The following is a 56424-nucleotide window of genomic DNA, read 5'->3' on the forward strand; positions in this document are numbered from 1 at the left end:
TCTTCCACTTCCGGGCCCTCCGCCACGCGGAATCCCAGCCCGGCGAAGAAATGCTCGATGCGTTCGATGGTCGACGTGATGGGGTGCAGTGCCCCGCCCGCGGGCCGTCGCCCCGGCAGGGTTACGTCCACCCGTTCGCGCGCCAGCTGCGCCTCGCGTTCGGCCTCGGCCAGCGCGGTCCTGCGCGCCTCGATCGCCTCCGCGACGCGTTCCTTGGCCGCGTTCACCGCCTGTCCCGCGGCCGGCCGTTCTTCCGCCGGCAGCCGTCCCAGCTCCTTGAGCTGGGCGGTCAGCACGCCCTTCTTGCCCAGATAATGGACCCGAACGTCATCCAGCGCCTTGAGGTCCGTGGCGGCCTCGACACGCGCCAGCGCCTCGTCGGTCAGCTCCTGCAATTGCTCCACGTACGATCCCCCTTGCAAACAAAAAAGGGAGGGCCTGAACCCTCCCCTTTCGGGATTCCCGCATGATCCGGGATTGCCGGCCGTCCCCTCCTCGCGCGGAGGGCCAGGACGGCGGTGATCCTGCGGGATCTCAGGCCGCTTGGGCGGCTTTCGCCTGTTCGGCCAGCTTGCCGAATGCGGTCAGATCGTGCACCGCCAGATCGGCCAGCGACTTGCGGTCGATCTCGATGCCGGCCTTCTTCAGCCCGCTCATGAAGCGGCTGTAGGACAGGTCGAACTGCCGCGCAGCGGCGTTGATGCGGACGATCCACAGCGAACGGAAGTCGCGCTTTTTCTGGCGACGGTCACGATAGGCGTACTGGCCGGCCTTGATGACCGCCTGGTTGGCAACGCGATAGACGTTCTTGCGTGCCCCGTAGTACCCCTTCGCCTGCTTGAGGACCTTCTTGTGACGGGCGTGAGCGGTTACACCGCGCTTGACTCGTGGCATGTCTCGATTCCTCGGTCAGTTCAACGATGGTTGGGCAGCATCTTGCGCACGGCGGCCGTGTCGGCCTCGTGCACCATCGCCGGGCTGCGCAGGTGACGCTTACGCTTGGTGGACTTCTTGGTCAGGATGTGGCTGCGGTGCGACTGGAACCGCTTGTACTTTCCCGACCCCGTACGGGTGAAGCGCTTGGCCGCACCCCGGTTGGTCTTGATCTTCGGCATTTTCTGCTCCGGCATTTGGGACCGGTTCCCCGCAGGGCCGGTCGTTTGTGAAAAGGGCGATCAGGTATGCGGAGACCCGCCGCCCCTTGTCGATGTCCGCCCTACTGCTTCTTGCGGGGCGACATCACCATGATCATCTGACGTCCTTCCATCTTGGGGCGCTGCTCCACCACCGCGATGTCGGTCACGTCCTCTTCGATTCGATCCAGAAGCTGATTGCCGAGCTCCTGATGACGCATCTCGCGCCCGCGAAAACGGATGGTGACCTTGGCCTTGTCACCATTCTCCAGGAAGCGCCGCAGATTGCGCAGCTTGACGTTGTAGTCACCCTCGTCCGTCCCGGGACGGAACTTCACTTCCTTGATCTGGATCTGCTTCTGCTTCTTCCTGGCTTCCTGCGCCTTTTTCGACTGTTCGAACTTGTACTTGCCGTAATCCATGATCCGGCAGACCGGCGGTTCGGCGTTCGGCGAGATCTCCACCAGGTCCAGCCCCGATTCGCGGGCCATGTCGAGGGCCTCTTCGCTGGTGGTGATCCCCCGGTTCTCGCCTTCGGCGTCGATCAGCCGGATCTTCGAACTCGTAATCTGATCGTTCAGGCGAACGGTTTTCGCTGCGCTAATGGCCTTTTCTCCAGTTCAGGTTCCGGTGCCCCGGCTGGCAACCTCTTTCCCGAGGCGTTCGCTCAGTTCATCCAGGGACATGGTACCGAGGTCTTCGCCGTCGCGGGTACGAACCGCGACCTTGCCCTCTTCCATCTCCCGGTCTCCGAGCACCAGCAGGTACGGCACGCGCTTAAGCGTGTGCTCGCGGATCTTAAAGCCGATCTTTTCGTTTCTCAAGTCGGGCTCGACGCGGAAGCCCTGCTCGCGCAGGCGCCGCGCCACGTCCCGGGCATAGTCGTCCTGGCGTTCGGTGATGGTCAGGACCGAGGCCTGGATCGGCGCCAGCCAGGTCGGGAAGTGCCCGGCATAGTGCTCGATCAGCACACCGAAGAAGCGTTCCACCGATCCCAGCAGGGCGCGATGGATCATGATCGGGCGGCGCCGCTCGTTGTCCTCGGCGACGTACTCCATGTCGAAACGCTCGGGCAGATTGAAGTCGAGCTGGATGGTCGAGCACTGCCACTGGCGGCCGATCGCGTCGTGGATCTTGATGTCGATCTTGGGGCCGTAAAAGGCGCCGCCGCCCTCGTCCAGGCTGTATTCCAGCCCTTTCTTCTCGATCGCACCGCGCAGGGCGCGCGTTGCGTGGTCCCAGATCTCGTCGGATCCCACGGCGTCATCCGGCCGGGTCGACAGATTCACGTCGAAATCCTCGAAGCCGAAGGTGCGCAGGGTCTCCAGGGTGAGGTCGATCACGCCCATGACCTCGGCCTCGATCTGATCCTCGCGGCAGAAGATGTGGGCATCGTCCTGCGTGAACCCGCGCACGCGCATCAGGCCGTGCAGCGCCCCGGACATCTCGCGCCGGTACACCGTGCCCATCTCGCCCCAGCGGATCGGCAGATCGCGATAGGAATGCAGCCGGTCCTTGTACATCAGCACATGGAACGGGCAGTTCATCGGCTTGAGCTGGAACGCCTGGTGCTCGTCCTGCATCGGCTCGTACATCGAGTCGGCATAGAACTCGGCGTGGCCGGAGGTGTGCCACAGCTCCAGGTTGGCGATGTGCGGGGACACGACGAAGTCGTAGCCGGCCTTCTCGTGCATCTCGTACCAGAAGTTCTCGATCTCGCGGCGGATGCGCGCGCCCTTCGGGTGCCAGAACACCAGACCGCCGCCGGCCTCGTCCTGGATGGAGAACAGGTCCAGCTCCGCGCCGATCTTGCGATGGTCGCGGCGTTCCGCCTCTTTCAGGCGATGAAGATGCTCTTCCAGCTGCTGCTTGTTCGGCCACGCGGTGCCATAGATGCGCTGCAGCATCTCGTTGTCGGAATCGCCGCGCCAGTATGCCCCGGCCACGCTGGTCAGCTTGAAGGCCTTCAGCTTGCCGGTGGACGGGATGTGCGGGCCCCGGCACAGGTCGATGAAATCGCCCTGACGGTACAGCGAGATGGTCTCGCCCTTCGGGATGGATTCGATGATCTCGGCCTTGTATTCCTCCCCCATGTTGCGGAAGTACTCCACCGCTTCGTCGCGGTCCATGGTCGAGCGCTCCACCGGCAGATCCTGCTTCGCCAGCTCCTTCATGCGCTTCTCGATCTTTTCCAGATCTTCCGGCGTGAAGCCGCGGTCATACGCGAAGTCGTAGTAGAACCCGTTCTCGATGGTCGGGCCGATGGTCACCTGGGCATCGGGAAAGAGTTCCTTGACCGCCTGCGCCATCAGATGCGCAGTGGAGTGGCGGATAATCTCCACGCCTTCCGGATCGCGGTCGGTGACGATCGCGACCTCGGCGTCGTCGTCGATCTCGTGGCGCACGTCCACCAGTTCGCCATTCACCTTGCCGGCGACGGCCGCCTTCGCCAGGCCGGTGCCGATATCCTTCGCCACGTCCATGATGGTGATGGGTTGATCGAACTCGCGGCGGCTGCCGTCGGGGAGGGATACTGCAGGCATTGCGAAACTCCTTCGCCGACCCATACGCGGGGTCGAACGTCGCTGATTCAGAAAATGAAATGAATTCGGATAACCTTCATGCAAAGGTTATCACGAACCCTGCCCGCCCCGACACGAATCCCGTGCCGACGGCAGGGCGGCGCCCCTGCGCCGCGACTACTCGCCCGCCGTTCCGTCGGCTTCGGGCACGGCCTCATCCAGCGGCACCGGCCCATTCGTCCCCCTGTCTCCCTCGATGATGTCGGTCGACCCCCCGCCCGGATCGGCGTCGTCGGCGTCCATCAGCAGCACGTCCACCCGCCGGTTGCGGGCGCGGCTTTCGGCATCCACGTTCGGGCGCAGCGGGCGGGTATCCGCATGGCCGGTGGCACGCATGCGCGCCGGCTCCACCCCGGTGTCCTCCATCACGTGCACCACCGAGACCGCCCGCGCGGTGGACAGATCCCAGTTGGAACGGAAACGTTCGCTGCGGATCGGCAGATCGTCGGTATGCCCGGCAATCACGATCTGGCCCGGGGTCTCGGCCAGCACTTCGGCCACCCGTTCCAGCACCGGCACGAAGTCCACGTTCAGGTCCTTTTCACCGATCTCGAAGGCGGCCTGCTCCTCGAAGCGCAGCAGGATACCGGCGTCGTCTTCCGCCATGTCGATCAGCCCCTGCTCGAGCTCGTCCTGCAGGGCCTCGCGCAGGGCCTCGGTGATCTCGTCCTGCTCGCGGTATTCCGGTTCGGGTTCCGGCTCCTCGACGGTACGCGGCTCCGGCGAGCGGCCTTCGAGGTCGATGACGGTCGGCTCCGGAATGGCGGGCACTTCCTCCTGCACCTCGGTGGAACCCAGCACCTCGCGCAGCGAATCGGCCATCTGCTCGTACTTCTCCGCGTCGATGGTGGAGAAGGCGTAAAGCATCACGAAGAACACCACCAGCACCGCCATCAGATCGGCGAAGGTGGTCATCCAGCGCGGTGCGCCGCCCTCGCCTTTCTTGCTCCTGCGCACGGCCATCTACGAAGACGACCCCTGAGGCTGCCCCTCGGCCTGTCCCTGCTTTTCGAGCTCCTCGGCCGCCTTCTCGCGCTGCTTGCTGGGCAGGTACGGCAGCAGCATCTCCTCGATCATGCGCGAGTTGAAGCCCTGGTGGATGCAGTTGACGGCATCCACGATCAGGTTCCGGGTGATGTGCTCGGAGCGCGCCCGCATTTCCAGATTGTCCGCGATGGGCAGGGCCACAAGCTGCGCGAAGATCGCGCCGTAAAGCGTTGTCAGAAGGGCCACGGCCATGCCGGGGCCGACCGCTTCGGGGCTCTCCAGGTTACCCAGCATCTGCACCAGCCCGACCAGGGTTCCGATCATGCCGAAGGCGGGCGCCTGCTCGCCAATGGACCGGAACACCTTCTGTCCGGTCTCGTGACGCTCCAGCGACAGCTCCAGATCCTCGCGCAGCACGTGCTGGATACGCTCGGGTTCGAAACCGTCCACCGACAGCTGCAGGGCCTTGGCGTAGAACGCGTTGGGGGTCTCCTCGTCCTCCAGTGCCAGCAGCCCCTTCTTGCGCGCGACCTGCGCCAGTTCCTTGGTGCGCTCGATCAGCGCACGGGGGTCATCCTCCTGGTGATAGAGGGTCTTCACCGCCACGCGGAACGAGCTCATCACGTGGCGGAAGGGGAACTTGATGAACGTAGCGGCCATGGTGCCGCCGACCACGATCAGCACCGCCGGCAGGTGCCAGAAATCCGCCGCCTGACCGCTCAGGACAATGGCGCCGAAGATCACGCCCAAGCCCAGCACCACGCCGAAAAGAGTTGCCTTGTCCAAGTGGGACTCCGCAGAAAAAGACCTGGATGGAATGGCGTCATCCTAATATATGCGCTCGACCCGTGCGCGGCCGCACGGGTCGCGGCTGTGTCACAATCGCGCCATGAGCAGCCACCCCTACGACGCCCTGACCCCCGAATGCATCCTGGATGCGGTGGAATCCACCGGCCTGCGCTGCGACGGGCGCCTGCTGGAACTCAACTCGTTCGAAAACCGCGTCTACCAGATCGGCACCGAAGATACTCACGGAGGATCACGGCCGATCATCGGCAAGTTCTACCGCCCCGGGCGCTGGTCGGATGCCGCCATCCGCGAGGAGCACGCATTCGCCCTCGAGCTGGCGGCGGCGGAGATCCCGGTGGTCGCCCCCCTGCCCGATGCCGACGGCGAGACCTTCCACGAACACGCCGGCTTCCGCTTCGCGCTGTATCCGCAGCGCGGGGGCCGCAGTCCCGATCTGGAACAGCCCGAGGTGCTGGAACGCATCGGACGCTTCATCGGCCGCATCCACACCGTCGGCGCCGCCGCCCCGTTCCTGCATCGCGAGATCATGGACCTTGCCGGTCTGGCCACCGCGGCCCGCGAGGATGTCCTGTCCGGCGCGCATCTGCCGCCGGAGCTGGTATCGGTCTACCGCGACCTCAGTGCCGATCTGGTCGAGCGTCTGCGGGACTTCGAGCCGATACTGGGCGAAGTCCCGGCGATCCGCCTGCACGGCGACACACATCGCGGCAACCTGCTGTGGACCGATGCCGGCCCGCATTTCGTCGATCTCGACGACGCCCGCACCGGGCCCGCGGTGCAGGATCTGTGGATGTTCCTGTCCGGCGATACGCCGACCATGACCGGACAGCTGCTGGACCTGCTGGAGGGATACGAGGACTTTCGTCCCTTCGACCGCCGCGAGCTGGCCCTGATCGCGCCGCTGCGGGCCCTGCGCATCCTGCGCCACGCCGCATGGCTCGCCCGGCGCGCGGACGACCCGGCCTTCGTCCAGGGCTTCCCGGTGTTCTACACGCCGCGTTTCTGGGAGGAGCACATCCTCACGCTGCGCGAGCAGCGCGCCGCCCTCGACGAGCCCCCGCTGAACCTGCCCTGAGGCCTCTCGGACGCCCCGTCAGTAGCGTGCGGGGATGTACTTGCCCGTCAGCAGCGGGCCACGCGCTTCCTGGTCGTGGGCCCAGACGCGCGGTTCCAGCTCCGGTTTCTCGGGTGGATGGTCGCTGTAAGGGATATTCTCCAGGATATCGGCGATGCAGTTGAGCCGCGCGTGGCGCTTGATGTCCGCATCCACCATGCGCCATGGGGCATGCGCGGTATCGGTATGGCGCAGCATGTCGTCCTTGGCCTTCGAGAATTCATGCCACAGCTCACGCGATTTCAGGTCCATGGGCGAGAGCTTCCAGCGTTTGACGGGGTCCTCCACCCGCGCCTGAAAGCGGCGTTCCTGCTCCTGTTCGCTGACCGAAAACCAGTACTTGTACAGCTCGATGCCGTCTTCCACCAGCAGTCGCTCGAACGTCGGACAGGCATGGAGAAAGCGCTGCACCTCTTCTTCCGAGGCGAAGCCCATCACCCGTTCGACCCCGGCCCGGTTGTACCAGGAACGGTCGAACAGCACGATCTCGCCCGCCGTAGGCAGGTGCGCGGCATAACGCTGGAAATACCACTGCCCGCGTTCGTGGTCGGAGGGTTTCCCCAGCGCGACGGTGCGCACGATGCGCGGGTTGCTCTTCTCCATGATGCGCTTGATCACCCCGCCCTTGCCGGCCGCGTCACGGCCCTCGAACAGGATCACCACGCGGCGGCCTTCGGCCTTCACGCAGCGCTGCAGCTTGATCAGCTCCACCTGCAGCCGCCGCAGCTCGCGTTCATAGACCTTGCGCCGCAGCACGCCTTCCTTGTTGTAGTCCTCGGCATCAAAGCGCCGCAGGCGTTCCCCGTCCGCCATCTGCTGTCTCCGGCCATCGCAAACCCTGAGTATGACAGCCCGTGCGGGGCGCGGGCATCCATTCGGGACCGTGACCATGCATTGCAAGCCCGTGCCGAGTCGGGCAGGGTCGAACCACGCAACGGAAGGAACCGAATCATGGCTGACATCGCCTCCTGGGCCGGGGCCCTCGATCCCTGGCAGATCTGGCTGCTCGCCGCCCTGCTGATCCTGATCATCGACCTCGCCATCCTCGGCGGGCTGATGTCCGGCGGTGGCGGCATCACCCTCGTACTGGCCGGCGGCGCCCTCGGTGCCATGGTGGCCGCCGCCTTCGGTGCCGAACTGGCCGGCCAGCTGAGCGCCGGCGTGGTCGGCATGATCCTGGCCGGCGCCCTGGCGTTCTGGGTCGGCCGCCGCTGGGCCGGCCGCCCGCAACAGGGGCCGCCGGATGACCCCCGAGTGCGCGACGAGATCCTGCACCTCGAACCCTACAACGGGGGGCTGGGCGTGCGCGTGCTGGGCGATGCCTATCCCGCCCGGCCCGAGGATCCGCAGCAGACCCTGCAGGAAGGCGATCCCGTGCGCATCCAGCGTTTCCAGGGCATCACCGCCGTGGTCCGCCCGGCCGGCGACGACCCCGGCACCCACTCCAGCCACACCAACGAAGGGAATCCCGCATGAATACGCTCATCACCCTCATTGCCATCGCCGTCCTCGTGGCGGTCTTCCTCAGCATGGGGATCACCATGATCCCGCAGCGCCGCGCCCAGGTGATCGAACGCCTCGGCAAGTACCACCGCACCCTGGAGCCGGGCCTGAACCTGATCATCCCGTTCATCGACCGTCCCCGGGCGATCACGATCCTCACCTTCAAGAACGACCAGCCGGTGGTCCGCACCGAGGACAAGATCGACATGCGCGAAGTCGTGCTGGACTTCCCCAGCCAGTCGGTGATCACCCAGGACAACGTCGGCGTGCAGATCGACGGCGTGCTCTACTACCAGATCATGGACCCGCAGGCCGCGGTCTACGGCACCGAGAACCTGGTGCTGGCGATCCAGACCCTCGCCCAGACCTCGCTGCGCTCCGAGATCGGCACCATGGAGCTGGACAAGATCTTCGAGTCGCGCCAGGAGATCAACGCGCGCCTGCAGACGGTGATGGACGAGGCCGGCAACAAGTGGGGCCTGAAGGTGAACCGCGTCGAGATCCGCGACATCGACACCCCGCAGGAGATCCGCGAGGCGATGAACCAGCAGATGGTCGCCGAGCGCAACCGCCGCGCCACCGTGCGCGAGGCCGAGGGCTACAAGGAAGCCGAGATCCAGAAGGCCGAGGGTGACAAGCAGGCGGAGATCGCCAAGGCCGAGGGCCAGAAACAGGCCGCCATCCTGGTAGCCCAGGGCGAGAAGGAGGCCATCCAGAACGTGATGGCCGCCCTCGAGGGCAAGGCCGACGACCCGATGGCCGGCGTGCAGTACCTGATCGCGCAGCGCTACATCGAGATGCTGCCCGAACTGGCCAAACAGGGCGACCGCGTGTTCGTGCCGATGGAAGGCACCGCCCTGCTGGGATCACTGGGCGGCATGCGCGACCTGTTCGGTGCCGGAGCGATGTCCAGTGTCGACAGCCCGGCCGCACCGGTGACCGGCTCCCCGACGCAGGGAAGCTGACGCCGCGCCCCCCGGCAGGCGCAAAGCGGTCGGTCCGGGGGACGGACCGACCGCCACGGCCTTGCCTCACTGGCCTCGCCGCGGCGCCTGCTACGGAGCCGTGGTTCGGGCCGTACCCATACTCAGTGCGGTTCGTGGTGGCGGGCTGCCAGAATCGCCGCCGCCACATCCGCAGGTTCAATCCCCGGGGCATCCAGCCCCACTCCGGACATGGCCGTGGCCACCGCATCCTGCAGCACCGGCTCTTCCAGCGGGATCCCGTGCAGGGCCTCCGCGACCCGGTCCATGCCGTCTTCGGGGAACACCGTGAAGTCGCCGGACAGCAGGAGATCGGCGATCTCGTCGTCCTTCTCCATCAGCTGCGCGCGGATCAGCCCGCCCGCCGCCTTGTGCGCGCCTTCGGTGAGATGCGTGCCCGCGGCGATCTTGACCCCCATCTCGACGAACTTGCGGCCCTTGCGATAGGTCCACTCGGGATCCGCCAGGGCCTGCACCTGTTCATCGATGGCGGCGACCTCCTCGGCCGTCGGCTCGCTCAGCTCGACGTCCACGTCCAGCTCCTCACCGATCCGCTTGAGGAATGCCTCGCGCACCGTCTCGCGCGGCGGCTTCTCGCCCAGCTCGCGGGTCAGCGTGGTGATGTAATCCTCCATGCCGGCACGCAGCTTGTCGCGGAACTTCTCCGACGGCACCTTCAGGCACTGCGCCATGGTCGCGGTGTCGAAATCGAACATGAAACTGCCGACCATCACGGTGGCATCGCCGATGCTGGCCGCACCCGTCCCGCCGATCTTGCGCCCGTCGACGTGGATGTCGTTCACCGGACGGAAGGTCGCGTTGACCCCCAGATCCTGATAGGTGTGGATCACCGGATCGATGAACTTCTGATAGATCTGCGAGACGATGCGCGGGGCCTTCGCGCTCGGGTAGATGAAGTGGAAGAACATCTGGTCGCGGTCCAGATACACCGCGCCGCCACCCACATGCCGGCGCACGATGGGGAGGTTCTGTTCCTCGCAGTACTCCTCGTCCACCTCCAGGGCGATCTCCTGATGCAGTCCCACGCAGACGTAGGGATCATCGGGGTTTACCAGGGTCAGGACCGGATCGTCGTCCGGCCCCATCGCCTCGGCCACGCCGTGGTACACGGCCTGGGAACGCAGTGCGGGCTGCTGCCCGAAATCGATCACGCGCAAACGCATCTTCCTTCCTCTGATCGAGCGGGGCCGCGGCCCCGGTATCCATGACGGCTCCGGCCGCGGGCCGGATCAGAACTCAGCGTACCAGACCACGCCAAAGCTGCGGCCGGGGGCGAGGATCTCCTGCGCGCCACGCGCCGGGTCGATCTGATCCTCGCGCTGGCCGGTCACATGCTCGCGGTAGGCCTTGTCGGCAATGTTGTTCACCTGGAAGGTCAGCTCGTTGTGGCGCAGCAGACCGGACGGCTGGAAACGATAGCCCACCAGCAGATCCCCGGTCGCGAAGCCGGAAGTCTCGCGTTCGGTGTTATCCGTGAAGCGGTCCGCCGTGCGATCCTGGCGCGCCACCGCGCGCAGCCGGCCTTCCCACTGCCAGCCCTGCTCCACCGAACGACGCAGCGCGATGCTGGCCTCCGGCGGCGGCATCTCCGCCAGCGGCTCGTCGAACCGGCTGTCGCGGTTTTCGCCGCGGATCCAGGTGCCGGTGAACTCGCCGCTCACGTGCTCGGTGAACGGACGCTGGACCTGCAGCTCGACCCCGCGGATGCGCGCCTCGTCGAGGTTGACCGTTTCACGCTGGTTCTGCGTGCCCGGCAACACCACCGCACCGATGTAGTCGCGTATCCGGCTCTCGTAGGCGGAGACCATGTAGCTGAAGCCCTGCAGATGGCCGCGCGCCCCGACCTCCAGGGTCCGGTTGCGCTCGGGATCCAGTTGGGGGTCGGCGATCCAGCGGTAGCCATCGCTGTATTCGTAAGTCAGATAGCGTTCGAGAAGACTGGCCGAACGATACCCTTCGGACAGGCTAACGTACGGATTCACCTCCTCGCGCAGATCCCAGTTGAAGCCGGCCGACCAGCTCAGGTTGTGGTCCACATTCTGCAGATCGCCATCGCTTTCAACTACAGCATCCGCATCGCCTTCCACACGGTCGTAACGCATACCCAGGTTCAGGGTACCGGCATCGAGGAAGGTCTCGTGCTGCACAAACATACCCTGCGAATCGATCTGACCGTCATCGATCAGATCCATGAACAGCGCCCGATTCTCAAGGGCATCCGGATCCGTCAACAACACTTCAAACGGCGCTGCAGCATCATTAGGGCGGAAGCCCTGGTTCACATGACCGATAAAGGAATCCGGGCTCGCCCGCAGGCGCCAGTACTCGGCGCCCACCAGAAGGATCTGGTTGTCGGTCGGGAACAGCTCGGTCTGGATGCGGGCCCCGTCGGTGGTGAAATCGGTGTCGGACACACGGTAGTCCCGGCCCAGCGCATGGCTCCAGTCGTAGTTGCCGCGCGAGAGCTCCTGGCGGTAGATGGAGGCCTCGACCCGGGGCGCCCAGGCGCCGCCGAAATCACCCTGGTAGGTCGCTTCCAGCAGATCACGGGTCTGCGTCGGCGTGTAGTGCGTGTTCAGCCCCTCCGGGGCCGCGCGGAGCTGATCCGGCAGGGGGTCATTCTCCGGGTCCCTATCGTTTACAGACCGCGACGCCAGATACCAAACGTCCTCACGCTCGTCGCGCTGGGCACGGAAACCAAGCTCGTGATCCGGGGTCAGGCGGGTGCGATATCGCAGGTGATAGGCCTCCTGCCGGGTACCGCTGTCGTCCAGGCGGTCGCCGTCGCCCATGCGGTAGTCACCGGTATCCAGATAGGCGGTGGAGAAGTCCAGCACGTGGCGTTCGTTGGAGGCGGTCACCCCCAGCGCGGTGCGCAGCCCGCGATCCACCGAGCTGTAGCCCAGACGGCTCCAGGCGTTCATTTCCTCTTCTTCGGTGAAATCGCCGCTGCGGGTGATGATGTTGATCACCCCGCCCATCGCGCCGGAACCGTAGAGCACCGAGCTCGGGCCGCGCACGATCTCGATGCGTTCGATCAGGTCCATGTTCACGTAGGAGGCGAGCGAGCCGCGCGCCGGCGGCTGCATCGCGTTGACCCGCACGCCGTCCACCAGCACCAGCACCTGGTCGCGCTTGAGCCCGCGAATGATCGGGTCCTGCCCCACCGAGCCGTCCACCGCGGTGGCCAGGCCCGCCTCGCCGCGCAGCAGGTCGCCCACGCCCACCCCCGGGCGGTTGCGGATCTCGTCGCGGTCGATGACCGTGACCGATGCCGGCGTATCCTCGATCAGGGTCTCATAGCCGGTGGCCGTGACCGATACCGGTGCCAGCTCCACGGCCTCGTCCTGGGCCAGGGCCGCGCCCGGCAGGGCCAGCAGCGTGGCCAGAGTCGTCTTCCCGATGGTACGTTGCGTCATGGTGATCTCCCCCGTTCCGAAGCCGCGCAATTTAGGCACCTGACGGCCGGGCCGCAAACCGATCCCCACAGCTCACATGGACTTCATCAGGAGACGTTGATGTACTGCAATCGGCTGTACCCGGAAATCGGCCCCGCGAGGGGCGGATGAAGACCCGTCCGGTACTGGGCTGGCGCGAGTGGGTAGGGTTGCCGGAACTGGGGCTCGACTGGATCAAGTGCAAGGTCGATACCGGCGCGCGCAGCTCGGCGCTGCACGCGTTCGCGATTGAAACCTTCCAGCGCGACGGGCACGAATGGGTCCGTTTCGGCATGCACCCGCGCCAGCACGACAGCACGACCGAGACCTGGTGCGAAGCCCCGGTGCTGGATGTACGCCCGGTCACCGACTCCGGCGGCCACCAGAGCGACCGCTACTTCATCCGTACGCCCGTACGCATCGGTGAATCGCTGCTGCCGGTGGATCTTTCCCTGACCGCTCGCGATACCATGCTGTTTCGCATGCTGCTCGGGCGCGAGGCGATGCGGGGCCGGTTTCTGGTCGACCCCGGCGCATCCTTCGCCCTGGGGAAACCCCCGGAGCAGCCCGACAGCCTGCAGCAGGACCACGACGACGAACCCGCAACCAGCCCCCGGGAAACCCCATGAAGATCGGCATTCTGTCGCGCAACACCAAGCTCTACTCCACCCGCCGCCTGGTCGAGGCCGCCCAGGAACGCGAGCACGAAGTGCGGGTGGTGGACCCGCTGCGCTGCTACATGAACATCACCGCGCACAACCCGCAGATCCACTACAAGGGCGACATCCTCGATGAATTCAACGCGGTGATCCCGCGCATCGGGGCCTCGATCACCTTTTACGGCACGGCGGTGCTGCGCCAGTTCGAGATGATGAACGTCTACCCGCTGAACGAATCGGTGGGCATCTCGCGCTCGCGGGACAAGCTGCGCAGCCTGCAGCTGCTGTCGCGCCGCGGCATAGGACTGCCGGTCACCGGCTTCGCCCACTCGCCGGACGACATCGAGGACCTGCTGGACACGGTCGGCGGCACCCCCTGCGTGATCAAGCTGCTGGAGGGCACCCAGGGGCTGGGCGTGGTGCTGGCCGAGACCAAGCAGGCGGCCGAAAGCGTGATCCAGGCATTCATGGGGCTCAAGCAGCACATCCTGGTGCAGGAGTACATCAAGGAGGCGAAAGGGGCGGATATCCGCTGCTTCGTGATCGGCGACAAGGTGGTCGCGTCGATGAAGCGACAGGCCAAGGAAGGCGAGTTCCGCTCCAACCTGCATCGCGGAGGCAGCGCGGCGCTTTGCCGCATCACCCCGGAGGAACGCGCCACCGCAGTGCGCGCGGCCAAGGTGATGGGCCTGAACGTGTGCGGCGTGGACCTGCTGCGGTCCAATCACGGCGCGGTGGTCATGGAGGTCAATTCCTCGCCCGGACTGGAGGGCATCGAGGCCGCCTCGGGCAAGGACGTCGCCGGGATGATCATCGATTTCATCCAGAAGAACGCCAAGCCCAACCGCACCAAGACCAAGGGTCGCGGCTGAATGGCCGGACTGCCGCGGGCCCGCCGCAACCGCCCGGTCACGCTGGGCGACACCACCGTGCAGCCGGGCGAACGGCGCACGGTCGAACTGGAAGTCGGCAGCCTGTACACCCATACCCCGGCGCACATGCCGGTGCAGGTGGTCTGCGGCCGGCAGAAGGGGCCCGTGCTGTTCGTCAGCGCCGCCATCCACGGCGACGAGATCAACGGCGTCGAGATCATCCGGCGCCTGCTCAAGGTGCCGGCCCTGCGGCGGATGAAGGGCACGTTGCTGGCGGTGCCGGTGGTCAACATGCACGGCTTCATCAACCAGAGCCGCTACCTGCCCGACCGGCGCGATCTCAACCGCGTCTTCCCCGGATCCCGCAAGGGCTCGCTGGGGGCCCGGGTCGCACGCCTGTTCATGCGCGAGATCGTGCACAACAGCACCCACGGCATCGACCTGCACACCGGCGCGATCCACCGCTCCAACCTGCCGCAGATCCGCGCCAACCTGGACCACCGCGAGACCCGCGAGATGGCGCAGGCCTTCGGCGCACCGGTTATCCTCAACTCGGCTCTGCGCGACGGCTCCCTGCGCGAGGCCGCCGCGGAGCGGCAGGTCCCCATCCTGCTGTACGAGGCCGGCGAGGCCCTGCGCTTCGACGAGCTCTCCATCCGCGGCGGGGTCCACGGGATCATCGAGGTCATGCGCTATCTGGGCATGCTGCCGGCGCCGCCTCGCCAGCGGCGGCGCAAGGAGCCGGTGATGGCGCGTTCCGCCAGCTGGGTACGCGCACCGGAGAGCGGCATCCTGCGGATCTTCGTGCGTGAAGGGGACCGCGTAACCCGCGACCAGACCCTGCTGGCGATCGTCTCCGACCCATTCGGCGAACGCGAGACCGAGATCCGCGCCCCGGTATCGGGCATCGTGATCGGCCAGCTCCGCCTGCCGCTGGTGAACGAGGGGGATGCGGTGTTCCACATCGCCCAGTTCCACCGCACGGACATCGCCGTGGAACGCCTCGAAACCTTTCAGGAGGACCTCGAGGCGCCGGGCTACCCCTACGCGGACGGCGGCAACGGGCGCGGCGAAGGCCCCTGAGAGGCCTCCGCCCCGGCCCCGACGGCTCAGGACGCCAGCGACCGCTCCAGCTCGGCGAACGACTGGGCCGGCCCTTCGGGAGACACATCCACCCCCAGCTGGCGCCCGATCTGGGTGGCCGAAAACAGCCCGCACACGGCCTCGCTGCCATCATCCCGGCGCAGCACCACCAGGGCATGCTGACGACCCGATTTCTTCAGGGTCCGGACCACGTCGCCCACTCGCGAATGTTCGACCTTGTCCAGATCCATCGCTTCCAGCTCGCTGACCCTGCTCATTACGTGCTTCACTTCCACCGCCTCGCGGGGGATCCCCTCTTCCTGGGCCGCCCGCACCGGGCCCTCGCCCATGATGTCGCGGGCCGTCACCACACCCTTCACCGAGTCCTGCGCATCGACCACCAGCAACAGACGGACCCCGGCATGGATCATCCGCTGCAGCGCCTCGTCGGCCCGCATGTCCGCCATGGTCGTCACCGCCGGCACCTTGCGCAGATCGGTCATGGCGCGATCCGCCGGCGAATCCGGTGTCACCCGCGGCGCCAGGACACCGTCGCAACGAAGCACGGCGGTATCCGCGGACAGCGGACGAGTCTGGATGGGGGCAAAGCTGTTGTTCATGAACCGCTCCTTGACGTGGTTGCACGGCCCTCGCGCGAACCCCGCACGAAGGTCATTCCTCTGGAGTGTAGTCAGAAATCTTGAGTCCAGTGTCATTCCGGACGCAGACCCGCTCAGGGTCCCCGCAGGCACGAGAGAAACCGGCCGGCGGTGAAACAATCACAGAGCAGCAGGATGGATCTGTGGGCTACCAACCCTGAATGCCTCCACCGCCAACGTGGAAGTGACTCGACGGTCACGCATCGGGTCCCGTAAAGTTGTGATACAGGTCTCATACAAGGTTTGTAGCAAAATGACCCGCAACCGTTGCCAGCTCCTGCAGGAGCCGGGTCACCCGGCTGGCGTCGCCCATGCAGCGACGCCCCGTGGCTTTACCACCTCCATAGACGCACGTTTCAGCGACGGCGCCGCACCGGAGCGGCCATCTTGATCCCGGACGGTCTCGCCAGCCTCGATGCTTGGCTGGTCACGGCGCTGATTGCCGGTTCACTATCCGGCGTCCTAACAGTACTCGCATTCCGTCTGGTTCTCCGTCGCCGCAAAGCGGGCGAGGGAACCACTAGACGCAAGCTGGAGGACGTCCGGCAGACCATCGAGCATGCCCTCGTCCCCATCGAGGACCAGGCAGACAGGCCCAACCTCGCAGCTACGCTTCGCCGAATGCTTCACTCTTCGGAAGAGACATCCGCGCAATTGCTGGTCCAAAAGGAACTCCTCCAGCACCTCCACGATCTTGTGGGAAAGAGCGAGGATTTGTGCGGCATCGCCGATGCCGATTACCGCTACATATGGGCCAACCGCGCCTACCGCGAACATTACGGGCTGACTGACGGGGAGCTCTTGGGGCGTTCACTGCCCGAAATACTGGGCGCGGATTATTTCGAGCAAACGGTCAAACCCTATCTGGATCGCTGCCTGGGCGGGGAGACTGTGAGGTACGAGACCGAGCGCACCACGACCGATGGCCAGCGCCGTCGACTCCGGGTGAACTACTATCCGCTTGGCCCTGGTCTCGACCGGAAACAGCGGGCGGGAGCGGTCATTACCGACGTCACCGACCTGCGTACGGCCGAGAACGAACTGCAACGCCAGGCCCACCTGATCGAGATGGCCGGCCAGATCGCCCGCGTCGGCGGCTGGTCAGTATATCTCGATGACGGGCGAATCGCCTGGTCCCCGGTGGTCGCCGAGATCCATGGCATGCCAGCGGGTTACGCCCCGCCGATCGAGGAGGGGATCAACTTCTACGCGCCCGAGTCGCGCGACCGGATCCGCACCCTGTTCAACGACTGCATCGAACAGGGGCTCCCCTACGACGAAGAGCTGGCCATCATTGACACCGAAGGACAGCGCAAATGGGTACGTGCACTGGGCGAACCGCTTTTTGATGCTGAAGGCCGCATCGTGGGGGCCCAGGGGGCCTTCCAGGATCTGACCCGCCACCGCGAACGTGAGCGCCAGCTCCACCGGTTCCGCCACATTATCGAGCAGAGCCCGGCGGCGGTCGCCGTCACCGACCTGGAAGGCCAAATCGAATACGTGAACCCGGCCTTCGAACGGGTCTCCGGCTATTCCAGAGATGAGCTGTTGGGCCAGACACCGGCCCGGATCCAGAGCGGCAACACGCCGGACGAGGTCTACCGGGACCTTTGGGGGACCATCACCGCCGGGGAGACCTGGACCGGAGAGATCCAGAACCGGCGCAAGGACGGGACACTGTTCTGGGAACAGGACGTCATTTCGCCGCTCAAGGACGAACAGGGTCGGGTCATCAACTACGTGGCGATCAAGCAGGACATCACCCCCCTGAAGAAGGCCGAGGAGCAACTCCGCCGGCTCGCCTTCGAGGACGCCCTGACCGGACTGCTGTCACGTTCTGGCTTCGAACGGGCGCTGCAGGAACGGATCGATGGGGACCACTGGCATCCGGCCGGAATCCTGGTGATCACGGACATCGCGGCACTGCGCGACATCAACGAGTCTTACGGCTACGAGGCCGGCGACTGGCTGCTGAAGGAATTCGGGCAGCGTCTGAAAGGACAGGCGGGCGACCACGGCCTGGCCGGCCGGATCGGCGGCGACGAATTCGTTGTGTTCCTCCCCGAACCCCGCGAGCCGCCGGAACTCGAGCTGGGCGAGCTGCACGACGCATTGACCGCGCCCTTCGCGATGCACGGCGCGGAGTTCGAGGTCGCGATTCGCATCGGCTTTACTCGTATGGGTACCCGGCGTCGCACGGCGGAGGATCTGCTGCACGAGGCGGAGCTCGCCCAGTTCCGCAACCATGCCGAGGCCTCCCAGCTCTGGTCGGCGTTCACCCGTCAACTGCTCGAGGAAACCCAGCAGCGCATCGACCTCACGCGCGATCTGCGTCAGGCCCTCAACGAGGACCAGCTCGAACTCCACTTCCAGCCCAAGGTGGACCTGGCCAGTGGCCGGCTGGTGTCCTGCGAGGCGCTGCTGCGCTGGAATCACCCCGAGCGCGGCCTGCTCCCGCCGGACCTGTTCATCAGCCTGGCCGAACAGAGTCAGCAGATCACCGCAGTGGGCGACTGGGCGCTCGCGCGGGCCTGCCGGCATCTGCGCGAATGGCGCGATGCGGGCCTGGAACCGGTCCGTGTGGCGGTCAACGTGTCGCTGACGCAGTTCGAGGTCGGCAACTTTGCACGACGCGTGCAAAGCATCCTAGAAGTATCGGGGGTCGCCCCCGAGGAACTGGCACTGGAGGTTACGGAAGGGGTGTTCATCGGGCAGTCTCCCGCCCTGTTGCAACAGATGCGCGTCCTGCATGAAATGGGCGTGCGCCTGTCCCTGGACGATTTCGGCACCGGCTATTCCTCGCTGCTTTACATCAAGGAATATCCCTTCGACGAGATCAAGATCGACCAGGGCTTCGTGTTCCATCTGCTGGACGAACCTTTCCATCGCCACATCGTGGAGACGGTGGTGACACTGGCCCGGGCGATGGATGCGGAAGTCATTGCCGAAGGCATCGAGTCCGCGCAGGTTGGCGAGGCCCTGCTGGAAATGGGCTGCCCCTTCGGCCAGGGCTATTACTACAGCATGCCGCTGGAAGCGGAGGACTTCCGCTGGTTGCTGGAGCAGCGAGGGCGCCTGCCGCTGGGCAGCACTCACCCGCCATCGACCTGAACAACCGGAGTCCGCATGGAACGACCCCAAAACACACTGCAAAAGTTCGAAACCGGCATCGCCGGGCTCGACCGTGCCACTCGCGGCGGCCTGCCCAAAGGCCAGGCGACGCTTGTCCTCGGCCAACCCGCCGCCGGCAAGACCGTGCTGTGTCTGCAGATCCTGGCCCGAGCGGTGGAACAGGGTGAACGCGGCGTTTTCGTGACCTTCGAGGAATCGCCCGAGCAGGTGCGGCGCGACGCCGCCTCGTTCGACTGGGGCGCCGGGCTGCTGGACTCCGAACGCTGGCAGCTGATCGACGCACGCCCGCATCCGGGGGCCGAGGCGGCCGGCGAATTCGACATGGGAGGCTTGCTGAGTGCCGTCACGCCCGCGGCCGACGGCGATGCAGGCTGGGTGATTTTCGACGGCATCGACCAGCTCCTGCAGCTCCAGCCAAACCCGCATGCCGCCATCGAGCAGATCCGCCGAATCAACGATCACTGCGAGACCCACGGTCAGGCGGTGCTGATCACCGGCAAGGCACGGGGTGACGGCCCCGCACCGGCCTGGCTGGAGGGCATCGAGTTCCTGTTGTCGTCGAGCCTGCTGCTGTCGGCGCGCGTGGTCCAGCAGAAGCTCAACCGCTCACTGCGCATTACCAAGTATCGGGGAAGCGATCATGTCGCCGACGAAATGCCAATGCTGATCGATGGCGAGGGCATCCAGCTCCCCTACCACGAGGCCCCTCCGATCGGTCAGCCAGCGGCCGGCAGCGAACGGCTGACCACCGGCATCCCGCGTCTGGACAGCCTCCTGGGTGGCGGCATCCATCGCGGTTCCAGCCTGCTGATCTCCGGTCGCCCCGGGACCGCCAAGAGCACCCTGGCCGGAACCTTCGCAGAGACCCGGGCGAGGGAAGGCGAACGCGTGCTGTACATCAGTTTCGATGAGCTGGAATCGGCCTACGTGCGCAACCTGACATCGGTGGGCATCGACCTGGCCACCCCGATGGCCCGCGGGGTCGTCCATTTTCAGGATTTTTCCGCCTACGCCTCCAGCGTCACCGAACAATTCCTCGCATTGCGACGCCTCATCGACGGATTCGCTCCCGACTGTCTGATCATCGATCCGGTCTCCGCCTTGCTGAAAGCCAGTGCCACCGAAGGCGCCCATCTGGCGACCGAGCAGCTGACCGATCTGGCCCGCCGACGCGGCATCACCACCGTCCTGACCGCACTGAGCGGTGTAGAGGACCCGGAGGGAGAAGCCACCCTGGGCTATGTCTCCACGTTGGCCGATACCTGGATTGTCGTCGGTTACAACGAACGCGGGGGCGAACGTAACCGGTCGCTGTCCATCGTGAAATCGCGCGGTTCGGCTCACTCCAATCAGCAGCGCGAACTAATCCTGTCCGACAGCGGACTGGACCTCGCGGATGTTTACGCATCCGGCTCGGAGGTGCTGATGGGGACGGCGCGCGCGATGAAGGAACGCGAGGATCAGGAGCGGGAGCGCCAGCGACAGCTGGAACGCGAACGTCGGCGCCTGGACCTGGAACAGCGCATCCTGCAGGCGGAGAAAGAACAACAGCGCCTGGAGGCCGAACGCGACCACCTGGATCGGACAAGCGGCGAGACGGATCGTCTGGAACACGATTATCACGAAGAAATCCGCCGCCGCCGGGACCCGGATCACGATCCGGAACCCTTCAAAGAAGGTCAGCATGCCGACGGAGGAAAACAGCATTGAACGAGAATCAGGACCATGGCGAAGCCTCCATCCCCGTGCTGACCCTCTTCGTAACCGGATCGGCACCCCGCTCGCAGCGCGCGCGGGCCAACCTCGCCCGAATGCTGGAGCAAATCGGCCGCTCCGACATGCAACCTCAGGAGGTCGATCTTCTAGAACAGCCCGAACAGGGCATCACCCAGTCGGTGTTCGCCACGCCATCACTGCTGAAGACCGACACCCATGGCGAAGTCTCCGTGCTCTACGGGGATCTGTCCGAGGAGGAGAAGCTGCGGCGGTTCCTGGCCGAACTGGGAACCGACGGGTAAACCGGAAGATGGCGTCCCCGGCAGGATTCGAACCTGCGACCTACCCCTTAGGAGGGGGTTGCTCTGTCCAGCTGAGCTACGGAGACGCGGGCGGGAAACCGGATTATACGCGTGGCAGATAGCATGTCGAAAACGCCGCCCGGTTCGCCTGCAAGCAGGCTCCTGCCATTCCGCTCGCATCGGGTGCGATTCAAACTTAACGGGGCGGCACGGGGTGGCGCCCCGCGCGCCGGCGAACTAATGTACGGACATGGAGAAGCTGAACTCGGAGCAAACCGACCGTCTGATCGATCTGCTGTGCCCGCTGGTGGGGGTGCGTGGCGAGGTGGACGGACATGTGGTTGAACTGGTCGACATCCTCGATGAGGGACCGGGCGGTCAGCCGGGCATCGCGCTGATGGATGCCGGCGTGGACCGCAGCATCCAGACCAATCAGTACGGTGATCCGCTGTCGCGCCATTCCCGGGTGCGGACCCTGCCGTTGCTGAGCGAGGTGGAACCCGATCTGCATCCGGTGCTGCGCGCGCTGATCCCCGCCGAGGTGTTGCAGCGCTGCCGCGAGGAACTGCGCCCCGAAGACTGAACCGGTGCTCAGTCCCGGTTGCCATTCAGCGTTTCCCGGGCTTCGACCTGCTCCAGCAGCGGCTCCAGTTCCGGCCAGACATTCTCCAGCAGCTGCGGCTGCGCCTCGGCCGACGGATGGATCCCGTCGTCATGCATCATCACTTCGTCGTCGGCCACGCCGTCCAGAAAGAACGGTTCGAAGGCCAGCTCGCGTTCTTCCGCCAGGTCCCGGAACACCGCCTCGAAGCGGTCCGTATACTGGGGACCGTAGTTGGGCGGAATGCGGATGCCCAGCAACAGGGTCTTCGCGCCCGCGGCGTCGATGGCATCCAGCATGGCCTCGAGGTTCTCGCGCATGGCGGCGGGCGCCAGCCCGCGCAGGCCATCATTGCCGCCCAGTTCCAGGATGACGACATCCGGCTCGACGCGTTCCAGCTCGTCCGGGAGGCGCTGCCGGCCGCCGGCCGTGGTCTCGCCGCTGATCGAGGCGTTGTGCACTCGCCAGCTGCCATCCCGCGCTTCGAGGCGATCTTCCAGCAGGGCCACCCAGCCTTCGTCCTCGCTCATGCCCCACGCCGCGCTGAGCGAATCGCCGAACACCAGCAGGCGATGGGTGTCGTCCTCCGGGGCCTTGTGGGCAGAATTCTCCTCCGGCGGGGAATTCGCGGCGAGCGGAAGACTCAACAGCAGGGCAAGATACCCAACGACCAGCAACGGGAAACGCGACATGGATGCATCCTCGCAAGCAGTACTGGAAGCCACGGACCTGCGCCAGCGGGTGGAGGGGCCCAGCGGTACGCTGGACATCCTTCGCGGCGTGTCCCTGGCGGTCAACCCGGGCGAGACGGTCGCCATCCTCGGCGCCTCCGGCTCGGGCAAGTCGACCCTTCTGGGTCTCCTCGCGGGTCTTGACGCCCCTAGTGGCGGAGAAGTTCGCCTGCTGGGCAAGACCATCAGCGAACTGGACGAGGACGGCCGCGCGGCGCTGCGCGCCGGACGGGTCGGTTTCGTGTTCCAGTCGTTCCAGCTGCTGCCGGCCCTGACCGCACTGGAAAACGTCCTCCTGCCGCTGGAGCTCAACCCGGAACACGCGCAGCAGCCGGCCGCGGAGCTGACCCGCCGCGCCCACGAGGCGCTGGAGCGCGTGGGACTGACCGAGCGCGCGCGCCACTATCCGCACCAGCTCTCCGGCGGCGAGCAGCAGCGCGTGGCGATCGCGCGCGCGATCGTCGACCGGCCGGCCATCCTGTTCGCCGACGAGCCCACCGGCAACCTCGACGGGCGCACTGGCGAGCGTATCATCGAACACCTGTTTGCCCTCACCGACGACCCCGCACCCGGTCATGTCCCCGCCGCGTTGCTGCTGGTCACCCACGACCCCGACCTGGCGCAGCGCTGCGACCGCATCATCCGCATCCAGGACGGGGTCCTGGCATGAGTCCGGCAGCCGGACTGCATCATCCGCTGCGCCAGCTGCGGGGATGGCTGCGGGGCACCCGCCAGGAGTGGCGTTCGGCCGAACTGCGGGTGCTGGCCGCCGCCCTGGTGGTGGCGGTGGCTGCGGTGGCCGCGGTGGGCTTCTTCACCGACCGCGTCGATCGCGGCATGGCCGACGAGGCGGCCTCCCTGCTGGGCGGGGACCTGTCGGTGGTCGCGCGCGACCCGATCCCCGACGAGTGGGTGGAAGAAGCCCGGGAACGTGGGCTGGAACAGGTACGCACGGCCGCCCTGCCCTCGGTGCTGTTCGGCGCGGAGGACCGCTCGCGACTGAGTTCCCTGCGCGCGGTGGGCCCCGACTGGCCGCTGGTGGGCGAGGCCCGCATCCGCGATGCCGAGGGCCGGGAACGGGCCGTCACCGAGGGACCGGAGTCCGGCGAGGCCTGGCTGGAGAGCAGCCTGCTGAACGACCTCGGTCTGGAACCGGGGGATACGGTCACCGTCGGACGCCGGGATCTGGAGATCACCGCGGTCCTGACCCTGGAACCCGACCGCGGCAGTGCGCTCACCGATCTCGCACCGCGGCTGCTGCTCGCCTACCAGGACCTGGAATCGACCGAACTGATCGGCCCCGGCAGTCGGGTGCGCTACCAGTTCCACCTGCGCGGGGCGGACAACGCGGTGGCCGGGTTCGAACAGTGGCTGGAACCACGTCTGGAATCCGGGCAGCGCGTCCAGGGCCTGGAGGACGCCAGTCCGGAGCTGCGCGCGGCGATCGAGCGCGCCGAGCGCTTCCTCGGCCTGGCGTCGCTGATGGCCGTACTCCTGGCCGGGGCCGCGATCGCGGTGGCGGCGCATCACTTTGCTCAGCGCCGTGCCGACTCGGCGGCGATCATGCGCGCCCTGGGTGCCAGCGCGCGGCGGGTGCTGGCGGTGTATTTCGGGCGTGTGCTGCTGGTCGCCCTGATCGCCTCGCTGATCGGGCTGGCCATCGGCTTCGCCGCGCAGTTCGTGCTCGCCGCCCTGCTCGGGGACTGGCTGGACGCTGATCTGCCCGCGCCCGGCCTGCGACCGGTGGTGGCCGGGCTGGGCGTCGGCCTGATCACCGCCGCCGGCTTCGCCCTGCCGGCGATGCTGCGCATCGGGCAGATCCCGCCGCTGCGGGTGCTGCGCCGCGACATCGGCCTGCCGTCGGCCTCGGTGTGGCTGTCGGGCGGGCTGGCAGTGGCGGCCTTCGGCGCCCTGCTTTGGTGGCAGGCGGCCGATGCGCAGCTCGCCCTGTGGGTCCTGCTGGGCACGGCCGGGGCCCTGCTGACCCTCGGCCTGCTGGGGGCGGCCCTGGTGCTGGCGGTACGCCCGCTGCGTGACCGCGGCGGCATCGCGCTGCGTTTCGGCCTGGCCAATCTGGCGCGACGCGGCGGGCTCAGTGCAGTGCAGCTGGTGGCCTTCAGCGTGGGCATCCTCGCGCTGCTGCTGCTGGCGATCGTGCGCGTCGATCTGCTGGAGGCCTGGGATGCCAGCATCCCCGAGGATGCGCCCAACCATTTCTACGTGAACATCCAGCCGGGGGAGCAGGACCGGCTGGCCGACCGCATGGAAGAGGCCGGCCTGGAGCGCCCGCAGATGGATCCGATGATCCGCGGCCGACTGGTCGCCATCAACGACCTGCCGGTGGGGCCCGAGGATTTCGACGACGAACGCACCCGGCGCCTGCTGGACCGCGAGTTCAACCTGTCCTACGCGGAGCAGCCACCGGAGCACAACCCGGTGGTGGAAGGTCACTGGACCCTCGACCAGCCGGATTCCGACGGGCTCTCGGTGGAGGCCGGGCTGATGGAGCGCCTGGAGCTGGAACTGGGCGACAGCCTGACCTTCCGCATCGGCGGGCGCGCGGTGCGCGGGACCATCACGAACGTGCGCGAGGTGAACTGGGACAGCTTCCGGGTGAACTTCTTCGTCACCGGCGCTCCCGCCCTGCTGGACGAGCAGCCGCGCACCTATATCACCGCGTTCCGCCTGCCGGAGGACATGCACGACGCCCAGAGCCGCTGGCTGCGCGATTTCCCGGCGGTCACCGCCATCGATGTCAGCGCGATCCTGGAGCGCGTGCGCGACATCATCGAACAGGCCACGCGCGCCGTGGAGTACGTATTCCTGTTCACCCTGGTGGCCGGGCTGACGGTGCTGTTCGCCGCGGTCCAGGCAACCCGCGACGTCCGCCGGCGCGAGGCCGCGCTGCTGCGCACCCTGGGCGCACGGCGCCGCGACATCCGCAACGCGCTGCTGGCCGAGTTCGGGACACTGGGTTTCCTCGCCGGGCTGCTGGCCGCGATCATCGCCACGGTGATCGGGGCCCTGCTGGCCTGGCAGGTGTTCGACTTCGACTACCGCGTCAACCCGATGACGTTCGTCTACGGGATCGGCGGCGGCACCCTGGGCATCGCGCTGGCCGGGTGGCTGGGAACCCGGCGGGTGCTGGATCAGGCACCGCTCACGGTGCTGCGCGGGCCGGAGTGACGCGGTGGTTCAGTGGCCGTACATCACGCCGGTATCGAGGAACCCGAACAGCACGAGGAAGGCCAGGATCCACACATAGATGGAGAACACCTTCAGGCTGGAGCGATAGAGGAAGAACAGCACCATCTTCAGCGACACCACGCCGACCACCGCAGAGACCACGAACCCGGTGATCAGCGCACTCCACGGCAGATCGCCCAGGCCGTCGTGGTTGAACACGTCCAGCGACTGCACGGCGGTGGCCGCGAGGATGGTGGGGATCGCGAGGAAGAAGCTGTATTCCGCCGCCCAGCGCCGCTTGAGCCCGCTGAACAGGCCGAACACGATGGTCATGCCGCTGCGGCTGAGCCCGGGCACCAGGGCAAAGCCCTGGGCCACGCCGATCACCGTCGCGATGCGCGGGTTCAGCTTGCGCAGCCCCAGCGGGCGCCGGCTCAGGCGGTCGGTCCACCACAGCAGCACGCCGGTCAGGGTCAGGGTCCCGGCGATCAGCACCGGATTGGCGAACACCTGCTCGAAGGCCGCCTTGAGGGTGAAGCCCACCACGGCCGTCGCGGCCACCGACAGCACGCACAGCATCCCGAGGCGGAAGTACAGCATCTCGCGCCGCGCCTCGCCGCGCCGCGCGGCCCACTGCCAGCTCTCGCGCAGGATGCCGCCGGAGAGCTGCCACAGGCTGCGGCGAAACACATAGACGATCGACACCAGCGTGCCCACATGCACCACCAGATCGAACAGGATCATCTCCGGGCTTTCGGGCGGCGGCAGTTCGTGGCCCTGGCCGATCAGCCAGTGCTGGGTGAGCACCAGGTGCGCGGTTGAACTCACCGGCACGAACATGAAAATACCCTGTACGATCCCCAGCAGGGTCGCGATCCAGATCGCCATGGCCGTTCGCTCTTGTCCGCGGGCGGGAAAGGCGCCGCAGTATACGGAAATCACACGACGAAATCGCCGGGCGCCGTCACACGCCCGCCAGGGAAGAAACCATGCATGCACCGACCCGCCACACCCCGCGCGCCGTGCGGAACCCTCGCGCCGCCACCGCCGCCCTGATCCTGCTGCTGGCCCCGGCCCTGCCGGGGGCGGCCACCGCCGACTGCCCCGCCCCGCCGGCCGACGAACGCATGGCCCTCGACGAGCTGCGCGCCGGCGCGGTGGACGAGGATCAACCCGTGGTCGCCGAGGGCACGGTCAGCGGCGTATTCCACGGCGAGGACGCGCTGGGCGGGTTCTATCTGCAGGACGACGCGACCGACCCGCCCACCGGGCTGTTCGTGTACGCCCCGGACCGCGGCGACGCCGACCTGCAACCCGGTGACCGGGTGCAGGTCCATGCCCGTTTCGGCCGCCACCACGGCCGCCCGCAGCTGTCGCGGGTGCAGGCACTGGAGCGCTGCCGGCGCGGCGAACCCCCGCAGGCCGTGACCCTGCGCCTACCGGAAGACGCCGACCGGCTGGAGGGCCTGGAGGACGTGCGCGTGCGTTTCGACCAGACCCTGACCGTCACCGCCAATCGCGAACTGGCGCGCTACGGCAGCCTGGACCTTGCCGCCGGTGGGCGCCTGCGCCACCCGGGCCAGACCGGGGAATTCGGTGATCCGGACGCCGGGGACGGGGACGGGGACCGTCGCATCGTGCTGGACGACGGCAGCTACCGCGCCCGCCCCGACCCGGTGCCGTATCTGGACAACGCCGGCACCCGCCGCGTCGGCAGTCGGGTGGACGGCCTGACCGGCATCCTGACCCACGCCTTCGATGCCCACCGCGTGCATCCGGTCCAACCGCCGCAATGGGAAGGCGGGGAACGCCCCGATCCGCCGCCCGAGCCCGGCGACGACACCCTGCGCATCGCCACCGCGAACCTCGAGAACGACTTCGTCACCCTGGGCGAGCGCGGCGCGCAGGACCCCGCCGAACGCGAACGCCAGACCGCCAAGCTGGACGCCCAGCTCGCGGGCCTGGCGATGGACGTCCTCGCATTCGTGGAACTGGAGAACCGCCCCGCCGCCGGGCGCGAGCTGCGCGAGCGGGTGGATGCCCTGGACGAGCGCACGCACATGCGCAAGGCCGCCCACCCCGACAGCGGGAGCGATGCGATCCAGGTCGGCCTGCTTTACGACCGCGAACGAGTGGAACTGCTGGACACCGCGGCCGACGGGGACTCGGTCCACCATCGCCCGCCGCTGCTGGGCTGGTTCCGTTCACGCGACGGCGGCGAACCCTTCGGCGTGGTGGCCGTGCACTTCAAGGCCAAGACCGGCTGTCCGGAGCACGGCGACATCGACCGCGGTCAGGGCTGCTGGAACCAGCGCCGCACCGAGCAGGCCGAGCGCCTGGCGGAGTGGATCGCCCGGCAGCGCGCGGCCAGACCGGACGACCCGCCGGTGATCATCGCCGGCGACCTCAACAGCTACGCCGCCGAAGACCCGCTGGCCGCCCTGCGCGCGGCCGGCAAGGAGGATCTGGTGGCCACGGCCCCGGAGAACATCCACACCTACGTGTTCCGCGGCCGCTCGGGGCAACTCGATTACCTGCTCGGCCCGGAGGCGCTGGCCGCGCGGGTCGTGGCCGCCGACACCTGGGCGGTGAACGCCGACGAACCCGTGTTCCTCGGCTTCGACGGTGCTCATCCGGCCGACGGCCCCTGGCGCGCTTCCGACCATGACCCGGTGTGGCTCGACCTGCGCCCGTAGGCCGCCAGTCAGCGATTACCGGGGGTATTGTCCACCGGCGGGACCTCGGGCCCGGGCGCCGGCTCGTCGCCGGAGACCACGCGCACCGGGAAGGGGGCGCCGGTCAGCGAACCCAGGGTGCGCTGCGGGAACGGGATCTCGATGCCGGCGTCGTCGAAGGCCTTCTTGACCGCGATGTGCATGCGATTGCGCAGGTCGAGGAAGTTTTCCCGCTTCGCCCAGACCGAGAACTGCAGTTTCAGTGCCGAGTCGCCGAATTCAAGGAAGATGAACAGCGGGCGCGGCTCCTCCAGACACAGCGGTTCGCGATCGGCCACGTCCATCAGGATCTCGCGCACCCGCACGATGTCGGCGTGGTAGGCGACGCCGATCTGCATGTCCAGACGCCGGATCGGAAAGCGCGTCAGGTTGGTCAGCTGCGACTTCACCAGGGTCTCGTTGGGTACCCGCACCATCAGGTTCTCGAAGGTACGCAGCTTGACCGACAGCATGTCGATGGACAGCACCTCGCCGGTCACGTCACCCACCCGGACCACGTCGCCCACCGCGAACGGGCGCTCGCCGATCAGGAACAGGCCCGAGATCAGGTTGGAGGCGGAGGTCTGCGAGGCAAAGCCGATGGCCACCGTCAGGATGCCCGCGGCCCCCAGCAGTACGGTCAGGTCGAAGCCCAGCTCGCGCAGGGCCGATACCCCGGCCAGCACCAGCACCAGGTAGAACCCGATGCGCCGCACCAGCATCGCCTGCTGGGCGTCCAGATGGCGTCCCGCGACCCGGATCAGGGTGCGCGACACCACCCGCGCGAGGAGTAGTCCCACCCCCAGATAGATCGCCGCGCGGACCCAGGCGAGCACCGCGTCGGCGGTCATCAGCTCCACACTGCGCGCGATCCAGGAACCCTCTTCCATCTCGCCCCCCTACTGGAACAGTGCGCTGAACGCGCGCAGGCTGAAGCGGCTGCCACCCGATTCACGCGGTTCGGCCACCCGCCGCGCGCGGGGCGACTCGGCCGGAGGCCCCTCGCCCAGCTTGACCTCGGCCAGGTCCCGTTCGGGCTCGTGCTGTACCCGCACCGCCGAAGTCCACAGGCGGCCGCGCGCGTCCGCATACACCGGCAGGCGCGGCACCGGCAGCTTGATGCGCTCCAGCAGCAGGGTGTCGCGGGCGGCGTTGTGCACCGTCAGCGGTGTCAGCACACGATGAGCGCGCTCGGGCACGTCTTCGAGAGTCATGCGCGCCTGGGTGCGGCTGGCATAGCACAGCTCGCCCTCCACCGTGTTCAGGCCGAACCAGGTATCGGAGGCGGGATACGCGGGAAACTCGTGGAGCCGGGTCTCTCCCAGCCGCAGCTGCACCCAGGCGGGCGTGCTCACATACAGGGTGACCTCGCCGCCCGCGGGCACATGGAACGGTGCCTCCGGACGACTGACGACCGGCCGGTCGGCCAGGGCCACGGCCAGCGTGGCCGTCGCCCCGCCCGGGGTGCCGGCAAACCGTCGCTGCTCCGCCGGTTTCTCGGGCACCGGCTCGCGCGCCGGGATCTCGCGCCGGAAACCGCTTTCCTCCGGATCCCGCTCGCGCGCCAGCCACAGGTCCCACTCATCGGCGCAGCGTTTCAGCCACAGGTCCAGCGGCCCGATCGCCCAGTACCCGGTGGTCCCGGGCGGCAGCTCCACTGGACCCCACCAGCCGGCATCCTCACCGGAATTGGAATGTACGCGTACGCCCATGGGACCCTCCCTCTCCGGGTCACTGTAGCGCGAAGCGGCGTGCCGCAGAAGCCGCCCGCCGCCCCGACCATTCCGCCGCACCGAATAACGGGCTCAGAACAGGTCCAGCTGCCGGTCGTCGGCCGGTCGCGCTGGTGCCGGCGGGCGAAACTGCGAGCAATCGAGATCCCCGGACCAGCGGTCCAGCCCGTGGCGGCGCCGCGCGAGGGCAAAGCGCTGTCCCAGCAGTTCGGCCCACGCCCCGGAGCCCCGCATGCGCTGGCCAAAGCTGGAATCGTAGACCCGCCCGCCGTGCGCTTCGCGCAGGCGCGCCAGCACGTGTTCCGCCTTCAACGGCTCGTGGGCCCGCAGCCACTCCTCGAACAGCCCCGCCACCTCGCGCGGCAGGCGCAGCAGTACGTAGTCGGCCGACACCGCACCGGCCTCGGCCGCCGCCTCCAGCAGGGCCTCGGTCTCGCCATCGGTCAGCACCGGGATCAGCGGGGCCACCAGCACGCTCACGGGCACGCCCGCATCCGTCAGCCGCCGGATGGTCTCCAGGCGCCGCTGCGGGGCCGCCGCGCGCGGCTCCAGACGCCGGGACAGACCGCGATCGAGGGTGGTCAGGGACACCGCCACCTGCGCCAGCCCGGCGCGCCCCATCGGCCCCAGGAGATCGAGATCGCGCTCCACCAGCGCCGACTTGGTGACGATGGACACCGGATGCGCGCTCTCCGCCAGCACCTCCAGCAGCTCGCGGGTGACCCGCCATTCCCGCTCCACCGGCTGGTAGGCATCGGTGTTGATGCCCAGCGCGACCGGTGACGGCCGGTAGTTGCGCGCACCCAGTTCGCGGCGCAGCACGGCCGCCGCGCCGGTCTTCACGTACAGCCGGCTCTCGAAGTCCAGTCCGGGCGACAGCCCCACATAGGCATGCGCCGGCCGCGCGAAACAGTAGGCGCAGCCATGTTCGCAGCCCCGATAGGGATTGATGGACAGGGTAAACGGGACATCCGGGGAGTCGTTGCGCACCAGCAGGCTGCGCGGCGTCTCCGGGGTCACTTCGGTGCGCAGCGCCGGGGCGGCTTCGTCGTCCCCGACCCAGCCGTCGTCCACGGGTTCGCGCTGCAGGGGTTCATAGCGGGCGGCCGGCCGGCTGGCGCTACCCCGGCCGCGCGGTGGCTCACTCGCCATCGAGCCTTGCGCACAGGGCCCGGAAATACCCGGACTCGGTGGCCAGCCCGGCATCGCCACCGGTGCGCCCGCGCTCGCGCGCCAGTCGGTCCAGCAGCACACGCAGACGGCGCGAATGGCGTTCCCGGCCCTCGGGGTCCTCGGCCTCGCGCAGCAGGGCCTCCACCGAGGCGATCTCGCCGCGCAGCCGGACCTCTTCCGGCACGTAGCCGGCGTTCTTCATGATGCGAAACGCCATGCGCATGTCTTCCGGCACGTCGCGGTCGTCATCCAGCTCCAGCGGCCGCCCGGCCCCGGGCAGATCATCAAACTCCCCGCGCCGCGCGGCATCGGCCAGCTGCGCCTCGATCTGCGCCTCGTTCAGCAACATGGCGTCAGACGGCACCGCCCTGCTGGGCGACCGGCAGCATCCACAGCGTCAGCGACAGCAGGATGGCCGTCAGGCTCACCCCGAAGATCGGCAGCATCATCACGCCGGCCAGTGGTTCACGCCGGAACAGCCGGATGCCCATGCCGCCCAGGCTGATCGCCCAGCCCACGGCCACGAAGAACGACAGGGCGTTGATCTCCCAGGTCCACAGGGCAATCAGGCCCAGCGGCAGGCCCAGGTTGAGTACCACCAGCCCCATCTCCTGAGAGCCCGCGGCCTTGCCGGCCGACAGGGCGTAGGCATAGGCGGCCCAGATCATCATCAGGCCGAAGCCCAGGGCACCGGCCGCGGGCGACTCCAGCGGGGCGCGCAGGATGGCCGCACCCGCCGGCTCCAGCTGCACGCCAAGCGCGATGATGGCCGCGGCCAACCCCAGGCTGATCAGCAGCCAGAACCAGAGGGTTCCGCGCTGCACTTCAGGTTCGGTCACACTGTCCCGCACGTTGACTCCTTGCGAAAACGCATTGAAAGGTTCTGTCCGGAAAGACCGCGCCAACCGCCCCGGGGTTCAAACCGGGGGCGGTGCGGACTTCACTCCGCCACCCGCCAGGCGACGGTCTCGCCCGCCCGCAGGGGTACACCCGGATCGTGTCCGAACAGGACCGCCTCGGGCACGGTCCATTCCGCGCGTTCCAGGGTGATGGAGCCGGTGTTGCGCGGCATGCCGTAAAAGTCCGCACCGTGATGGCTGGCGAAGCCCTCCAGGCGGTCCAGCGCGCCGGCCGCCGCGAAGGCCTCGGCGTACAGCTCGATGGCCGCATGCGCGGAATAGATGCCCGCGCAACCGCAGGCCGATTCCTTGGCGTGGCGCGGATGCGGTGCGGAATCGGTCCCGAGGAAGAAACGCGGGTGCCCGCTGGTCGCCGCCCGCACCAGTGCTTCCCGGTGACGCTCGCGTTTGAGGATCGGCAGGCAGAAATGATGCGGCCGCATGCCGCCGGCAAACAGCGCGTTGCGGTTGTACAGCAGGTGCTGCGGGGTGATGGTCGCGCCGACGTTGTCCGGCGCGGATTCCACGAAGGAGACCGCCGCCTCGGTCGTCACGTGTTCCAGCACGATGCGCAGCCCGGGGAAGTCGCGCACCAGGCCCTGCAGATGGCGTTCGATGAACACCGCCTCGCGGTCAAAGATGTCCACGTCCGGGTCGGTGACCTCGCCGTGGATCAAAAGCGGCAGCCCGGCCCGCTCCATCGCCTCGAACACCGGGTAGCAACGGCGGATGTCGGTGACCCCGCTGGCGGAATGCGTGGTGGCCCCCGCCGGGTACAGCTTCACCGCATGGACAAAGCCGGATTGGCGCGCCGCATCGATCATCCCGGGCGTGGTCTCCTCGGTCAGATAGAGCGTCATCAGGGGCTCGAAGTCGGCCTCGTCCGGGAGTGCCGCGAGGATGCGGTCACGGTACGCGGCTGCCGCATCCACCGAGGTCACCGGGGGCTTGAGGTTCGGCATCACGATCGCCCGGCGAAAGCGCCGCACGGTGTCCGGCAACACCGAGGCGAGGATGTCCCCGTCGCGCAGGTGCAGGTGCCAGTCGTCGGGACGGGTCAGCGTCAGGCGTTCCATCAGTAATCCTTGTCATCCAGCGAAGTGTTCGCGCAGTGCGGCCTCGCCCCGGCCGTCGACCTCCACAGTCTTGTCGCGGCCGGCCTGGCCGCTCACCACCCGCACCGAATCCGCCGGCAGCCCCAGTTCGGCCGCCAGCAGGCGTTCGACGGCCCGGTTGGCGCGCCCCTTTTCCGGCGCGGCCCGGACTCGCAGTTTGAGGGCGTCGCCCATCCAGCCCACCACCGCATCCTCGCGGGCACCGGGGGAGACGCGCAGCTTCAGTCGGGCCAGGGCCACGCGGTATCAGGCCGGACGCGTGGCCATGTAGGCGGAGAAGACCCCCAGCTGCACTTCACGGTGGACGTCCTCGAAGCCCACCGATTCCAGCGTCTCCATGATCTCCTCCGGGGGCACGCACTGGTCAATGGTTTCCCAGAAATACCGCATCAGGGTATGCCCGTCCGGATCACGTGTCAGCACACGGCTGAGAAACGGGATGAAATCGCGGAAGTAGAAACGGGCCATGACCATCTGCCGCTTCGTCCGCGGACGCGAGACCTCGAGGATCATGCAGCGACCGCCGGGCTTGAGCGCGCGAAAGTACTCCGCAAACGCCTCGCGCAGATCCCGCACGTGACGCAGACCGTAGCCCATGTACACGCGGTCGAACTGCTCGCTGGCGACGGGCAGATCCTCGGCCAGCCCCTGGATGAAGCGCGAATTCAGCTTGCCCCGCGCCACGTCGATCATCCCGCGCGAAGGATCCACGCAGGTGATGCGCTCATCGCCGGTGATCTTGCGGATCTCTTCGGCCACCGGGCCGGTCCCGGTCGCCACATCCAGCACCTCCATGTCCGGCTGCAGACCGGACTGCTTGAGCGAGTAGCGGCGATACGCCTGCCCCGTACCCAGAAAACCGAACCGCAGGATCCGGTCGTAGTAGGGTGCGGTGCGATCGAACAGGTCGTCGACGAACGCGCGCTTGTTGCTTTCGTCCCCGTAATAGTCCTTGAGGACAGGATGCGGTTTCCGCTCCGGATCGGTTTCCATCGGTTCTGCTCTCCCCTGTGCCCGGTGCCGGGCCGGCCCAACAAGCCGCGAAGTGTACCAATTCCCGGCGCGCGTCACCCCCCCTGCTCGGAGGTGGTCAGGATGTCGCGTTCGAATTCCGCCACCGGCACCGGCCGGCTGGCAAAGTAGCCCTGATAAAAATCGCAGCTCAGCGCACACAGCGCCTCCAGCTGTTCGGCGGTCTCCACGCCCTCGGCCACCACGGTCAGCCCCAGCCCGTGCGCCATCGCCACGATCGCGGTGGTGATCGACCGGTCATGCACGTCATCCTCGTGCACCACTCCGGCGATGCCGTCGACGAAGCTCTTGTCGATCTTGAGCGTGTCCACCGCGAAGCTCTTCAGCTGCGAGAGCGAGGAATAGCCCGTGCCGAAGTCATCCACCGCGAAATGCACCCCACGGTCGCGCAGCGATTCCAGGATACGACGGGCTCGCTCGGCATCCGCCATCAGCGCGGACTCGGTGATCTCCAGCTCCAGGCATTCCGGCGGCAGCCCGTGCTCGTCCAGGGTGGCGGCGACCTGTTCATCCAGCGCCATCCGTCGGAACTGCAGCGCGGACACGTTCACCGCCAGCCGGATCGGAGGATAACCCGCGTCCAGCCAGGCCCGTCCCTGCCGGATCACCTCCTGCAGGACCCAGGCGCCCAGCTCCACGATCAGGCCGGTCTTCTCCGCGACCGGGATGAAACGACCGGGCGACACGCGCCCCAGCACCGGATCGTTCCAGCGCAGCAGGGCCTCGGCCCCGATGAGGCGCCCCGTCGCGATCTCGTACTGCGGCTGGTAATGGACCTCCAGGTGGTCATGCTCCATCGCGCGGCGCAGACGTGAGCTGAGATCGATGCGCTCGCGCGCCGCCTCGGTATAGGCGTCCGAGTAGTAACGATACGACCCGCGCCCCTCTTCCTTGGCGCGCGACAGCGCGGTGCCAGCCTGCTGCAGCAGCGCCTCGGGACCGGCCCCGTGATCCGGGAACAGCGCGATCCCGACGGTCGCCACCACCTCGACCTCGACTCCGTTGCCCAGGTCACAGGGCTCGGCCAGGTGGCGGATCATGGATTCGGCAATCATGCCGGCGTCGTCCGGGTGGGCCAGATTCTCCACCACCACCGCGAATTCGTCCCCGGCCAGCCGCGCCACGGTATCGGTTCCGCGGCGCTCGCGCTGCAGCCGGATGGCCGCGCTGCGCAGCAGGGCATCGCCGGCGGCGTGGCCGTGGCTGTCATTGACGTCCTTGAAGCGGTCGAGATCCACGATCAGCAGCGCCAGCACCCCGTTGCGCCGCCGCATCAGCGAGATGCCATGGCCCAGACGTGCCAGCAGCAGGCGACGGTTGGGCAGCTCGGTCAGCGGATCATGATGCGCCAGGTAGTCCAGCTCCTCCTCCGAGGCCTTGATCCGCGAGATATCGGCGAACACCGACACGTAATGCGTGAGCCGGCCCTGCGGGTCGTGCACCGCCGTGATGCTCTGCAGCTCGGGGAACACCTCGCCGTTCTTGCGCCGATTCCAGATCTCCCCCTGCCAGTACCCGTAGAGCTCCAGCTGCCGGAACATGTTCTGGTAGAAGGTGCGATCATGCCGGCCGGACTGGAACATCTTCGGCGTACGCCCGACCACTTCGTCCTGGGTGTAGCCCATCAGCTCGGTGAACGCGCGGTTCACCGACAGGATGTGCGCCGTACTGTCGGTGATCACGACGCCCTCGCGGGTATTCTCGAACACCACCGAGGCCAGGCGCCGACGTTCTTCCTCCTCGCGCCGCCGGGTGATGTCCTCCACCGTGACCACAACACGGTCCAGGCTGCCGTCCGCATGGCGAGTACACTTCAGCGAGAGGTCTGCCACCATCACGCTGCCATCCGCCCGCAGCAGGCGCTTTTCCACGTCATAGCCGTCGCGCCGGCCTTCACGCATCTCGCGATCCAGATCGGCACCCAGGGAACGGTCCTCGGGGTGCGCAAGGCGGTCCCAGTCGAGCTTCGCCAGTTCTTCCGGCCGGTAGCCCAGCATGTCGCCCAGGCAGTCGTTGACGCGCTCCCAGCCCTGACCACCCGGCCCTGACACCGCCATGCCCACGAACGGCATGTCGAAGAACACCCGCAGCAGGCGGTCCTGTTCCGAATGCGACTGCATCAGCCGCAGGTTGCGCTGCAGCCATTGCTGACGCCCCACCAGCGCCCCGGCGCCGGCCATCAGCAGCCAGACCAGCAACAGGGCGCCGCCGGTCCATGCCGCCTGCCGATGCGCCCCGGCCACCAGGGGCGCGCGGTCCCGCTTGACCACCACCGACCAGTCATCGAGCTCGAGGCCACGCACCGCCGCCAGACGACCATTATCCTCTTCGCCCAGCGATCCGATCCGCACCGCCTCGCCGGAGCCGCCGCGCAGCAGGCGGCTCTCCACCTGCGAAAACTCCGCCGGGGGTTCCACGCGCCGGGCGGACTCACCGTCCAGCCGCATCACCACCGGCGCGCGGTCGGACGGATGACTGACCAGCCAGGTCGCCGCATCCCCGTCTTCCAGGTCGATGGCGGCCCCGAGCAGCGGTGCCAGGCGATCCAGATCGGCGGAAAACAGCACCACCGCCAGCGGTTCCGAGTTGCGATCGCCGGGATGATGCAAAGGCGCGGCCCAGTGCAGCCGGGTCGTCCCTGCGTCGTCCACGGCGTCCACGTGCGCCCGGCTGACGACTCCGCTCTGCATCGCTTCCACGCGGGCCGCTCTGGCCGCGGCGCGCTGGAAGGACTCATCCCCCGCAACCAGCAGTTCCGCGTGTTCCTCCGCCCCCAGGATCGCCACGGAGCGATAACCGTAGGCCGTCCGGATCGCCTGCAGGCGGTTCTCCAGCGTGGTGCGCGCGACCTCGGAGTCGTGGCGCTGCAACGAGCGGACAAACGCGGTGAGACCGCGCGCATCCGCCAGGATTCGAGCATCTCCGGCGCGCTCCGCCATCCACCGATCCACCAGCCCGCCCTTGAGAAAGGCGGTGGCCCGCAGTTCTTCGCGCACCTGCTGATCCGCGGTGGCCTGAGCAATATGGAACGTGCCGAAGGCGACACCACCGACCGAACCGGCGACCGCCACCGCCAGGGCAACCCAGACCCAGGGCTGGAGACCGCGCAGCCGTGTCAGACCGCGCCCGTCACGCGTCCGCGCGCCCCGACGGACCCCGAATGTCCGCATGGCCAGGTACAGCAGTCCGCCACTCACCCAGACGAAACCCAGGCCCTTCAGCAGACTGACCCGGGTCAGGCTCGCCTCGATCCCGAAGCTCCACATGAAGAGCATGTCGGACAGCGCGACCCACAGGGAGCCCGCCACGAGATAGCCGAGCGCGATCAGTGCGGCCGGTCTGAGCCGAAACACCGGAGGACGGGAAAACATCAACACCGGACACCGGCTGGAAGACAAGACACGTAAAGGAATCCCCTGTGTGAAAACCCCGGCTCTGCGGCCGGTTGAAGAATGGAAGCTTCCCCCTCGACAAGCCCCCCGGCTCGCACGCATGGTCTACGCTTGAATCAGGGGCTTCACGGGAACGGCATACGCCCTCGAGAATTTTACGCCCCCAATCCTGTCACAGTATTGAGCTGGATCAAGTCACCAACGTGCGACCATCCGAGAAGGAGCCGCCCATGGACGTCAAGAACGAGAACGGCATCGTCACGCTGACGCTGGACAAGAAAACGGCCAAAAGCATCACCGAAAACCTGACGGAACTGAACGGCGAGGTCCGCAATGGCGCCCGCGCGCTGTCTTCGGTTCTGCAGCAGGGCGTGTACGAGCTGGACAACGAGTTCCGCCAGCCGCCGCACGCATTCGACGAACATGCGCCGCGCCAGCCCTCGATCGAGGACTGAACCAGCGACTCAAACGGGAGGAATGATCATGAATCTGGTCAAGGCCGAAAACGGCGAAATCGTTATCCGCATGCCCGTCGCCGAAGCCTCGGATGCGCTGTACACCCTGCGCAACCGGGCCGACGACCTGGACGACTGCGAGGACCTGACCGAGGCCCTCGAAGCCGCCGGCGTACCCATGCCCGAAGAGGAGGATCACCGGCGCTACGAATACATGCCGCCGGTCGACTGACCCGCCGGTTACCCGGTTGCCGTGCGGGGCCGCCCCGCACGGCCGGTTTTACGACCCCTTCAGCGAATCATTGCGTCCAGCGGGTTTTCCTGCGGCAGGATCCGCATCCGGCCCTCGCGCAGCTCCTGTGCCACACCCTGCAGGCTGTGCCGTCGCGCACTCACCCCGTCAAGCGACACGAACAGGAACCGCCGCGTGACCTCCCCCCGCCATACCAGCGCCATGCGCCGCGCCTCACCGGTGGTGCGGTCGACCATCTCGTACCAGTCTCCCACCCGGGCGCGACTGGCCTCGAACACCCAGGCGTCGTCCAGATCGGTGACCAGTTCGGGATCGTCGTCCTCGTAGCGCAGATGCCGCCGATGGCGGATCCGCTCTTGCGGGTCGAACGCCTCGGCGTCCGCCGTGGCCCGCATGCGCGCAAGATGCGCCCGGCCCAGCTGCTCGACGACCCGGCGCAGCCTTTGCGCCTCGACACCGGCCTGCTCGCCCGCCGCCTTGAGCTCTGCCACCCGCGGCTGGATCTCTGCCGGCGTCGCTCCGCGACAGATCGCTTCCACCACGCCGCGGATCGCCCGGCTCACCTCCTCGTCCTCGCCGCCGTCCGCCGCCAGCAGGTCTTCCCAGGCCGCCTCCACGGAGTCCGCCGCCGTTTGCGGCAGGGAGGCCCCGGACTCCAGTACGCAGACGGTCAGCGAACGCCGTGCACGCGCCGCGCGTTCCTCGGCCTCGAAAGTCTCCGTGCGCGGCTCCTGGCGCCGGTGCCAGCGCGCGTCTTCCTCCTCGATCGCGGCCAGCCAGTCCTCCAGCAGGGCGCGCGCACCCTCCCGGTCCATGCTGTCCGCCTCGTGACGCAGGCGCTCGACCGAGTCGCGGATGCGTTGCAGATAGGCGCTCACGCCTTCTTCGCCAGCGTCTCCTTCGGCATCGTCCGCCTCCGGACTCACACGGATCCCGGTGTTGATCACGCTGCCGATCCACAGCCGCAGCGGATGGGAGCGATCCCGGAAGAACGACAGATCACGGATCACGACCCGCGCCAGCGCGAACTGCATGTCGGCGATTTCGGCCCGCACGCGCGGATTGAAACCGACCTGGCGGAAGATATGGTCGAACATCCCCTGCAGCAGGTCGAGAATGAACGGCATCAGATCCTCCTGACTGCGGGCCTGCTCCGCCGCGGCCGGCGCATTCCCGGAAGCGCCCCCCGCACCGGCATCCCCGTCCGGTCCGGAACCTGCGGGCGCACCCCCCGCTCCGGACGAGCGCGGGCCACTGCCGGTGGCCCGGGCCAGCTCCGCGGCCCAGCGGGCCCAGGCCTCGGGGGCATCCTCCGCTGACGGCATCTCCGGCCCGCCCCGGGCGGACAGCGGACCGAGATCGGCGTCCGGCGGCCGCACTTCGGAACGGCTCGCAGCGGCAGCCGTATAGGCCTGCCAGCTTGCCGAGCTTTCCCGCTCGCGCGCGCCGCCAGCCGCGGTGCCGGCTTCGGGCTCCTCGGTCACCAGGCCGCAGGCATCCACCGTTTCCACCACAAACGCCATCATCGGCGCACCGGAATCGCGCAGACAGCGCAGATAGCCCTGCATCAGGTCGAGAGTCAGCGCGGTGCGCCCGAAATACCGTTCCGCCGCCTCGATCAGTCGCTCGTACCAGTGCAGCGGCGACCACGGCGCCCAGTTGGGATGTTCGAAGCGCCGGTCCTCGCGCTGGGTCGCCGACAGCCCCGCGAGGCCCTGCCAGTCGCCATCGGCGGTCATCGCCGCACCCGGGGCGCGCGATCGGACCGGTTCAAGCGTCGCCGCCGATCGGCTGACTGCCGACCTGGATCATCCCGTCCTGCACCCGCACCGGGAAGGTCGGGATGGGGTCCTCGGCCGGCGGCGTGAGTGCCTCGCCGGTGTGCAGGTCGAATTCCGCGTCGTGCAGCGGGCAGGTGATGCAGTCGTCGTCGATCGTGCCACCCGCGATGGGGAATTCTTCGTGCGAGCAGAGGTTCTCGAGGGCAAAGTAGCGGCCATCCACGTTGAACACCGCCACTTCAGTATCCCCGGCCTCGAGCAGCCGGTGGTCTCCGGGTTCAATCGAGCCTTCCGGCCCCACGTCGATCCATTCGCTCATGTGCGTCGTCCGCTCGTTGGTCAGTGGATGGCGTTGGCGGCGGCCGTCGCCTCCGCATTCACTTCGAGCGAACGGCCACTCTCGGGATCATACGAAAACCGGCCGACCAGGCGCACTTCCTCGCCCACGTGGTCGGCGACCGCCGCATCCGGCGAAATCGCCACGCGGTTGCGCGGATGATCCTCGATCCAGTAATGCCGCGGATCATCGAAGGACTGGACGCGACCGGTCACCTCCACCATCTCGCCGTCAAACTCCGCTGCGGAGCTGCTCAGCTGATCCAGGGTCACCGGCGCCGTGGTCTCCCCGCCGCAGGCCACCAGCACCAGTCCCAGCAGTGCCCCGGCCAACGCCGGACCGGCATGACGAATCCATCCTGCTTGCATTGATTCTCTCGATTTGACAGTAAGACCACAGGTTACCCGGCGCCCCGCAAAGGCGCCCGAAACCGCCGCCGCTACAGGGTTTCGGACGGCGGCAGCGCCGGCAGTCTCAGGGTAAAGCGCCCCCCGCCGAGATCCGAATCATTCGACAGCCGGACCGAGCCCGGCGTCCCGTCCGGTGCCGTGTGCAGCTCGGCGATCATCGCGCAGAAATACAGGCCCAGTCCGGTCCGCCCGGCGCCGCGCTCCAGCATCGCCTGATCCTCGGTGGTTCGCGAACCCAGCATGGGCTCCGGAAACCCGGGACCGTCGTCTTCCACCTGCAGCCACAGCTCGCCGTCGCGCACTGCGGCCGACAGACGGATGCGAGCGTTGCAATAACGCACCGTGTTGGTCACCACGTTCTCCAGCACCGCCGTCACCAGTTCCCGATCGAGCACCCATTCCAGGTCCTCGTCGCAGTCGATTTCGGCCGTCACCCCGCTGTGATCCATCAGCGGCTTGCTGGACGCCCAGTAGTCCTCCAGCAGTTCGATCACCAGCAGCGGGCGAAAACGCGGGGTGTAGAGCCCCTGCTGGTTGCGGTACAGCGTGAGCATCTGTATCAGGCTGTCGTGCACGCGATGGGCCTCGTACTGCAGTCGCGCGATGGTCTGCTCGTCGCAGTTGCACTCGCCGGTTTCCGGGTCGCGCAACGCCTCCAGCGAATTCATCGCCATCCCCAGCGAGTTCTTCATGTCGTGGATGGAAATGGCGATGACGGTACCGAAATCGATGCTCTTCATGTCTCCCCCGGGCCGCCGTTCGATGTCCGCAGGCTCCGCGCGCGTTCGCCCTCACCTGCCTGCTCCAGCAGGTCCGGCAGCACCTCGCGCAGCGCCGGCGGCGGTGATCCGGCTGCCATGGCCGCATCCAGCTGGCCGAGCAACCCCGCGCGATCCACCGCCACACCGGCCAGCAGCAGGCGCAGGCGCGTCACCACGACCCACCAGTGCACTTCCGGATGACCGCGGTAATCACTCTCCAGGCTCTGCAGTTTGGTCCGCGCCTCGCGGGTCGCCCCGCGCGCGATCAATGCCTCCAGTTGATACGCCATGTCACCCGGATGCGGTATCTGCATCTGGGTCGCCAGGGCCATCGCATGGCGCCAGGCACGCGCGGCGCGCTCGTATTCCCCCCGGGCCAGGGCCAGCCGCCCCAGCGCCCGCTGCCGCGCCAGCGACTTGGGCGAGCGTTCCGCCGCCGCCACCAGCACGTCCAGCGCCTCGCGCTCGCGGCCGGTGCGTTCCAGCACGAACGCCAGCCGGTCATGCGCCGGCATGTAATACGGCGTTGCCGCGATGGCCGCTCGATACGCCTCCTCGGCAGCCGCAAGGTCCCCCTCGGCTTCGGCCACCTCGCCCAGACGCACCTGTGCCCAGGGCGGCGTGGTCTCGCCCGTCACCGCACGGGCGGCCTCGGCCGCCACGCCCGGCTCGCCCTCGGCCAGGGCCAGATCGCTGCGCAGGCGCTGCAGGTCGGCGGCACGCCCCTCTCCTGCTTCCAGCATGCGTTCGGCCTCGGCCCGCGCCTGTGCGAACTCGCCACGACGCCAGTACGGATCCAGCGCGCGCAGCGGATCCCGCCGCCGCAGGGCGCGCTGCAGCCGCACCACCAGCAGTTCGCGGTTGAAGGGCTTGGACAGGTAGGCATCGGGGCCGCTCTCCAGCGCCCCCATGACCATCTCGTTGCTGTTCTCGGCGGTGACCATCACGAACACCGTGGCCGGCCCGACCCAGCCCTGTTCACGGGCCCGGTCCAGTACCTGCTGGCCGTCCGGCCCGTCACCCAGGTTGTAGTCGCACAGCACGATGTCGTAGCGACGCCGTTCCAGCTTGTCCAGCGCATCCACGCCATCACGCGCGAGATCGATGTCCTCGAAGCCGGAGGTCAGCAGCATCTCGCGCAGGGTCGCCCGCATGTTGGCGAAATCGTCCACCACCAGCACCGCCAGGCGCGACAGCGGGCGCCCGGCAGAGCCGGCACGGGAAGGGGGAGCGGCGGTCGACATGCGCGCAGTGTGGCGCAGCCGACCGCCGAAACCAAGACCCGGAACAGGGACTTGTCCCGTACCGGCCGACGCATCAGGCCGCGTCAGTACGGGGCGGCCGTCTCGCCCTGCAGTGCCCGGGTCAGGTTCACGCAGGCGAACAGCAGGATGATCGCCACCGGCAATCCCGCGGTGATCGCCCCGGTCTGCAGCCCGTCCAGGGCCATCTCGCCGCCCACGATCAGCAGGGTCGCCGCTACCGCGCCCTCGGTGATGCCCCAGATCACCCGCTGACGCTTGGGCGAGCGCGTGCTCCCGCGCGAGACCAGCGCGTCGATCACGTGGGTCCCGGAGCCCGACGAGGTGATGAAGTAGGTCGCGATCAGGACGGTCGCCAGCCCCGAGGCCAGATGGAACAGCGGCAGCTGCTCCAGCGTGGCGTACAGCGCAATGGTCGTGTCCTCGGCCACCGCCGCCGCGATCCCCGCCCCGTCTCCGAACAGCTCGAAATGCAGCGCCGTGCCGCCGAACACCGCCAGCCACACGAACACGAAAAGGGACGGCAGCAGCAGCACGCCGGCAATGAACTCGCGGATGGTGCGCCCGCGCGAGACCCGCGCGATGAAGATCCCGACGAACGGTGACCAGGCGATCCACCAGGCCCAGTAGAAGATGGTCCAGCTCTTCTGCCACTCGGCCTCCTGCATCGCGCCGGCGGTCAGACTCAGCTGCACGATGTGGTTGAGATACTCGCCAATGGAGTCGAGGAAGAAACGGATGATGAACAGCGTCGGCCCGGCGAGCAGCACGAACAGCAGCAACGCCGTGGCCAGCCACAGGTTGGCCAGGCTCATCCATTTCAGCCCGCGGTCCAGCCCGGAGATCACGGCCATCACCGCGACGAAGGTGATCGCCCCGATGATCCCCACCTGGAACCAGCCGGACACCGGCATGCCGAACAGCACGTTGAGGCCGGTGTTCAGCTGCATCGCGCCGAAGCCCAGCGAGGTCGCCAGCCCGAACAGCGTGCCGAACACCGCGAGGATGTCGATCACGTGCCCGATCGGCCCGTAGATCCGATCCCCCAGCATTGGATAGAAGATCGACCGAATGGTCAGCGGCAGGCCCTTGCGGAACGAGAAATACGCCACCGACAGGCCCAGCACCACGTACACCGCCCAGGCATGCAGGCCCCAGTGGAAAAAGGTGAAGGCCATGGCTTCACCGGCCGCCTCCTGGGTCTCGCCCTCGCCGAACGGCGGGTTCTGGTAGTGCAGCATCGGCTCGGCCACGCTCCAGAAGATCAGACCGATGCCCATGCCCGCCCCGAACAGCAGGGAGAACCACGCCATGAAGCTGAACTCCGGACGGTCCTCGGTATTCCCGAGGCGAATCCGCCCGTACGGACTGAGCGCCAGCCAGACCAGAAAGGCAAGGAAGACGGTCACCGCCAGGATGTAGATCCAGCCCAGATACTCGGTGATGAACCCGTGGATCGCGGCAAAGGTCAGCGAGGCCGTCTCGGTGAAGATGACCCCGAACAGCACGAAGGTCAGCACCACGATCGACGAGGCGGTGAACACCACCGGGTTTACGGTGGCGAAGAACGCATGCGGTCGTCCGAATATCATTCGTTCTCTCTCAGGTTTGTGCGTAGATCCGCTGGCCGCGCAGCCGTGCCGTCAGGCCTCGCCCGAGCGGCGGTAATGCTGCCGCAGCCAGCCCCCGACCGCCAGCAGCAGCGCCAGCACGCCCAGCGGCACCAGGGTCCAGGGCTGCAGTGCGTCGCCGTCCTCAATGGCCTCCGCCGCCCCGTAAAGCACGCTGGAATACACACCCCATTTCACGCACAGCCCCAGGGTCGTGGCCAGCACGAAGGTCGCGCGGGGCAGGCCCAGCATGCCCCCGGCATAATTGATGACGGAATGCGGGAACCCCGGGAAGGTACGCATCGCCATCAGATTCAGGAAGTCGCCGTGCCGACGCAGGGCCTCCACCAGCCAGGGATGGTGCCGCAGCGGGCCGCGATCCGCACCCAGACGACCCGCGAGCCAGTACCCGCCCAGCGCGCCCGCGACACTGCCGGTCACCAGCAGCGGGACCGCGACCCATGGCGCCACGAACGGCGCAATCAGCCACACCACCAGACTGCCCGGCAGCGCGAAGGTGAACAGGATCGCCATCAGCACCACCAGCCCCGCGAGCAGCCAGGGATCGCCGGTAAGCCGGCGCCCCGTCTCCAGGATCCATTCCGGATCACCGACGGCCATGCCCAGCCCGATCCCGAGCACCACCAGCCCGGCCAGCAACAGCGGACCGCCATGCTCTTTCAGGGAGCTCGCCATGGTCATTTCAGGCCCGACGGGCGTATCGTGGGAATGCTGACAACAAAAACAGCGAGGAGAGAGAGCAATGCAGAACCGTTTCCTGTTGGGGGCCATCATCGGCCTGATCGCCGGTATCATCCTGGCCTTTGCCTATGCCTACAACGCCGCGCCCGGACTGATGATCGTCGAGGACGAAAGCCAGTATGGCTACGCGGAAACCATCGAGCGCATCGAGACCGCGGCCGAAGCCGAAGGCTGGGCGGTCCCGACCAAGCACGACCTGAGCGGCACCGTGGGCGAACATGGATACGACGTCGCCCCGGTCACGGTCCTCGAACTGTGCCAGCCGGATCACGCCGGGAACCTCCTGAGCGAGGAAGACAACTATCTGGTGACCTCCATGATGCCCTGCCGCGTCTCGGTCTACGAACGCGCTGACGGTACCGTCATCGTATCGCGCATGAACACCAGTCTGGTGGCGCGGGTGTTCGGCGGCAGCATCGCCGAGATCATGGCCGAAGCCACCGAGGACAACGAACGCATCCTCGAAAGCGTGCTGCAGTAAACCGGCCCCGGCGCCCGGCCCGGCCGGGCGCCCTCCCCGCCCGCTTGTCCGCACGAGCGGCAACTACGATGATAGGCCCTCTCACGGAGATCCACGGCGGCCCACGCCGCCCCCGGCCACGAGACTGCCATGTCGTACCTCAAGGACTTTCCGAATGCCGAAGGCTATTTCGGTGATTTTGGCGGCGCCTTCCTGCCACCGGAACTCGAATCCCATTTCGCCGAGATCGAGCGCGCCTGGCGTCAGCTGGCGCTGTCGGCGGACTTCCTGCAGGAACTTCGCTACATCCGCCGGCATTACCAGGGCCGCCCCACCCCGGTCTACTACGCGCGCAACCTCAGCCGCGAGGCCGGCGCGCATATCTACCTCAAGCGCGAGGACCTCAACCACTCCGGGGCACACAAGCTCAATCACTGCATGGGCGAGGCCCTTCTCGCGCGCCACATGGGCAAGAAGAAGCTGATCGCGGAGACCGGCGCCGGCCAGCACGGCGTGGCCCTGGCCACTGCGGCGGCCTGCTTCGGCATGGAATGCGAGATCCACATGGGCGAGATCGACATCGAAAAGGAAGCGCCCAACGTCACCCGCATGAAGCTGATGGGGGCGGAGGTCGTCCCGGTATCTTTCGGCGGGCGCAGCCTCAAGGAAGCGGTGGACTCCGCGTTCCAGTCGTATCTCTCGCAGGCCGACGAGGCCCTGTTCGCGATCGGCTCGGTGGTCGGCCCGCACCCGTTCCCGCTGATGGTGCGCAACTTCCAGTCGGTGGTGGGGATCGAGGCGCGCGAGCAGTATCAGGAACTGACCGACGGCCAGCTGCCGGAACAGGTGGTTGCCTGCGTGGGGGGCGGGTCCAACGCAATGGGCATGTTCGCCGGTTTCATCGATGATCCCGAGGTGCAGCTCAACGGTGTGGAGCCGCTGGGTCGCGGCAGCGAACCGGGACAGCATTCCGCCACCATGACCTTCGGCAAACCGGGGATGCTGCACGGCTTCAAGTGCATGCTGCTGACCGACAACGAGGGCAACCCGGCCCCGGTGCATTCGATCGCCTCCGGGCTGGACTACCCCGGGGTCGGCCCCGAACACTCGTATCTGAAGACCACCGGGCGGGTCGCCTATCACGCCATCGGCGATGACGAGACTCTGGATGCCTTTTACCGCCTGTCGCGGACCGAAGGCATCATCCCCGCCCTGGAGAGCGCCCATGCAGTCGCCTGGGCGGTGGAGCACGCGCGCGAGCACCCGGGCAGCACCGTACTGGTGAACCTTTCCGGGCGCGGCGACAAGGACATCGACTACGTGGCACGCACCTTCGGTCATGGCCGGGCGGAATGAAAACAGCGCACGCATTGAGGCTTCCGCCCCGGACGTGCAATCATCCCACTATCACCAAACAAGGGAGGTATCGGGGTGAGCGACAACGACGATCTGCAAAAGCAAAAAGAAGAGCTGGAAAAGGCCTACGACACCGATCACGAGATCGGTGAGCAGAACATCAACCCTCTCGGACTGGATCTCCACAACCCGGTTTTCGTGGTCAGTGCCGCACTGATCCTGCTGTTCGTGATCGGCGCCCTGGTCTTCCCGGAACAGGCGAATGACAGCCTCGGCGCCACCCAGACCTGGATCCAGGAAACCTTCGACTGGCTGTTCCTCTCGGCCGGCAACCTGTTCGTCCTCTTCGCCCTCGCCCTGATCCTCCTCCCGATCGGCCGCATCCGTATCGGCGGCCAGGACGCCAAACCCGATTTCGGCGTGCTGTCCTGGTTCTCCATGCTGTTCGCCGCGGGCATGGGCATCGGCCTGATGTTCTGGGCCGTGGCGGAACCCGTGGGCTACTTCACCGAATGGTTCGGCACCCCGCTGGGGATCGAAGGCGGCACCGAGGCCTCCAAGCAAGCCGCGCTGGGCGCCACCATGTATCACTGGGGTCTGCATCCCTGGGCGGTCTACGCCATCGTCGGCCTCGCGCTGGCCTTCTTCGCCTACAACAAGGGGCTGCCGCTGACCATCCGTTCGGCGTTCTACCCGATCCTGGGCGAGCGCGTCTGGGGCCCGTTCGGCCACGTGATCGACACCCTGGCGGTGCTGGCCACGCTGTTCGGTCTCGCCACCTCGCTGGGTCTGGGGGCGCAGCAGGCGGCCTCCGGCCTGGACTTCCTGTTCGACGGCATCGACGGCGGACTGGGCACGCAGCTGGCGGTGATCATCGGCATCACCGTGATCGCCCTGCTCTCGGTCATGCGCGGCATCGACGGCGGGGTGAAGGTGCTGAGCAACCTCAACCTGATCGTCGCCGGGCTGCTCATGCTGTTCGTGATGATCTTCGGCGGCTTCATCGCCTTCCTCGCCAACACCGGCACCACGCTCTCGGCCTATGCCCAGTACATCATCCCGCTGAGCAACCCGGTCGGGCGTGAGGACGAGACCTTCTACCACAGCTGGACGATCTTCTTCTGGGCGTGGTGGATCTCCTGGTCGCCGTTCGTCGGCATGTTCATCGCGCGCGTCTCGCGCGGCCGTACGGTGCGCCAGTTCGTCACCGCCGTGCTGATCGTACCCACGCTGGTCACCGTCATCTGGATGAGCGTGTTCGGCGGTACCGGCATCGATCAAGTGCGCGAAGGCATCGGCGCGCTGGCCGACGAGGGCATCACCGACTCCTCGCTGGCGCTGTTCCAGATGCTGCAGAACCTGCCGCTGGCCGCGCTCACCTCGTTCCTGGCCGTGGTGCTGGTGCTGGTGTTCTTCGTGACCTCCTCGGACTCCGGTTCGCTGGTCATCGACAGCATCACCTCCGGCGGCAAGACCGACGCCCCGCAGTCCCAGCGCCTGTTCTGGGCCACCGTCGAGGGCCTGATCGCCGCCGTACTGCTGGCCGTGGGCGGAGCCGCCGCCCTGTCGGCCCTCCAGGCCGGAGCCGTCAGCACCGGTCTGCCGTTCATGATCGTGCTTCTGGTCATGTCGGTCAGCCTGCTGATGGGGCTGTTCCACGAGCTGAAGCTGATCCGGATCGCCGAGGCCGAAGCAGCCGGCAAGGCGTAGGACCGGCCTGCTCCACTGCCCGCTCCGTCTTCCGGAGCGGGCCGGGCCACCCGCCGGGAGCGCCTTCCGGCGGGTTTTTTGTTTTCCGGGATCCGGCCGACATCCGGGCGGATCCCGGCACGGATACAGGAGGCCGCAGCATGCGCCGAGAACGCGTCGAATTTCCGGGCCACCAGGGCCAGATGCTGGCCGGGCGCATCGACCGCCCCACCGGGCCCGTACGGGCCTGGGCCCTGTTCGCCCACTGCTTTACCTGCGGCAAGGACAATCGCGCCGCCAACCGCATCGCCCGCGGGCTGGCCGAGGCCGGGATCGCGACGCTGAGGTTCGATTTCACCGGACTGGGCGACAGCGAGGGCGACTTCGCCAACAGCGGCTTCTCCTCCAATCTGGAGGACCTGCTGGCCGCGGCCGACTACCTGCGCGGGCGAGAGGCCGCCCCCGCCCTGCTGGTTGGCCACAGCCTGGGCGGCGCGGCGGTACTGGGCGTCGCCGGTCGGATTCCAGAATGCCGCGCGGTCGCCACCATCGCCGCCCCGTTCGAGGCCGACAGCGTGCTGGACCACTTCGGCGAGGCGCTAGAGACCATCGAGACCGAAGGCGAGGCGACGGTGAACCTCGCCGGCCGCCCGTTCCGTATCCGGCGGGAGTTCGTCGAGGACCTGCGCAGCCAGACCCAGGCCGAACGCATCCGCGACCTCGACCGGCCGCTGATGATCCTGCACGCTCCGGGCGACACGGTGGTGTCGGTGGACGCGGCGCGGCGCATCTTCGAGACGGCGCGCCATCCAAAGAGCTTCGTGTCACTGGACGATGCCGACCACACCCTGCTCAATCCGGCCGACGCCGAATACGTGGCCGGACTGGTCGCCGCCTGGGGCACACGCTATATCGGCGAAGAACGAGGGGATTCGGCGGACGCGGACGCGCCCGGCGACGGGACCGCAGTGACGGTCGAGGAGACCGGCGACGGCCAGTACCAGCAGGACGTCCGCATCGGCCCGCATCACTTCCTGGCCGACGAACCGCCGGACGTCGGCGGCGATGGCACCGGCCCGAACCCCTACGAGCTACTGCTGGCGTCGCTGGGGGCCTGCACCAGCATGACCCTGCGCATGTACGCCGCGCACAAGCAGCTGCCGCTGGAACGCGTCCGGGTGCATCTGCAGCACGAGAAACTCAAGGGCGAGAACGGCCCGGTCGACCGCATCACCCGCGAGATCACCATCGAGGGCGACCTGGATGCGAAACAGCGCGAACGCATGCTGCAGATCGCCGATCGCTGTCCGGTACACCGCACCCTGCACGGCGAGGTGCAGGTGGAGACCCGGGAACGGTCTACAGGTACTTCAGACGCGCGCTGAGGCTGTCCACGTCGGAGACGACATCCTGCAGAGTCGTGCCGCCATCGGAGGAACCGACCACCACGCCCCGGCCGGACACCGGAATGATGCTGTCAATCTGGAAGCGACCGGCGGTTCCGCGCAGGAAACATTCCTCGTCGAAGAACAGGGTGTCGCCTTCGGGGCCGATCGTATCCGCCTCGAGGGTTTCGTATCCGATCAGTCCGGGCAGGTCTTCCCGTCCGCCGATCTCGATCGGTTCGATGGACTGTTTTTCGGCATCGATCAGCAGTGCTTTCATGGCTTTCTCCCGTGCAGCAAGTAGTGGTGAATCGTGATGGACCCGGCGCGACCTCAGGGCGTTCCGCCACGCAGCAGGCCGGCCGCGGCGAGGAAATCCTGCAACCCGCGGGTGTAAAGCGACCCGGACCGCAGGAAGCCGTCGTTGTGGCCGCCGCACAGGCCCAGGATCGGCGGGGTGCCCGGGGCCGCCGCCTGCAGGCGGCGCGCATGCTCGAAGGGCACGATCTCGTCCTCGCGCGCATGCACCAGCAGCAGCGGGGCTTCCAGGCGCCGGACATGTTCGAGGACCGGATACGGATGGCGGATCAGCCAGCGTACCGGCAGGAACGGGTAGATCTCCGCCCCCAGATCCGCCGCCGAAGTGAACGCGGACTCCAGGATCACCGCACCGGGTTCGCGCTCCGCCGCCAGGCGCGCCGCCACCGCCGCCCCCAGCGAGCGGCCGAACACCACGATGTCCTCCGTCGCGTAGCCGCGTTCCTCGCGCAGATAGTCCCAGGCGGCCTCGGCGTCGGCGTGCAGCCCCGGCGCATCCGGCCGGCCCGAGGAACGGCCGTAGCCGCGATAATCGATGATCAGCACCGCGAGCCCCACCTCGTGGAACCGCTGCAGCGAATGCAGGCGATGCCCGATGTTGCCCGCATTGCCATGGAAGAACAGCAGCACCGGGGCATCCTCCTCCGGCCCCGGCAGATACCAGCCGTGCAGGCGCACGTCCGCCTCCGGCTCCAGCCACACCTCCTCGAAGTCCAGCCCGGCGTCCGCGGGCGTGGAGGTCACGTCACGCGAGGGCATGTAAATCAGGCGGTCCTGGGTCAGATAGACGGTCGCCACCAGCACGGCGTAACCCGTCGCGAGCAGGATCAGGAACCGGATCACATTGGCCATGCCCATGATCCTGAACATCCCCGTCGCCCTGCGCAACTCGGGTACAATGGGCGCGTCTCATCCCCGCGCCCGACACGGTCCTCGCGATGCGCCATTCCCTGCTGACCAACACCGAACTCCTCGGCCTGGATCGTGACCGGCTGCTACAGCGTCTGGCCGGCGACACCGCCCCGGACGATGCCCTCGCCTCCGCACTGGACCGCGCGCTGGAGTCGGTTGACGCCGCCGGTCTGGAGGCGCATGCGCTGGATGTCGCCGAGATCCTGCGCCACCTCAACGTCGACCGTCAGACCCTGATCGCCACCCTGCTGGTCCCGGTCTTTCTCGCTGGCCACGCCGACGCAAAGGCCCTGCGCCGGGACTACGGCGAACGCGTCGCGCAGCTCACCGAGAACGTCTCCGCACTGGTCCGCCGCCGCTTCGAGACCCCGGCCGGCCGGCCCGAACAGGCCGAGCGCCTGCGCCGCATGCTGATGGCCATGGTCGACGACGTGCGCGCGGTGCTGATCAAGCTGGCGTTCCGCGTGCAGCACCTGCGCCTGGTGGTCAAGGAACCCGACGCCAGTGCCCGCGCGCTGGCACAGGAGACCCTGGACGTGATCGCCCCGCTGGCCAACCGGCTGGGCGTGGGCCAGCTCAAGTGGGAGATGGAAGATCTCTCGCTGCGCATCCTCGAACCGGAGACCTACCGCGATATCGCGCGCGGGCTGGAGGAGAACCGCACCGAGCGCGAGGAATACGTCGCCCGCTTCACCCGGATGCTGGAAAAGCACCTGGCCGATGCGGGGATCGAGGCCCGGGTGTTCGGCCGGCCCAAGCACATCTACAGCATCTGGAAGAAGATGCAACGCAAGAACACCTCGCTGTCCGAGCTGTACGACCTGCGCGCCACGCGCGTGATCGTCGACCGGCTGGCGACCTGCTACACCGTGCTGGGCGTGGTGCACAACCACTGGCGCCACCTGCCCGGCGAGTTCGACGACTACATCGCCAACCCCAAGGACAACGGCTACCAGTCCCTGCACACCGCGGTGGTGGGACCGGAGGGCAAAGTCGTGGAAGTGCAGATCCGCACCCGCGAGATGGACGAGTTCGCCGAACTCGGGGTCGCCGCCCACTGGCGCTACAAGGAAGGCGGACGCGAGGATCGCGCCCTGAACCAGGCCATCACCTCGCTGCGCCAGCTACTGGAGAACGACGGCTCCGACCAGAACCTGCTCGACGAGATCCAGAGCGAGCCGCTGCACCAGCGCGTGTTCGTACTGACCCCGCAGGGCGACGTGCTGGACCTCGCCCAGGGCGCCACGCCGCTGGATTTCGCCTACGCCGTGCACACCGAGGTGGGCCACCGCTGCCGCGGCGCCAAGGTCGACGGGCGCATCGTCCCGCTCACCTACCGCCTGCGCTCCGGCGAACGCGTCGAGGTCCTCACCACGCGCGAGGGCGGCCCCAGCCGCGACTGGCTCAACCCCAACCTCGGCTATCTCAACACCTCCCGGGCGCGGGCCAAGGTGCGCACCTGGTTCCGCCAGCAGCATCAGGACGAGCACCTCGCCACCGGCAAGCAGCTGTTCGACCGCGAATGCCAGCGTCTCGGACTGCACGAACGCATCCCCGATCTCGACCGCGACGAACTCGCGCGGCAGATGAAATACCCCGGGTTCGACGAGCTGATGATCGCGCTGGGCGCCGGCGACATCACCACGGGACAGATCGCCGGACGCCTGGCGCAGATGATCCGCGAGCGCCGCGAACGCGACAAGACCCGCGAGGAGGCGCCCGCCGCGCCGAGCCCCCGTCGCCGCGAGGGCCGCCGCGATGGCGACGCCGCGGAGCACAACGCCGAGGACATCCGCATCCGCGGGGTCGGCGGTCTGCTCACCACCCGCGCGCAGTGCTGCGACCCGCAGCCCGGGGACCCGATCATCGGCTTCATCACCCGCGGCGCCGGTGTCTCCGTGCACCGCGACGACTGCCCCAACATCCTCCACCTGCCGGAGGACAAGCGCGCACGCCTGATACCGGTCAGCTGGGGCGATGAACCCGAAACCGAAATCGTGTCGCTGGAGCTGGAAGCGCAGGACCGCGCCGGCCTGTTCGCCGAGGTCGGCGGGGTGTTCTCGCAGAGCGGGATCAATCTGCTGCGGGTCAACACGCAGACCGATCCGGCAGATCGCAGCGTGCGCATGGAGCTGGAGGCGGAGGTCTCCGACCTGGGCGAGCTGAGCGGCCTGTTCGACCGCCTGCATTCACTGGATAACGTCTACGAGGTGCGCCGGGTCAGCCCCGGCGGGTGTTCTGATACGCCCCCACCGCCCGCTGGCCCTGACGCAGGCCCTTGATCTCGCGCGCGGTCTCGGAGCGCCGTTCGGCCAGCCCCGGCACCGTGGCCGCATAGAACTCGGACAACCGCTCCAGCGCCGCGCGCACGTCGGTCTCGGCGCCCGCCGGAGGGCGGTCTCCGCTGCTCACCGTGGCACGCTGGATCAGCGCCCGCGCTTCCTCGTCGAGCGCGGGCAGGGATTCCCAGTCCTCGGCATCCCGGGCCGCCTGCAGGCGGCCCAGGACATCATCCAGCGCACTCGCCAGCGAACGAGGGTCCAAGACGGTCAGCTGGCGCGAGATGCGGACGCGTTGCGGTATTCCGGCGGGATCTCGTCCCAGCCTGCCTTGATCTCGCGCAGCAGCTTCGACACCTCGTCCAGCCGTTCCGGATCGTTGTGCAGGTTGGCCTCGGTCAGGCGGCGCATCATGTAGGAATACAGCGCGGCCAGACGCTCGGCCAGCTCCGGATTGTGCTTGTCATCCAGCATCGAGCGCAGGGAGTCGATGATGTCGATCGCCTTGCCGATACGCTCGCCCTTGTAAGCGATATTGCCCGCCTTCATCGCACCCTTGGCCACCGCGATCCGCTCCAGCGCCCCCTCGAACAACATCTGCACCAGACGGTGCGGATCCGCGACCTGCACCTCGGACAGCATGCCCGCCTGGCGGTAGGAATCGACGTTCTTTCTCGTGTTCATGCCGTACATGCTCGCCTCCGTTCGGAAACCGGACGGCACCTTTGCGGCACCGCCTGCCAATCATCGATGGATCGTTCTGTTACTGTCCCATACCGGCCAGCTGCTGCTGCAGGTAATCCCCTGTCTGCTGCATCTGGGCCACGGCCGTATCCATGCTGGAGAACTGGCGCACCAGGCGGGCCTCCAGCCGTTCGATCCGGTCATCCAGCCGTTCACGCTGGTCATCCACCCGCGACTGCTCGTTCTGCAACCCGTCCTGGCGGACCTGGAACAGACCCTCGCGCCCGGTAATGCTCTCGAGGGTATCGTCCACCCCGCCGGCCAGGTCGCGCACCGCCGCGGCGATGTCGTCGAAGCCCTCACGCTCCATCGCATCATCGAACCGCTGGGTATCGAACTGCAGCGTCCCGTCACGCTGAGTCGTGATGCCGAGATCCGCGAAGGTCTGGTTGTTGATGCCTTCTACCGACGAGCGTTCGATCAACGCATTGCTCAGGCGGCTGCGTGCACTGCGCACGGTGGAATCCCCGGTCAGCACCGAGGCCTCGTCTTCCTCGACGTCGTAACTCGTCAGTTCCCGGACCTCACCGATCATGCTGTTGTAGGCCTCGACGAACGACTCCAGCTGATTGCGCAGTGCGCCTCGGTCTTCGCTGATCGAGACCCGCGTGGAACCTTCAGCTTCCAGGTCGATGGACAGGCCCTCGATGGTGTCCTCCAGCGTGTTGCTCGGGCTGGTGATGGCCATCCCGTTGATCACGGCCTCGGCATCCTGGGCCTGCACCATCTCGGTCTGGTTCTCCAGACGCTGCAGATCCGCATCACCGTCCACGGTCACCGAGATCGTGTTCTCCGCACCGGTGCGCTCGGCGGTCATCGTCAGGCGCGGGCCGTCGCCGTCGTTCACGATGGAGGCATTCACGCCCGCATCCGCATCGTTGATCGCATTGCGCAGATCACGCAGGGAGTCACCGTCCTCCACCTCGATGGACACCTCATCACCGTCGCCCACCTGGATGGTAAAAGTCCCGGACCCGACGTCGTCGCTCGACTCCTCGAACAGCCCGGAATCGGAGGCCACCGTCTGCGCCCGGGCCAGCTGATTGACCTCCAGGTCGAACTCCCCGTTCGGTGCATCGCCGGTGACGAACACACTGGCCACATCGTCGTTCGTCAGCGACACCGACTGCTCGGGCTCGAACTCGGCCAGACTCGACACGGCCGAACCGATCCCGTCCATGGTGTTGCTGATCTGCCCGTAGGCGGAGATCTCCGCCTCGATGCGTTCCTCGCGTTCGTTCAGCCGGGCCTCGCGCGGCGCGCGCTGCGAGTTCACCAGATCGCCCACGATCTGATTTAGATCCAGCCCGGAACCGACACCGAGAGAACTGATGGCCATGATCGTTACCTTCCTGCCCGCTGCGCGGGTGTCCCGTCGTTTCTGACCAGGTTAACGGCCCTTCTGCCGAAAACTTGAGCGGATGAATCATTATGGACCCAAGCCTGCCCCCGCGGGTCATCCTCGAATGAGAAGAGTCACTGTAGGAGCGGCTTTAGCCGCGAAAACGACCACCATGTGGCCCCCACATCCACATTCGCGCGCAAGCGCGCTCCTACAAGGACCGGGCCAGCGCAATAACGCCTTCGACGCAGCAAGAACGATGCCGCCCGGCCCGCACCGCTCAGGCCTTGTCGACAAATCCCGTGCCGCCAAGCGCCCGTTCGTTCTCGAAATGCTCCGCCAGGACTAGCATCTGCTCCGGCGGGATCTGGCGGATGATCTCGTCGCTTTCGCCATCCATCACCGTGATGACAGTGCGCCCGGTGGAATCATCCACACTGAACTCCAGGGTTCGCTGACTGTTCTGCAGATAGGCGTTGATCGATTCGACCACCGGCTCGAGGTCGGAGGCCTCCACCGGTTCAGCGACCTCCCGCCTCTCGCTACCGGAAGACCCCTGCCGTTCCGGCCCGCTCTCGCTCGCCGGGGCGGCAGCTCCCTTCCGCTCGACAGCGCCACCCCCCGGAGCTTCCGAACCGCGCCCGTCAGCACGCCCGCCCCCGGATTCCCCGGAGCGGGTATTCGGCGTGTAGCCCCCGGCGCCCGGCATGCTGTTGTTGATCATATCCGTCATATGGCA

At 67.4% G+C, this 56424-nt stretch carries 55 protein-coding genes and 1 tRNA gene (1 of these 56 running past the window's edge); 20 read left to right on the forward strand and 36 right to left on the reverse strand.

Translation table 11 applies throughout. The features are described from left to right. The 7 genes from pheS to F790_RS0107705 all read right to left on the reverse strand — a co-directional run. Positions 1–404, reverse strand: partial view of a phenylalanine--tRNA ligase subunit alpha gene (gene pheS / locus F790_RS0107675; protein WP_019591279.1) — the 5' end (the start) only. 625 nt of this gene lie to the left of the window's left edge; 404 of the gene's 1029 nt are visible here — the first part of the coding sequence; the start codon lies at positions 402–404; the stop codon falls past the left edge of the window. Between the two features lie 130 nt (positions 405–534). Continuing rightward, entirely contained in the window at positions 535–894 is a 360-nt protein-coding gene (gene rplT / locus F790_RS0107680; RefSeq protein ID WP_018869320.1) for a 50S ribosomal protein L20, read from the reverse strand. Between the two features lie 20 nt (positions 895–914). Beyond that, positions 915–1115 carry a 50S ribosomal protein L35 gene (rpmI, locus tag F790_RS0107685; protein WP_018869319.1) on the reverse strand — a complete coding sequence of 67 codons (201 nt, stop codon included), beginning with the start codon at positions 1113–1115 and terminating at the stop codon, positions 915–917. A gap of 101 nt (positions 1116–1216) precedes the next feature. Beyond that, complete coding sequence (infC, locus tag F790_RS0107690) at positions 1217–1738, reverse strand: translation initiation factor IF-3 (protein WP_081617406.1); 522 nt, start codon at positions 1736–1738, stop codon at positions 1217–1219. 15 nt (positions 1739–1753) lie between these two features. Next, positions 1754–3676 (reverse strand): threonine--tRNA ligase, encoded by a 1923-nt coding sequence (gene thrS, locus F790_RS0107695; RefSeq protein ID WP_019591280.1) that lies wholly within the window; start codon positions 3674–3676, stop codon positions 1754–1756. Positions 3677–3832: 156 nt separating this feature from the next. Beyond that, the gene (locus tag F790_RS0107700; RefSeq protein ID WP_083938861.1) at positions 3833–4678 is read right to left on the reverse strand and encodes a flagellar motor protein MotB; all 846 of its coding nucleotides are present in this window, start codon (positions 4676–4678) and stop codon (positions 3833–3835) included. After that, positions 4679–5488, reverse strand: coding sequence for a motility protein A (locus tag F790_RS0107705; protein ID WP_019591282.1), 810 nt, complete (start codon positions 5486–5488; stop codon positions 4679–4681). A gap of 103 nt (positions 5489–5591) precedes the next feature. Between F790_RS0107705 and F790_RS0107710 the strand changes: the two genes are divergently transcribed. Continuing rightward, complete coding sequence (locus tag F790_RS0107710; RefSeq protein ID WP_038033260.1) at positions 5592–6587, forward strand: serine/threonine protein kinase; 996 nt, start codon at positions 5592–5594, stop codon at positions 6585–6587. Positions 6588–6605: 18 nt separating this feature from the next. On the opposite strand, the gene ppk2 is transcribed toward F790_RS0107710, so the two are convergent. Next, entirely contained in the window at positions 6606–7439 is an 834-nt protein-coding gene (gene ppk2 / locus F790_RS0107715) for a polyphosphate kinase 2 (RefSeq protein WP_019021979.1), read from the reverse strand. Between the two features lie 138 nt (positions 7440–7577). Between ppk2 and F790_RS0107720 the strand changes: the two genes are divergently transcribed. Next, positions 7578–8102, forward strand: a complete 525-nt coding sequence (locus F790_RS0107720) for an NfeD family protein (RefSeq protein WP_019021978.1) — start codon at positions 7578–7580, stop codon at positions 8100–8102. Next, positions 8099–9094 (forward strand): SPFH domain-containing protein, encoded by a 996-nt coding sequence (locus tag F790_RS0107725; RefSeq protein WP_019021977.1) that lies wholly within the window; start codon positions 8099–8101, stop codon positions 9092–9094. Before F790_RS0107720 ends, F790_RS0107725 begins: the two co-directional genes overlap by 4 nt. A gap of 122 nt (positions 9095–9216) precedes the next feature. Here F790_RS0107725 and F790_RS0107730 read toward each other — a convergent pair whose 3' ends face one another. Then, positions 9217–10296 (reverse strand): biotin/lipoate A/B protein ligase family protein, encoded by a 1080-nt coding sequence (locus F790_RS0107730; RefSeq protein WP_019591283.1) that lies wholly within the window; start codon positions 10294–10296, stop codon positions 9217–9219. Between the two features lie 66 nt (positions 10297–10362). Further along, entirely contained in the window at positions 10363–12552 is a 2190-nt protein-coding gene (locus tag F790_RS0107735) for a TonB-dependent siderophore receptor (protein WP_026332895.1), read from the reverse strand. A gap of 146 nt (positions 12553–12698) precedes the next feature. On the opposite strand from F790_RS0107735, the gene F790_RS0107740 reads away from it, so the two are divergent. The 3 genes from F790_RS0107740 to F790_RS0107750 are packed head-to-tail and all read left to right on the forward strand — an operon-like array spanning position 12699 to position 15184. Continuing rightward, on the forward strand, positions 12699–13199 hold the full coding sequence (locus tag F790_RS0107740; RefSeq protein WP_019590262.1) for a RimK/LysX family protein: 501 nt from the start codon (positions 12699–12701) through the stop codon (positions 13197–13199). Then, entirely contained in the window at positions 13196–14101 is a 906-nt protein-coding gene (gene rimK / locus F790_RS0107745; RefSeq protein WP_019021974.1) for a 30S ribosomal protein S6--L-glutamate ligase, read from the forward strand. Before F790_RS0107740 ends, rimK begins: the two co-directional genes overlap by 4 nt. Then, on the forward strand, positions 14102–15184 hold the full coding sequence (locus tag F790_RS0107750; RefSeq protein WP_018869306.1) for a succinylglutamate desuccinylase/aspartoacylase family protein: 1083 nt from the start codon (positions 14102–14104) through the stop codon (positions 15182–15184). A 26-nt stretch (positions 15185–15210) separates the two neighbouring features. On the opposite strand, the gene F790_RS0107755 is transcribed toward F790_RS0107750, so the two are convergent. Continuing rightward, complete coding sequence (locus F790_RS0107755; RefSeq protein WP_018869305.1) at positions 15211–15804, reverse strand: CBS domain-containing protein; 594 nt, start codon at positions 15802–15804, stop codon at positions 15211–15213. A gap of 735 nt (positions 15805–16539) precedes the next feature. Here F790_RS0107755 and F790_RS0107760 point away from each other — a divergent pair. The 3 genes from F790_RS0107760 to F790_RS0107770 are packed head-to-tail and all read left to right on the forward strand — an operon-like array spanning position 16540 to position 20993. Next, the gene (locus F790_RS0107760) at positions 16540–18954 is read left to right on the forward strand and encodes an EAL domain-containing protein (RefSeq protein WP_019591286.1); all 2415 of its coding nucleotides are present in this window, start codon (positions 16540–16542) and stop codon (positions 18952–18954) included. Positions 18955–18969: 15 nt separating this feature from the next. Then, a complete protein-coding gene (locus tag F790_RS0107765) occupies positions 18970–20685 on the forward strand; it encodes an ATPase domain-containing protein (protein WP_019591287.1) in 1716 nt (571 codons plus the stop codon). After that, positions 20682–20993 (forward strand): circadian clock KaiB family protein, encoded by a 312-nt coding sequence (locus F790_RS0107770; RefSeq protein WP_019570371.1) that lies wholly within the window; start codon positions 20682–20684, stop codon positions 20991–20993. Before F790_RS0107765 ends, F790_RS0107770 begins: the two co-directional genes overlap by 4 nt. 9 nt (positions 20994–21002) lie before the next feature. On the opposite strand, the gene F790_RS0107775 is transcribed toward F790_RS0107770, so the two are convergent. Beyond that, positions 21003–21079, reverse strand: a tRNA-Arg gene (locus F790_RS0107775). A 164-nt stretch (positions 21080–21243) separates the two neighbouring features. On the opposite strand from F790_RS0107775, the gene F790_RS0107780 reads away from it, so the two are divergent. After that, positions 21244–21576 (forward strand): hypothetical protein, encoded by a 333-nt coding sequence (locus F790_RS0107780; protein WP_019591288.1) that lies wholly within the window; start codon positions 21244–21246, stop codon positions 21574–21576. An 8-nt stretch (positions 21577–21584) separates the two neighbouring features. Here the strand turns inward: F790_RS0107780 and F790_RS0107785 are convergent, their stop codons facing one another. Then, entirely contained in the window at positions 21585–22286 is a 702-nt protein-coding gene (locus F790_RS0107785) for an arylesterase (RefSeq protein WP_019591289.1), read from the reverse strand. On the opposite strand from F790_RS0107785, the gene F790_RS0107790 reads away from it, so the two are divergent. Together F790_RS0107790 and F790_RS0107795 are read left to right on the forward strand one after the other, a co-directional pair. Next, entirely contained in the window at positions 22285–22995 is a 711-nt protein-coding gene (locus tag F790_RS0107790) for an ABC transporter ATP-binding protein (RefSeq protein WP_019591290.1), read from the forward strand. The genes F790_RS0107785 and F790_RS0107790 overlap by 2 nt on opposite strands. Then, the gene (locus tag F790_RS0107795) at positions 22992–25511 is read left to right on the forward strand and encodes an ABC transporter permease (protein WP_019591291.1); all 2520 of its coding nucleotides are present in this window, start codon (positions 22992–22994) and stop codon (positions 25509–25511) included. The genes F790_RS0107790 and F790_RS0107795 overlap by 4 nt, the downstream gene beginning before the upstream one ends. 9 nt (positions 25512–25520) lie before the next feature. Here the strand turns inward: F790_RS0107795 and F790_RS0107800 are convergent, their stop codons facing one another. After that, entirely contained in the window at positions 25521–26399 is an 879-nt protein-coding gene (locus F790_RS0107800; protein WP_019591292.1) for an undecaprenyl-diphosphate phosphatase, read from the reverse strand. 101 nt (positions 26400–26500) lie between these two features. On the opposite strand from F790_RS0107800, the gene F790_RS0107805 reads away from it, so the two are divergent. Beyond that, positions 26501–28207: an ExeM/NucH family extracellular endonuclease gene (locus tag F790_RS0107805; protein WP_019591293.1), complete on the forward strand. Its 1707-nt coding sequence runs from the start codon at positions 26501–26503 to the stop codon at positions 28205–28207. 8 nt (positions 28208–28215) lie between these two features. Here F790_RS0107805 and F790_RS0107810 read toward each other — a convergent pair whose 3' ends face one another. From F790_RS0107810 to F790_RS0107850, 9 genes are all read right to left on the reverse strand, one after another. Continuing rightward, complete coding sequence (locus F790_RS0107810; RefSeq protein ID WP_019591294.1) at positions 28216–29115, reverse strand: mechanosensitive ion channel family protein; 900 nt, start codon at positions 29113–29115, stop codon at positions 28216–28218. A 9-nt stretch (positions 29116–29124) separates the two neighbouring features. Continuing rightward, complete coding sequence (locus tag F790_RS0107815; RefSeq protein WP_019591295.1) at positions 29125–29937, reverse strand: hypothetical protein; 813 nt, start codon at positions 29935–29937, stop codon at positions 29125–29127. Positions 29938–30030: 93 nt separating this feature from the next. Then, complete coding sequence (locus F790_RS0107820) at positions 30031–31110, reverse strand: PA0069 family radical SAM protein (protein WP_019591296.1); 1080 nt, start codon at positions 31108–31110, stop codon at positions 30031–30033. Next, on the reverse strand, positions 31100–31480 hold the full coding sequence (locus tag F790_RS0107825) for a DUF1992 domain-containing protein (protein WP_018870773.1): 381 nt from the start codon (positions 31478–31480) through the stop codon (positions 31100–31102). Before F790_RS0107825 ends, F790_RS0107820 begins: the two co-directional genes overlap by 11 nt. Before the next feature lie 4 nt (positions 31481–31484). Then, on the reverse strand, positions 31485–31970 hold the full coding sequence (locus F790_RS0107830; RefSeq protein ID WP_024329563.1) for a hypothetical protein: 486 nt from the start codon (positions 31968–31970) through the stop codon (positions 31485–31487). A gap of 101 nt (positions 31971–32071) precedes the next feature. Continuing rightward, positions 32072–33106 (reverse strand): dihydroorotase, encoded by a 1035-nt coding sequence (gene pyrC / locus F790_RS0107835; protein WP_019591298.1) that lies wholly within the window; start codon positions 33104–33106, stop codon positions 32072–32074. 12 nt (positions 33107–33118) lie between these two features. Further along, positions 33119–33385, reverse strand: a complete 267-nt coding sequence (locus F790_RS0107840) for a DUF167 domain-containing protein (protein WP_019021960.1) — start codon at positions 33383–33385, stop codon at positions 33119–33121. A 6-nt stretch (positions 33386–33391) separates the two neighbouring features. Further along, positions 33392–34138 (reverse strand): class I SAM-dependent methyltransferase, encoded by a 747-nt coding sequence (locus F790_RS0107845; protein ID WP_018870769.1) that lies wholly within the window; start codon positions 34136–34138, stop codon positions 33392–33394. Between the two features lie 74 nt (positions 34139–34212). After that, complete coding sequence (locus F790_RS0107850) at positions 34213–37548, reverse strand: bifunctional diguanylate cyclase/phosphodiesterase (protein WP_019591299.1); 3336 nt, start codon at positions 37546–37548, stop codon at positions 34213–34215. Positions 37549–37799: 251 nt separating this feature from the next. Between F790_RS0107850 and F790_RS0107855 the strand changes: the two genes are divergently transcribed. Continuing rightward, the gene (locus F790_RS0107855) at positions 37800–38024 is read left to right on the forward strand and encodes a hypothetical protein (RefSeq protein ID WP_018870767.1); all 225 of its coding nucleotides are present in this window, start codon (positions 37800–37802) and stop codon (positions 38022–38024) included. A 28-nt stretch (positions 38025–38052) separates the two neighbouring features. Further along, the gene (locus F790_RS0107860; RefSeq protein ID WP_018946123.1) at positions 38053–38256 is read left to right on the forward strand and encodes a hypothetical protein; all 204 of its coding nucleotides are present in this window, start codon (positions 38053–38055) and stop codon (positions 38254–38256) included. 59 nt (positions 38257–38315) lie between these two features. Here the strand turns inward: F790_RS0107860 and F790_RS0107865 are convergent, their stop codons facing one another. The 7 genes from F790_RS0107865 to F790_RS0107895 all read right to left on the reverse strand — a co-directional run bounded on the left by F790_RS0107865 (position 38316) and on the right by F790_RS0107895 (position 45140). Then, the gene (locus F790_RS0107865; RefSeq protein WP_019591300.1) at positions 38316–40016 is read right to left on the reverse strand and encodes a DUF1631 family protein; all 1701 of its coding nucleotides are present in this window, start codon (positions 40014–40016) and stop codon (positions 38316–38318) included. A gap of 31 nt (positions 40017–40047) precedes the next feature. After that, positions 40048–40377 (reverse strand): non-heme iron oxygenase ferredoxin subunit, encoded by a 330-nt coding sequence (locus tag F790_RS0107870; RefSeq protein WP_018870764.1) that lies wholly within the window; start codon positions 40375–40377, stop codon positions 40048–40050. 20 nt (positions 40378–40397) lie between these two features. Continuing rightward, complete coding sequence (locus tag F790_RS0107875) at positions 40398–40727, reverse strand: hypothetical protein (RefSeq protein WP_019591301.1); 330 nt, start codon at positions 40725–40727, stop codon at positions 40398–40400. A gap of 107 nt (positions 40728–40834) precedes the next feature. Then, a complete protein-coding gene (locus F790_RS0107880; protein WP_019591302.1) occupies positions 40835–41545 on the reverse strand; it encodes a sensor histidine kinase KdpD in 711 nt (236 codons plus the stop codon). Continuing rightward, the gene (locus tag F790_RS0107885; protein ID WP_019591303.1) at positions 41542–42810 is read right to left on the reverse strand and encodes a tetratricopeptide repeat-containing response regulator; all 1269 of its coding nucleotides are present in this window, start codon (positions 42808–42810) and stop codon (positions 41542–41544) included. The genes F790_RS0107880 and F790_RS0107885 overlap by 4 nt, the downstream gene beginning before the upstream one ends. Positions 42811–42893: 83 nt before the next feature. Beyond that, entirely contained in the window at positions 42894–44420 is a 1527-nt protein-coding gene (locus F790_RS0107890; protein ID WP_019021951.1) for a BCCT family transporter, read from the reverse strand. Positions 44421–44471: 51 nt separating this feature from the next. Continuing rightward, positions 44472–45140 (reverse strand): TVP38/TMEM64 family protein, encoded by a 669-nt coding sequence (locus F790_RS0107895; RefSeq protein ID WP_019021950.1) that lies wholly within the window; start codon positions 45138–45140, stop codon positions 44472–44474. A gap of 61 nt (positions 45141–45201) precedes the next feature. Here F790_RS0107895 and F790_RS0107900 point away from each other — a divergent pair, with 61 nt between their 5' ends. From F790_RS0107900 to F790_RS0107915, 4 genes are all read left to right on the forward strand, one after another. Continuing rightward, positions 45202–45681 (forward strand): DUF302 domain-containing protein, encoded by a 480-nt coding sequence (locus F790_RS0107900; protein ID WP_019591305.1) that lies wholly within the window; start codon positions 45202–45204, stop codon positions 45679–45681. Positions 45682–45810: 129 nt separating this feature from the next. Further along, a complete protein-coding gene (gene trpB, locus F790_RS0107905; RefSeq protein ID WP_019591306.1) occupies positions 45811–47016 on the forward strand; it encodes a tryptophan synthase subunit beta in 1206 nt (401 codons plus the stop codon). Positions 47017–47091: 75 nt separating this feature from the next. Continuing rightward, on the forward strand, positions 47092–48726 hold the full coding sequence (locus tag F790_RS0107910) for a BCCT family transporter (RefSeq protein ID WP_019591307.1): 1635 nt from the start codon (positions 47092–47094) through the stop codon (positions 48724–48726). A gap of 140 nt (positions 48727–48866) precedes the next feature. Next, positions 48867–50090: a bifunctional alpha/beta hydrolase/OsmC family protein gene (locus F790_RS0107915; RefSeq protein WP_019591308.1), complete on the forward strand. Its 1224-nt coding sequence runs from the start codon at positions 48867–48869 to the stop codon at positions 50088–50090. On the opposite strand, the gene F790_RS0107920 is transcribed toward F790_RS0107915, so the two are convergent. Both F790_RS0107920 and F790_RS0107925 read right to left on the reverse strand, forming a co-directional pair. Next, entirely contained in the window at positions 50065–50370 is a 306-nt protein-coding gene (locus F790_RS0107920; RefSeq protein WP_019590289.1) for a hypothetical protein, read from the reverse strand. The genes F790_RS0107915 and F790_RS0107920 overlap by 26 nt on opposite strands. A gap of 53 nt (positions 50371–50423) precedes the next feature. Further along, positions 50424–51260: an alpha/beta hydrolase gene (locus F790_RS0107925; RefSeq protein ID WP_019021945.1), complete on the reverse strand. Its 837-nt coding sequence runs from the start codon at positions 51258–51260 to the stop codon at positions 50424–50426. Between the two features lie 86 nt (positions 51261–51346). Between F790_RS0107925 and F790_RS0107930 the strand changes: the two genes are divergently transcribed. After that, a complete protein-coding gene (locus tag F790_RS0107930; protein ID WP_019591309.1) occupies positions 51347–53602 on the forward strand; it encodes a bifunctional (p)ppGpp synthetase/guanosine-3',5'-bis(diphosphate) 3'-pyrophosphohydrolase in 2256 nt (751 codons plus the stop codon). Here the strand turns inward: F790_RS0107930 and F790_RS0107935 are convergent. The 4 genes from F790_RS0107935 to F790_RS14945 form a co-directional block, all read right to left on the reverse strand. Then, a complete protein-coding gene (locus tag F790_RS0107935; protein ID WP_019590292.1) occupies positions 53541–53864 on the reverse strand; it encodes a flagellar protein FliT in 324 nt (107 codons plus the stop codon). The genes F790_RS0107930 and F790_RS0107935 overlap by 62 nt on opposite strands. Positions 53865–53869: 5 nt before the next feature. Next, positions 53870–54292, reverse strand: a complete 423-nt coding sequence (gene fliS, locus F790_RS0107940) for a flagellar export chaperone FliS (protein ID WP_019021942.1) — start codon at positions 54290–54292, stop codon at positions 53870–53872. 70 nt (positions 54293–54362) lie between these two features. Continuing rightward, positions 54363–55682, reverse strand: a complete 1320-nt coding sequence (gene fliD / locus F790_RS0107945; RefSeq protein ID WP_019591310.1) for a flagellar filament capping protein FliD — start codon at positions 55680–55682, stop codon at positions 54363–54365. Positions 55683–55965: 283 nt separating this feature from the next. Next, positions 55966–56418 carry a flagellar protein FlaG gene (locus tag F790_RS14945; protein WP_081647418.1) on the reverse strand — a complete coding sequence of 151 codons (453 nt, stop codon included), beginning with the start codon at positions 56416–56418 and terminating at the stop codon, positions 55966–55968. Between the last annotated feature and the right edge of the window lie 6 nt (positions 56419–56424).

Source organism: Thioalkalivibrio sp. ALE20, assembly GCF_000381405.1.
Taxonomy (GTDB): Bacteria; Pseudomonadota; Gammaproteobacteria; order Ectothiorhodospirales; family Ectothiorhodospiraceae; genus Thioalkalivibrio.

Bases quoted from the DNA above. Each gene is read 5' to 3' on its own strand.
- F790_RS0107890 (WP_019021951.1), bottom strand. From the start codon at position 44,420: ATGATATTCGGACGACCGCATGCGTTCTTCGCCACCGTAAACCCGGTG.
- F790_RS0107795 (WP_019591291.1), top strand. From the start codon at position 22,992: ATGAGTCCGGCAGCCGGACTGCATCATCCGCTGCGCCAGCTGCGGGGA.
- F790_RS0107860 (WP_018946123.1), top strand. From the start codon at position 38,053: ATGAATCTGGTCAAGGCCGAAAACGGCGAAATCGTTATCCGCATGCCC.
- thrS (WP_019591280.1), bottom strand. From the start codon at position 3,676: ATGCCTGCAGTATCCCTCCCCGACGGCAGCCGCCGCGAGTTCGATCAA.
- F790_RS0107825 (WP_018870773.1), bottom strand. From the start codon at position 31,480: ATGTTGCTGAACGAGGCGCAGATCGAGGCGCAGCTGGCCGATGCCGCG.
- F790_RS0107915 (WP_019591308.1), top strand. From the start codon at position 48,867: ATGCGCCGAGAACGCGTCGAATTTCCGGGCCACCAGGGCCAGATGCTG.
- F790_RS0107850 (WP_019591299.1), bottom strand. From the start codon at position 37,548: ATGTTTTCCCGTCCTCCGGTGTTTCGGCTCAGACCGGCCGCACTGATC.
- F790_RS0107805 (WP_019591293.1), top strand. From the start codon at position 26,501: ATGCATGCACCGACCCGCCACACCCCGCGCGCCGTGCGGAACCCTCGC.
- F790_RS0107920 (WP_019590289.1), bottom strand. From the start codon at position 50,370: ATGAAAGCACTGCTGATCGATGCCGAAAAACAGTCCATCGAACCGATC.
- F790_RS0107930 (WP_019591309.1), top strand. From the start codon at position 51,347: ATGCGCCATTCCCTGCTGACCAACACCGAACTCCTCGGCCTGGATCGT.
- fliS (WP_019021942.1), bottom strand. From the start codon at position 54,292: ATGTACGGCATGAACACGAGAAAGAACGTCGATTCCTACCGCCAGGCG.
- F790_RS0107885 (WP_019591303.1), bottom strand. From the start codon at position 42,810: ATGTCGACCGCCGCTCCCCCTTCCCGTGCCGGCTCTGCCGGGCGCCCG.
- ppk2 (WP_019021979.1), bottom strand. From the start codon at position 7,439: ATGGCGGACGGGGAACGCCTGCGGCGCTTTGATGCCGAGGACTACAAC.
- F790_RS0107780 (WP_019591288.1), top strand. From the start codon at position 21,244: ATGGAGAAGCTGAACTCGGAGCAAACCGACCGTCTGATCGATCTGCTG.
- F790_RS0107895 (WP_019021950.1), bottom strand. From the start codon at position 45,140: ATGACCATGGCGAGCTCCCTGAAAGAGCATGGCGGTCCGCTGTTGCTG.
- F790_RS0107735 (WP_026332895.1), bottom strand. From the start codon at position 12,552: ATGACGCAACGTACCATCGGGAAGACGACTCTGGCCACGCTGCTGGCC.
- F790_RS0107810 (WP_019591294.1), bottom strand. From the start codon at position 29,115: ATGGAAGAGGGTTCCTGGATCGCGCGCAGTGTGGAGCTGATGACCGCC.
- F790_RS0107925 (WP_019021945.1), bottom strand. From the start codon at position 51,260: ATGGCCAATGTGATCCGGTTCCTGATCCTGCTCGCGACGGGTTACGCC.
- F790_RS0107845 (WP_018870769.1), bottom strand. From the start codon at position 34,138: ATGGAAACCGATCCGGAGCGGAAACCGCATCCTGTCCTCAAGGACTAT.
- F790_RS0107820 (WP_019591296.1), bottom strand. From the start codon at position 31,110: ATGGCGAGTGAGCCACCGCGCGGCCGGGGTAGCGCCAGCCGGCCGGCC.
- F790_RS0107720 (WP_019021978.1), top strand. From the start codon at position 7,578: ATGGCTGACATCGCCTCCTGGGCCGGGGCCCTCGATCCCTGGCAGATC.
- rplT (WP_018869320.1), bottom strand. From the start codon at position 894: ATGCCACGAGTCAAGCGCGGTGTAACCGCTCACGCCCGTCACAAGAAG.
- F790_RS0107880 (WP_019591302.1), bottom strand. From the start codon at position 41,545: ATGAAGAGCATCGATTTCGGTACCGTCATCGCCATTTCCATCCACGAC.
- F790_RS0107725 (WP_019021977.1), top strand. From the start codon at position 8,099: ATGAATACGCTCATCACCCTCATTGCCATCGCCGTCCTCGTGGCGGTC.
- trpB (WP_019591306.1), top strand. From the start codon at position 45,811: ATGTCGTACCTCAAGGACTTTCCGAATGCCGAAGGCTATTTCGGTGAT.
- F790_RS0107815 (WP_019591295.1), bottom strand. From the start codon at position 29,937: ATGGGCGTACGCGTACATTCCAATTCCGGTGAGGATGCCGGCTGGTGG.
- F790_RS0107900 (WP_019591305.1), top strand. From the start codon at position 45,202: ATGCAGAACCGTTTCCTGTTGGGGGCCATCATCGGCCTGATCGCCGGT.
- F790_RS0107870 (WP_018870764.1), bottom strand. From the start codon at position 40,377: ATGAGCGAATGGATCGACGTGGGGCCGGAAGGCTCGATTGAACCCGGA.
- rpmI (WP_018869319.1), bottom strand. From the start codon at position 1,115: ATGCCGAAGATCAAGACCAACCGGGGTGCGGCCAAGCGCTTCACCCGT.
- F790_RS0107785 (WP_019591289.1), bottom strand. From the start codon at position 22,286: ATGTCGCGTTTCCCGTTGCTGGTCGTTGGGTATCTTGCCCTGCTGTTG.
- F790_RS0107755 (WP_018869305.1), bottom strand. From the start codon at position 15,804: ATGAACAACAGCTTTGCCCCCATCCAGACTCGTCCGCTGTCCGCGGAT.
- F790_RS14945 (WP_081647418.1), bottom strand. From the start codon at position 56,418: ATGACGGATATGATCAACAACAGCATGCCGGGCGCCGGGGGCTACACG.
- F790_RS0107710 (WP_038033260.1), top strand. From the start codon at position 5,592: ATGAGCAGCCACCCCTACGACGCCCTGACCCCCGAATGCATCCTGGAT.
- pyrC (WP_019591298.1), bottom strand. From the start codon at position 33,106: ATGGAACGCCTGACGCTGACCCGTCCCGACGACTGGCACCTGCACCTG.
- rimK (WP_019021974.1), top strand. From the start codon at position 13,196: ATGAAGATCGGCATTCTGTCGCGCAACACCAAGCTCTACTCCACCCGC.
- F790_RS0107790 (WP_019591290.1), top strand. From the start codon at position 22,285: ATGGATGCATCCTCGCAAGCAGTACTGGAAGCCACGGACCTGCGCCAG.
- F790_RS0107730 (WP_019591283.1), bottom strand. From the start codon at position 10,296: ATGCGTTTGCGCGTGATCGATTTCGGGCAGCAGCCCGCACTGCGTTCC.
- F790_RS0107700 (WP_083938861.1), bottom strand. From the start codon at position 4,678: ATGGCCGTGCGCAGGAGCAAGAAAGGCGAGGGCGGCGCACCGCGCTGG.
- F790_RS0107740 (WP_019590262.1), top strand. From the start codon at position 12,699: ATGAAGACCCGTCCGGTACTGGGCTGGCGCGAGTGGGTAGGGTTGCCG.
- F790_RS0107750 (WP_018869306.1), top strand. From the start codon at position 14,102: ATGGCCGGACTGCCGCGGGCCCGCCGCAACCGCCCGGTCACGCTGGGC.
- fliD (WP_019591310.1), bottom strand. From the start codon at position 55,682: ATGGCCATCAGTTCTCTCGGTGTCGGTTCCGGGCTGGATCTAAATCAG.
- F790_RS0107800 (WP_019591292.1), bottom strand. From the start codon at position 26,399: ATGGCGATCTGGATCGCGACCCTGCTGGGGATCGTACAGGGTATTTTC.
- F790_RS0107865 (WP_019591300.1), bottom strand. From the start codon at position 40,016: ATGACCGCCGATGGCGACTGGCAGGGCCTCGCGGGGCTGTCGGCGACC.
- F790_RS0107765 (WP_019591287.1), top strand. From the start codon at position 18,970: ATGGAACGACCCCAAAACACACTGCAAAAGTTCGAAACCGGCATCGCC.
- F790_RS0107855 (WP_018870767.1), top strand. From the start codon at position 37,800: ATGGACGTCAAGAACGAGAACGGCATCGTCACGCTGACGCTGGACAAG.